At 69.4% G+C, this 56,754-nt stretch carries 57 protein-coding genes and 1 tRNA gene (2 of these 58 cut by a window edge); 36 read left to right on the forward strand and 22 right to left on the reverse strand.

The window, feature by feature from the left end; genetic code table 11:
• The 7 genes from FDA94_RS23675 to rpmH form a co-directional block, all read right to left on the reverse strand.
• Positions 1–732, reverse strand: partial view of a ParA family protein gene (locus FDA94_RS23675; RefSeq protein ID WP_202610223.1) — the 5' portion only. The gene continues 174 nt to the left of window position 1, outside the view; 732 of the gene's 906 nt are visible here — the first part of the coding sequence; its start codon is at positions 730–732; the stop codon falls past the left edge of the window.
• 190 nt (positions 733–922) lie between these two features.
• Entirely contained in the window at positions 923–1,600 is a 678-nt protein-coding gene (gene rsmG / locus FDA94_RS23680) for a 16S rRNA (guanine(527)-N(7))-methyltransferase RsmG (protein ID WP_137249274.1), read from the reverse strand.
• A gap of 179 nt (positions 1,601–1,779) precedes the next feature.
• A complete protein-coding gene (locus tag FDA94_RS23685; RefSeq protein ID WP_062430542.1) occupies positions 1,780–2,274 on the reverse strand; it encodes a Jag family protein in 495 nt (164 codons plus the stop codon).
• 14 nt (positions 2,275–2,288) lie between these two features.
• Positions 2,289–3,236 carry a membrane protein insertase YidC gene (gene yidC / locus FDA94_RS23690; protein ID WP_137249275.1) on the reverse strand — a complete coding sequence of 316 codons (948 nt, stop codon included), beginning with the start codon at positions 3,234–3,236 and terminating at the stop codon, positions 2,289–2,291.
• Between the two features lie 4 nt (positions 3,237–3,240).
• Entirely contained in the window at positions 3,241–3,519 is a 279-nt protein-coding gene (yidD, locus tag FDA94_RS23695) for a membrane protein insertion efficiency factor YidD (RefSeq protein WP_062346974.1), read from the reverse strand.
• Positions 3,516–3,872 carry a ribonuclease P protein component gene (rnpA, locus tag FDA94_RS23700; RefSeq protein WP_137249276.1) on the reverse strand — a complete coding sequence of 119 codons (357 nt, stop codon included), beginning with the start codon at positions 3,870–3,872 and terminating at the stop codon, positions 3,516–3,518. The genes yidD and rnpA overlap by 4 nt, the downstream gene beginning before the upstream one ends.
• Positions 3,873–3,940: 68 nt before the next feature.
• On the reverse strand, positions 3,941–4,078 hold the full coding sequence (rpmH, locus tag FDA94_RS23705) for a 50S ribosomal protein L34 (RefSeq protein ID WP_155339926.1): 138 nt from the start codon (positions 4,076–4,078) through the stop codon (positions 3,941–3,943).
• A gap of 608 nt (positions 4,079–4,686) precedes the next feature.
• Between rpmH and dnaA the strand changes: the two genes are divergently transcribed.
• The 12 genes from dnaA (at position 4,687) to FDA94_RS23765 (ending at position 19,682) form a co-directional block, all read left to right on the forward strand.
• On the forward strand, positions 4,687–6,225 hold the full coding sequence (gene dnaA, locus FDA94_RS23710; RefSeq protein ID WP_425460170.1) for a chromosomal replication initiator protein DnaA: 1,539 nt from the start codon (positions 4,687–4,689) through the stop codon (positions 6,223–6,225).
• 598 nt (positions 6,226–6,823) lie between these two features.
• Complete coding sequence (gene dnaN, locus FDA94_RS23715; protein WP_062340911.1) at positions 6,824–7,960, forward strand: DNA polymerase III subunit beta; 1,137 nt, start codon at positions 6,824–6,826, stop codon at positions 7,958–7,960.
• Between the two features lie 77 nt (positions 7,961–8,037).
• A complete protein-coding gene (gene gnd, locus FDA94_RS23720) occupies positions 8,038–8,985 on the forward strand; it encodes a phosphogluconate dehydrogenase (NAD(+)-dependent, decarboxylating) (protein WP_137249278.1) in 948 nt (315 codons plus the stop codon).
• Between the two features lie 49 nt (positions 8,986–9,034).
• Entirely contained in the window at positions 9,035–10,207 is a 1,173-nt protein-coding gene (gene recF, locus FDA94_RS23725; RefSeq protein ID WP_137249279.1) for a DNA replication/repair protein RecF, read from the forward strand.
• Between the two features lie 13 nt (positions 10,208–10,220).
• A complete protein-coding gene (locus FDA94_RS23730; protein WP_246060120.1) occupies positions 10,221–10,736 on the forward strand; it encodes a DciA family protein in 516 nt (171 codons plus the stop codon).
• Positions 10,737–11,070: 334 nt separating this feature from the next.
• On the forward strand, positions 11,071–13,017 hold the full coding sequence (gene gyrB / locus FDA94_RS23735; RefSeq protein WP_137249281.1) for a DNA topoisomerase (ATP-hydrolyzing) subunit B: 1,947 nt from the start codon (positions 11,071–11,073) through the stop codon (positions 13,015–13,017).
• A 37-nt stretch (positions 13,018–13,054) separates the two neighbouring features.
• Positions 13,055–15,574 carry a DNA gyrase subunit A gene (gene gyrA / locus FDA94_RS23740; protein WP_137249282.1) on the forward strand — a complete coding sequence of 840 codons (2,520 nt, stop codon included), beginning with the start codon at positions 13,055–13,057 and terminating at the stop codon, positions 15,572–15,574.
• Positions 15,571–16,452: a DUF3566 domain-containing protein gene (locus FDA94_RS23745; RefSeq protein WP_246060121.1), complete on the forward strand. Its 882-nt coding sequence runs from the start codon at positions 15,571–15,573 to the stop codon at positions 16,450–16,452. Before gyrA ends, FDA94_RS23745 begins: the two co-directional genes overlap by 4 nt.
• 82 nt (positions 16,453–16,534) lie before the next feature.
• Positions 16,535–16,608 (forward strand) — tRNA-Ile (locus tag FDA94_RS23750).
• Between the two features lie 687 nt (positions 16,609–17,295).
• Positions 17,296–18,045, forward strand: coding sequence for a GNAT family N-acetyltransferase (locus FDA94_RS23755; RefSeq protein ID WP_137249283.1), 750 nt, complete (start codon positions 17,296–17,298; stop codon positions 18,043–18,045).
• Between the two features lie 89 nt (positions 18,046–18,134).
• A complete protein-coding gene (locus tag FDA94_RS23760; protein ID WP_137249284.1) occupies positions 18,135–18,479 on the forward strand; it encodes a hypothetical protein in 345 nt (114 codons plus the stop codon).
• Between the two features lie 27 nt (positions 18,480–18,506).
• Positions 18,507–19,682 (forward strand): hypothetical protein, encoded by a 1,176-nt coding sequence (locus FDA94_RS23765; RefSeq protein ID WP_137249285.1) that lies wholly within the window; start codon positions 18,507–18,509, stop codon positions 19,680–19,682.
• Between the two features lie 110 nt (positions 19,683–19,792).
• Here FDA94_RS23765 and FDA94_RS23770 read toward each other — a convergent pair whose 3' ends face one another.
• A complete protein-coding gene (locus tag FDA94_RS23770) occupies positions 19,793–20,209 on the reverse strand; it encodes a hypothetical protein (protein WP_137249286.1) in 417 nt (138 codons plus the stop codon).
• Between the two features lie 255 nt (positions 20,210–20,464).
• On the opposite strand from FDA94_RS23770, the gene FDA94_RS23775 reads away from it, so the two are divergent.
• Entirely contained in the window at positions 20,465–20,995 is a 531-nt protein-coding gene (locus FDA94_RS23775; RefSeq protein ID WP_170991089.1) for an RNA ligase family protein, read from the forward strand.
• Positions 20,996–21,222: 227 nt separating this feature from the next.
• Positions 21,223–21,642 carry a hypothetical protein gene (locus FDA94_RS23780; RefSeq protein WP_137249288.1) on the forward strand — a complete coding sequence of 140 codons (420 nt, stop codon included), beginning with the start codon at positions 21,223–21,225 and terminating at the stop codon, positions 21,640–21,642.
• A 55-nt stretch (positions 21,643–21,697) separates the two neighbouring features.
• Here the strand turns inward: FDA94_RS23780 and FDA94_RS23785 are convergent, their stop codons facing one another.
• Positions 21,698–22,111 carry a hypothetical protein gene (locus FDA94_RS23785; protein ID WP_137249289.1) on the reverse strand — a complete coding sequence of 138 codons (414 nt, stop codon included), beginning with the start codon at positions 22,109–22,111 and terminating at the stop codon, positions 21,698–21,700.
• Positions 22,112–22,269: 158 nt separating this feature from the next.
• On the opposite strand from FDA94_RS23785, the gene FDA94_RS23790 reads away from it, so the two are divergent.
• From FDA94_RS23790 to FDA94_RS23805, 4 genes are all read left to right on the forward strand, one after another.
• Positions 22,270–23,409: a glutathione-independent formaldehyde dehydrogenase gene (locus FDA94_RS23790; RefSeq protein ID WP_137249290.1), complete on the forward strand. Its 1,140-nt coding sequence runs from the start codon at positions 22,270–22,272 to the stop codon at positions 23,407–23,409.
• 79 nt (positions 23,410–23,488) lie between these two features.
• Positions 23,489–24,322: an alpha/beta hydrolase gene (locus FDA94_RS23795; protein ID WP_137249291.1), complete on the forward strand. Its 834-nt coding sequence runs from the start codon at positions 23,489–23,491 to the stop codon at positions 24,320–24,322.
• A 51-nt stretch (positions 24,323–24,373) separates the two neighbouring features.
• Complete coding sequence (locus FDA94_RS23800) at positions 24,374–24,919, forward strand: TetR/AcrR family transcriptional regulator (protein WP_137249292.1); 546 nt, start codon at positions 24,374–24,376, stop codon at positions 24,917–24,919.
• 12 nt (positions 24,920–24,931) lie between these two features.
• Positions 24,932–27,079 carry an MMPL family transporter gene (locus tag FDA94_RS23805; RefSeq protein ID WP_137249293.1) on the forward strand — a complete coding sequence of 716 codons (2,148 nt, stop codon included), beginning with the start codon at positions 24,932–24,934 and terminating at the stop codon, positions 27,077–27,079.
• Here FDA94_RS23805 and FDA94_RS23810 read toward each other — a convergent pair.
• The gene (locus tag FDA94_RS23810; protein ID WP_137249294.1) at positions 27,066–27,722 is read right to left on the reverse strand and encodes a response regulator; all 657 of its coding nucleotides are present in this window, start codon (positions 27,720–27,722) and stop codon (positions 27,066–27,068) included. The genes FDA94_RS23805 and FDA94_RS23810 overlap by 14 nt on opposite strands.
• Entirely contained in the window at positions 27,719–28,825 is a 1,107-nt protein-coding gene (locus FDA94_RS23815) for a sensor histidine kinase (RefSeq protein WP_212735467.1), read from the reverse strand. The genes FDA94_RS23810 and FDA94_RS23815 overlap by 4 nt, the downstream gene beginning before the upstream one ends.
• Positions 28,826–28,937: 112 nt before the next feature.
• On the opposite strand from FDA94_RS23815, the gene FDA94_RS23820 reads away from it, so the two are divergent.
• The 4 genes from FDA94_RS23820 to FDA94_RS23835 are packed head-to-tail and all read left to right on the forward strand — an operon-like array spanning position 28,938 to position 31,772.
• Positions 28,938–29,288 carry a hypothetical protein gene (locus tag FDA94_RS23820; protein ID WP_137249296.1) on the forward strand — a complete coding sequence of 117 codons (351 nt, stop codon included), beginning with the start codon at positions 28,938–28,940 and terminating at the stop codon, positions 29,286–29,288.
• Positions 29,285–30,703: a multicopper oxidase family protein gene (locus tag FDA94_RS23825; RefSeq protein WP_137249297.1), complete on the forward strand. Its 1,419-nt coding sequence runs from the start codon at positions 29,285–29,287 to the stop codon at positions 30,701–30,703. Before FDA94_RS23820 ends, FDA94_RS23825 begins: the two co-directional genes overlap by 4 nt.
• Before the next feature lie 36 nt (positions 30,704–30,739).
• Complete coding sequence (locus FDA94_RS23830) at positions 30,740–31,222, forward strand: CAP domain-containing protein (RefSeq protein WP_137249298.1); 483 nt, start codon at positions 30,740–30,742, stop codon at positions 31,220–31,222.
• A 40-nt stretch (positions 31,223–31,262) separates the two neighbouring features.
• Positions 31,263–31,772, forward strand: coding sequence for a CAP family protein (locus FDA94_RS23835; protein WP_137249299.1), 510 nt, complete (start codon positions 31,263–31,265; stop codon positions 31,770–31,772).
• Here the strand turns inward: FDA94_RS23835 and FDA94_RS23840 are convergent.
• On the reverse strand, positions 31,769–33,994 hold the full coding sequence (locus FDA94_RS23840; protein ID WP_137249300.1) for an FUSC family protein: 2,226 nt from the start codon (positions 33,992–33,994) through the stop codon (positions 31,769–31,771). The genes FDA94_RS23835 and FDA94_RS23840 overlap by 4 nt on opposite strands.
• A gap of 92 nt (positions 33,995–34,086) precedes the next feature.
• On the opposite strand from FDA94_RS23840, the gene FDA94_RS23845 reads away from it, so the two are divergent.
• Complete coding sequence (locus tag FDA94_RS23845) at positions 34,087–38,097, forward strand: nSTAND1 domain-containing NTPase (RefSeq protein ID WP_137249301.1); 4,011 nt, start codon at positions 34,087–34,089, stop codon at positions 38,095–38,097.
• Between the two features lie 4 nt (positions 38,098–38,101).
• Here the strand turns inward: FDA94_RS23845 and FDA94_RS39390 are convergent, their stop codons facing one another.
• Complete coding sequence (locus FDA94_RS39390; RefSeq protein WP_062340887.1) at positions 38,102–38,287, reverse strand: hypothetical protein; 186 nt, start codon at positions 38,285–38,287, stop codon at positions 38,102–38,104.
• A 27-nt stretch (positions 38,288–38,314) separates the two neighbouring features.
• On the opposite strand from FDA94_RS39390, the gene FDA94_RS23850 reads away from it, so the two are divergent.
• The 4 genes from FDA94_RS23850 (at position 38,315) to FDA94_RS41165 (ending at position 42,009) form a co-directional block, all read left to right on the forward strand.
• Positions 38,315–38,815: a PadR family transcriptional regulator gene (locus FDA94_RS23850; protein ID WP_170991090.1), complete on the forward strand. Its 501-nt coding sequence runs from the start codon at positions 38,315–38,317 to the stop codon at positions 38,813–38,815.
• Between the two features lie 41 nt (positions 38,816–38,856).
• Entirely contained in the window at positions 38,857–40,353 is a 1,497-nt protein-coding gene (locus FDA94_RS23855) for an aldehyde dehydrogenase family protein (RefSeq protein WP_137249303.1), read from the forward strand.
• 246 nt (positions 40,354–40,599) lie between these two features.
• Complete coding sequence (locus FDA94_RS23860; RefSeq protein WP_137249304.1) at positions 40,600–41,679, forward strand: ZIP family metal transporter; 1,080 nt, start codon at positions 40,600–40,602, stop codon at positions 41,677–41,679.
• A 6-nt stretch (positions 41,680–41,685) separates the two neighbouring features.
• The gene (locus FDA94_RS41165) at positions 41,686–42,009 is read left to right on the forward strand and encodes a DivIVA domain-containing protein (protein WP_137249305.1); all 324 of its coding nucleotides are present in this window, start codon (positions 41,686–41,688) and stop codon (positions 42,007–42,009) included.
• Here the strand turns inward: FDA94_RS41165 and FDA94_RS23870 are convergent.
• Genes FDA94_RS23870 through FDA94_RS23880 form a run of 3 tightly spaced genes read right to left on the reverse strand, consistent with a single transcriptional unit; the run spans position 41,999 to position 43,565 of the window.
• On the reverse strand, positions 41,999–42,925 hold the full coding sequence (locus tag FDA94_RS23870) for an NAD(P)-dependent alcohol dehydrogenase (protein ID WP_137249306.1): 927 nt from the start codon (positions 42,923–42,925) through the stop codon (positions 41,999–42,001). The genes FDA94_RS41165 and FDA94_RS23870 overlap by 11 nt on opposite strands.
• Positions 42,926–42,930: 5 nt before the next feature.
• Positions 42,931–43,140, reverse strand: coding sequence for a helix-turn-helix transcriptional regulator (locus FDA94_RS23875; RefSeq protein WP_425460169.1), 210 nt, complete (start codon positions 43,138–43,140; stop codon positions 42,931–42,933).
• On the reverse strand, positions 43,137–43,565 hold the full coding sequence (locus FDA94_RS23880; RefSeq protein ID WP_137249307.1) for a hypothetical protein: 429 nt from the start codon (positions 43,563–43,565) through the stop codon (positions 43,137–43,139). Before FDA94_RS23880 ends, FDA94_RS23875 begins: the two co-directional genes overlap by 4 nt.
• A 68-nt stretch (positions 43,566–43,633) precedes the next feature.
• Between FDA94_RS23880 and FDA94_RS23885 the strand changes: the two genes are divergently transcribed.
• Positions 43,634–44,239, forward strand: coding sequence for a class I SAM-dependent methyltransferase (locus tag FDA94_RS23885; protein ID WP_137249308.1), 606 nt, complete (start codon positions 43,634–43,636; stop codon positions 44,237–44,239).
• A 37-nt stretch (positions 44,240–44,276) separates the two neighbouring features.
• Here the strand turns inward: FDA94_RS23885 and FDA94_RS23890 are convergent, their stop codons facing one another.
• Positions 44,277–44,708: a MarR family winged helix-turn-helix transcriptional regulator gene (locus tag FDA94_RS23890; protein WP_137249309.1), complete on the reverse strand. Its 432-nt coding sequence runs from the start codon at positions 44,706–44,708 to the stop codon at positions 44,277–44,279.
• A gap of 83 nt (positions 44,709–44,791) precedes the next feature.
• On the opposite strand from FDA94_RS23890, the gene FDA94_RS41170 reads away from it, so the two are divergent.
• Entirely contained in the window at positions 44,792–46,738 is a 1,947-nt protein-coding gene (locus FDA94_RS41170) for an MMPL family transporter (protein WP_137249310.1), read from the forward strand.
• Here the strand turns inward: FDA94_RS41170 and FDA94_RS41590 are convergent.
• A complete protein-coding gene (locus FDA94_RS41590; RefSeq protein WP_425460172.1) occupies positions 46,632–47,060 on the reverse strand; it encodes a ribosomal maturation YjgA family protein in 429 nt (142 codons plus the stop codon). The two genes, FDA94_RS41170 and FDA94_RS41590, sit on opposite strands and share 107 nt — an antisense overlap.
• A gap of 360 nt (positions 47,061–47,420) precedes the next feature.
• On the opposite strand from FDA94_RS41590, the gene FDA94_RS23905 reads away from it, so the two are divergent.
• A complete protein-coding gene (locus tag FDA94_RS23905; protein WP_062347380.1) occupies positions 47,421–47,618 on the forward strand; it encodes a DUF5999 family protein in 198 nt (65 codons plus the stop codon).
• Here the strand turns inward: FDA94_RS23905 and FDA94_RS23910 are convergent.
• Positions 47,615–48,427, reverse strand: coding sequence for an SAM-dependent methyltransferase (locus tag FDA94_RS23910; RefSeq protein ID WP_137249312.1), 813 nt, complete (start codon positions 48,425–48,427; stop codon positions 47,615–47,617). The two genes, FDA94_RS23905 and FDA94_RS23910, sit on opposite strands and share 4 nt — an antisense overlap.
• 103 nt (positions 48,428–48,530) lie before the next feature.
• Complete coding sequence (locus FDA94_RS23915; RefSeq protein WP_137249313.1) at positions 48,531–48,845, reverse strand: DUF5709 domain-containing protein; 315 nt, start codon at positions 48,843–48,845, stop codon at positions 48,531–48,533.
• 128 nt (positions 48,846–48,973) lie between these two features.
• Between FDA94_RS23915 and FDA94_RS23920 the strand changes: the two genes are divergently transcribed.
• The 4 genes from FDA94_RS23920 (at position 48,974) to FDA94_RS23935 (ending at position 51,298) form a co-directional block, all read left to right on the forward strand.
• Positions 48,974–49,324, forward strand: coding sequence for a PRC-barrel domain containing protein (locus FDA94_RS23920; protein ID WP_137249314.1), 351 nt, complete (start codon positions 48,974–48,976; stop codon positions 49,322–49,324).
• Positions 49,325–49,417: 93 nt separating this feature from the next.
• Positions 49,418–49,783 carry an ArsR/SmtB family transcription factor gene (locus FDA94_RS23925; protein ID WP_281286617.1) on the forward strand — a complete coding sequence of 122 codons (366 nt, stop codon included), beginning with the start codon at positions 49,418–49,420 and terminating at the stop codon, positions 49,781–49,783.
• Entirely contained in the window at positions 49,776–50,723 is a 948-nt protein-coding gene (locus tag FDA94_RS23930; protein ID WP_246060122.1) for a cation diffusion facilitator family transporter, read from the forward strand. The genes FDA94_RS23925 and FDA94_RS23930 overlap by 8 nt, the downstream gene beginning before the upstream one ends.
• The gene (locus FDA94_RS23935; RefSeq protein WP_137249316.1) at positions 50,720–51,298 is read left to right on the forward strand and encodes a methyltransferase family protein; all 579 of its coding nucleotides are present in this window, start codon (positions 50,720–50,722) and stop codon (positions 51,296–51,298) included. The genes FDA94_RS23930 and FDA94_RS23935 overlap by 4 nt, the downstream gene beginning before the upstream one ends.
• Positions 51,299–51,303: 5 nt before the next feature.
• Here FDA94_RS23935 and FDA94_RS23940 read toward each other — a convergent pair whose 3' ends face one another.
• Positions 51,304–51,957: a hypothetical protein gene (locus FDA94_RS23940; protein WP_137249317.1), complete on the reverse strand. Its 654-nt coding sequence runs from the start codon at positions 51,955–51,957 to the stop codon at positions 51,304–51,306.
• 113 nt (positions 51,958–52,070) lie between these two features.
• On the opposite strand from FDA94_RS23940, the gene FDA94_RS23945 reads away from it, so the two are divergent.
• Both FDA94_RS23945 and FDA94_RS23950 read left to right on the forward strand, forming a co-directional pair.
• The gene (locus FDA94_RS23945) at positions 52,071–52,739 is read left to right on the forward strand and encodes a response regulator transcription factor (protein ID WP_137249318.1); all 669 of its coding nucleotides are present in this window, start codon (positions 52,071–52,073) and stop codon (positions 52,737–52,739) included.
• Positions 52,736–54,067 (forward strand): sensor histidine kinase, encoded by a 1,332-nt coding sequence (locus FDA94_RS23950; protein WP_137249319.1) that lies wholly within the window; start codon positions 52,736–52,738, stop codon positions 54,065–54,067. Before FDA94_RS23945 ends, FDA94_RS23950 begins: the two co-directional genes overlap by 4 nt.
• On the opposite strand, the gene FDA94_RS23955 is transcribed toward FDA94_RS23950, so the two are convergent.
• Positions 54,064–56,754 carry the 3' portion of a HAMP domain-containing protein gene (locus tag FDA94_RS23955; protein WP_137249320.1) on the reverse strand. Its footprint extends 1,776 nt past the window's final position, so the window shows 2,691 of its 4,467 coding nt (coding positions 1,777–4,467); its start codon lies off the right edge, out of view — the gene reads right to left on this strand; it ends in the stop codon at positions 54,064–54,066. The genes FDA94_RS23950 and FDA94_RS23955 overlap by 4 nt on opposite strands.

The following is a 56,754-nucleotide window of genomic DNA, read 5'->3' on the forward strand; positions in this document are numbered from 1 at the left end:
GGAGCGGACCTCTTCCGCCACCTGGGAGGCCAGGCGGGTGCGGCCGTCGTACATCGTCAGCAGGATGGTCGACACGTTCAGGGTCTGGTTCAGGTGGACGCGGACCAGCTCGACGTTCTGGAGGAGCTGGGTCAGGCCTTCCAGGGCGTAGTACTCGCACTGGATGGGGATCAAGACTTCCTGCGCCGCGGCCAGGGCGTTGACCGTCAGCAGGCCCAGCGACGGCGGGCAGTCGATCAGGATGTAGTCCATCTGCGCCGACTCGTATGCCGCGAACGCGCGCCGCAACCGGGTCTCACGGCCCACCATCGGCACCAGTTCGATCTCCGCGCCGGCCAGGTCGAGGGTGGCGGGAGCGCAGAACAGGCCCGGCATGTCCGGGACCTGGGTCACGATCGACTCCATCGGGAGGTCTTCCACGAGGACCTGATAAATGGAAGGTGTCCCGGCTCGGTGTTCGGTGGCCAAAGCCGTCGAGGCGTTGCCCTGCGGGTCGAGGTCGACCACGAGGACCCGCAGCCCGTGCATCGAGAGGGCCGCGGCCAGGTTGACGGCGCTGGTCGTCTTGCCCACCCCGCCCTTCTGGTTGCAAATGCAGATCACTCGGGTCTTGGGCGGGCGTGGCCAGTCGCCGTCGCGGCGAGCGGAGTATCCGACGGGGCCGTCGGCGGCCGGCTTGCCGGGCGCGGCTGTTTCACGTGAAACCACAGAACTCAGTGCCTCTCGAACCAGCGGGGAATCACCGGGGCTTAGCGGGGGCTGGGACACCTTGGTCGTCCTTTCGACCGGCCTTGGCCGGTGGTTCGGAGCGGGAGTGCGGCCCCACCCCCATCAGGCCGCGCTCGTCGCGTCGCCGCGAGTCTTTCGGGTCGTCCCGGGTTGATTCAACAGGGTCGTTCGATCGTTCCCGGCCCGACCGCGATTACCTCTTACGTCGGCGCTGTGCAGCTCGTGAACCGGCGCCGGCGATGACGCGGACAAGAGTTGCAGGCGGATCGACTTTACCGCGCCCGACCGTGACAAGCTCGGCCGTCTTTGCCCCGTGAGCGGACAATTGGGTGTCGGCGCCCGCCAATTCTTCGGCAGCTCGTTCACCCTTCATCGCCAGCAGCTCTCCGCCCTCGCGGAGCAGGGGGAGCGACCAGGCGAGCAGGCGATCGAGCGGGGCGACGGCCCTGGCGGTGGCGACGTCGAAGGTGCGTTTGCCCTTCAGCTCCTCGGCCCGGCCGCGGAGCACCTCGACGTTCTGCAACTTGAGGGTCTCCACGCACTCTTCGAGGAAGACGGTGCGCCTGAGCAACGGTTCGAGCAGCGTCACCGTCACATCGGGGCGGACGATCGCCAGGACGATGCCCGGCAGGCCCGCGCCCGAGCCGATGTCGACGAGTTTCACGTCTGGCGGCACCGCTTCGGCGATCACGGCACAGTTCAACAGGTGGCGATCCCAGATCCGGGGAACTTCCCGAGGGCCGAGCAGCCCACGCACCACCCCCGGCCCGGCCAGCAGGGAGGCGTAGGTTTCCGCCTGGGCCAAGGCCTCGCCCGCGAACACCGCGTTGGCGGCTTCGGGGGGCTGCTGGTTGCTCATTTCTTCGGTCATCCCTCGTAGGGTATCGGGCGGCGGACGACAGCCAGGAAGCCTGTGGATAAACCTGTGGATACTGCGGTGTGTGTCCTGTGGACAACAGTGCGCGGCTGGCCAAAAGCGCAGGCGTAAGCCGTACAGAACAAGAAAACCGCCGACCCGGGACGGGGCGGCGGTTTCCACAGGGTGGAGTATCAGGCGGGCAGGACCACGACGAAACGCCGGGGCTCCTCCCCCTCTGACTCGCTGCGCAGGCCGGCGGCGGCGACGGCGTCGTGGATGACCTTGCGCTCGAACGGCGTCATCGGCTTGAGGGCCTTCGGCTCGCCCGACGCCTTGACGTCGTCGACGGCGGCCATGCCGATCTTGGTGAGTTCCGCGCGGCGGCGCTCGCGGTAACCGGCGACGTCGAGCATCAGCCGCGAGCGCTCGCCGGTCTGCCGGTGGACGGCCAGGCGGGTCAGCTCCTGTAGCGCCTCCAGGACTTCCCCGCCGGGGCCGACCAGGTCGCCGCCCTTGAGGCCGATCACGGAGACGAGGGCGCGGTCGCCTTCGACGTCCATGTCGATGTCGCCGTCGAGGTCGGCTATGTCGAGCAGCCCTTCGACGTAGTCGGCGGCGATCTCGCCCTCCTGCTCCAGGGCGGCGACGCTCGGAGCCGCCTTGACGGTCTCCTCGGCTTCGGTCACGTGGGAACTCCCTCTCACGACTTCTTGCTGCCGGTCCGCTTGCTACGTGGTTGCCGCGTCGGCTGCTGACGGACGATCTTAGGCTCTGGCTCCGCCGGCTGCTCGGGCGCGGGCGGGGTCTTGCGGAAGCGCGCGAAGAAGCCCGGCTTGACCTCGACGGGGATCAGGTTGCCCTTGGCGTCGAACTGCGGCATCGGGTTGCGGCTGTAGAACCAGTGCTGCTGGCCGAGAGTCCACACGTTGGTGGTGACCCAGTAGAGGATCAGGCCCAGCGGGAAGTTCAGGGAGAACACGGCGAACAGCGGCGAGATGTACATCAGGATCTTCTGCTGCTGCGCCATGGGGTTGTCCGGCATCTGCGCCATCGAGCGGGTCACGCTCTGCCGGACGGTCAGGAACGTCGTCAGCGACGAGATCGCGACGAAGATGACCAGGACGATCTTGGCGACGACCGGGTCGGCGCCGTACTTCTCGATGTCGGCGGCGCTGGTGAAGAACGTCGCCGGGAGCGGGGCGCCGAAGATGTGGGCGGCGCGGGCGCTGTCGACAAGTTCCTGGGTCATGCCGAAGCGGGGCTGACCGTGGGCCATCGCGTTCAGCACCGTGAACATCGAGATGAAGATCGGGAACTGCGCGATGACCGGCAGACAGCCACCGAGGGGGTTGGCGCCCGCCTCCTGGTAGACGCGCATGACCTCCTGGTTCATGCGCTGCTTGTCGTTCTTGTAACGCTTGCGCAGATCCTGAACCTTGGGCGCGAGCTCCTGCATCTTCTTCGAGGAGCGCATCTGCTTCAAGAAGAGCGGGAAGATCAGCACTCGCATCAGCACGGTCAACGTGATGATGGTCAACGCCCAGTTCAGCCCGTTGTCGGGGCTGAGGACGAGGCTGTAGAAGTTGTGAATATGGGTGATCACCCAGGCGATGGCCGTATACAGCCAGTTCAGCCAGGACAGCTCCACCGAGCTAGCTCCCTTGCTTGTCGTGGGGTCGAGGGGGCACGGGATCGAACCCGCCGGGGTGGAAGGGATGGCATCGGCCGATGCGACGGATGGTCAACCACACCCCGCGCAGCGCCCCGTGCACGGCGATCGCCTCGAGACCGTACGCGCTGCAAGAGGGGAAGAAGCGGCATCGAGGCCCCAGGAGAGGACTGATGAACGCCCGGTAGAACCTGATCGGGACGATCAATACGCGGGCAGCAGTCGACACCGGCGTGACCGGCTGGGGCTGCTCGGTTGTCATGACCGTCCATCCCGCGGCCGCCCGATCAATCGCTGGAGCGCGACATCGAGATCGGCGGCCAGGTGCTCGCTGCGCGCGGACGCGGCCGGTGGGTTGGCGCGTACCACCAGCAGGCTACCTCTCGGAAGGAGGTGCAGACGTGCCCGCATCAGGTGTCTGAGTCTCCGCTTGACCCTGTTCCTGGTGACCGCGTCACCCACGGCCTTACTGACGACGAACCCGACGATCGGGGCCTCGTCGGCCTCCACAGCGGTGAAGTGGACGACCAGGGAGGGTCTACCGGCGCGGCGCCCGCGCCGGATCGCCTCGGCGAACTCCTCGCCTTTGCGCATGCGGGAAGCGGGCGGGAGCACCGGATACTTCCTTAACAAGTAGCCCGCCGTCAGAGATGACGGCGGGCGGGGCTGCTACGAAGTGCCGGTCAGACGGTGAGGTCGTGACGGCCCTTGCGGCGGCGGGCGGCCAGGATGGCGCGGCCGGCGCGGGTGCGCATGCGGAGCCGGAAACCGTGGGTCTTCGCGCGACGGCGGTTGTTCGGCTGGAAAGTACGCTTGCTCACGATGGGCTCCAGGCTAGATGTGCCCTGTCGTTAGGGCGATTAGACCAAGTTTACGGCCCACCGGGCACAGGGCATGCGAAAGAGCCGTCCCGAGAAAGCCGACCGGGTCACGTTACGGGGTACACGCCCGAATGGTCAAACCGGCACCCCCAGTTTTCCACAGGCTGTGGGGTTATCCACACGGTCCTTGGTCATCCACATCCTGTGGGCAACGGGTGCCAGTAGGCTGTGGACAACGTCTTGAACGCAGGTCGCGCACACCGCTACTGTCAGGCGTCCAGGCCTTCCCTCCACACCCAGAGCACCTGTGGATCTCCTGTGGATCTTCTGTGGAAACTCACAGCGGGGGCCGGCGCCACCGGGACCAGACCGGGCGAGGCGGGTGTGGATAACGACACGCGGCGAGCGACCAATGGAACCGCGTCAGGGAGGAGTGCCGAACGGTGGACGGCGTCGACCTCAACCAGCTGTGGGCGAGAGCGCTCACCACACTCCTCGATCAGGGAGTTTCGGGTCAGCAGCGTGCGTTCCTGCAGATGACGCAGCCGTCCGGGCTGATCAACGACACGATTCTGCTGGCCGCCCCCAACGACTTCGCCAAAGAGGTCATCGAGGTGCGGTTGCGGCCGCTCATCATGCAGGCGCTGTCACAGGAGTTCGGCCGGCCGGTCCGCATCGCGGTGATGGTCGATCCGACCGCGACCCAGGCGGAGCCCAAGCAGCAGAACTACGGCCGTCCGGGTGGTTTTCCCCAGAGTGGCGGTCCGGCTTTTCCCCAGACCGGTACGCCCGGCTTTCCCCAGAGCACCCCGTCGGGTGGTTTTCCCCAGGGCGGCGCTCCCGGCGGTTATCCCCAGAACACCGGATCCGGTGGTTTTCCCCAGGCTGGGGATCATGGCTTTCAACAGCCTGTGCAATCTCCGCAGGGCTTCGGCCAGGGGTTTCATCAGGAGTCCCCAGAGCAGCAGGCTGATTTTCCACAGGGTCGCCCACAGGGAGTCCCAGGTGCGCCGCCGCCCGCCGAGCAGCCGTACACGCAATATCCACAGGCTGAGGAGAAGAACGACAAGGCGCCGCCCCGGCCCTCCGGCGGCAAGCAGGGGGAGCCCGCGCGGCTGAACGCCAAGTACACCTTTGAGACGTTCGTCATCGGTGCCAGCAACCGGTTCGCCCACGCGGCGGCGGTCGCGGTGGCCGAGGCGCCGGCGAAGGCGTACAACCCACTCTTCATCTATGGGGACTCAGGGCTGGGGAAGACGCACCTTCTCCATGCGATCGGTCACTACGCGCAGAGCCTGTATGAAGGTGCGCGGGTGCGGTACGTGAGCTCCGAGGAGTTCACCAACGACTTCATCAACAGCATCCGCGACCACAAGGCCGACGGGTTCCGGGCGCGCTTCCGGGCTGTGGACATCCTCCTCGTGGACGACATCCAGTTCCTTGAGGGCAAGGAGCAGACGCAGGAGGAGTTCTTCCACACCTTCAACACCCTCCACAACAGCAGCAAGCAGATCGTGATCAGCAGTGACCGGGCGCCGAAGCAGCTCGTCACGCTGGAGGACCGGCTCCGCAACCGCTTCGAGTGGGGGCTGATCACCGACGTGCAGCCGCCCGAGCTCGAGACGCGCATCGCGATCCTGCGGAAGAAGGCGATCCAGGAGGGCCTGGCCGCGCCGCCCGACGTGCTGGAGTACATCGCCAGCCGGATCGCCACCAACATCCGCGAGCTCGAAGGCGCACTAATAAGGGTGACGGCCTTCGCGTCGCTCAACCGGCAGTCGGTCGACATCGGGCTGACCGAGATCGTGCTGAAGGACCTCATCACCGAGGACAGCTCCAGCACCGAGATCACGATCGCGCTCATCATGTCCACGACCGCGGAGTACTTCGGCGTCTCGCTCGACGACCTGTGCGGCGGATCGCGCTCGCGGGCCCTCGTGGTGGCCCGTCAGATCGCCATGTACCTGGCCCGGGAGCTCACCGACCTCTCGCTGCCGAAGATCGGCGCCCAGTTCGGCGGCCGTGACCACACCACTGTTATGCACAGCGAGCGGAAGATCCGCTCCCTGATGGCCGAGCGGCGCTCGATGTACAACCAGGTCAACGAGCTGACGACCCGGATCAAGCAGCGCGCGCGCACCTCTTGATTCACAGGCTGTGGATAACTCTGTGGATCACGGAACACAGGTGTAATTCGTCGCGCGCTGGAAACTCATAGATCAACAGGCCCCACCGGGCTGTGGACAGGTGTGTGGACAACCTGTGGAGAAGACCCCCTCCAGCGGTGGATAACCTGTGGACGCGCTGTGGATGACCTGTGGGTAGTGGAAAAAACACACTCCGTGTCGGGCGTGTCTCATGTGGAGAACCTGTGGAAAAGCTGTGGGTAACCAGTGGATAACTGGGTGCAAACCTGTGGACGGCCTGTGGGTAACTAAAAGTTATCCCCAGCACGCGCTGAGTAATCCCCAGGCTGTCCACAGGTGCTGTGGACAGAAAAAGGGCCTCTGACCTGCGGCTATAGGGGTTCTTCCACATTTCCACAGCGCCTATTAAGACGACCGATATCTCTACCTAGAGGAAAGTCAAGAGCAACCTTCGAGCTCGGGCCGGAGCAAAAAATCCTGGAGTTGACACCTCCCGGCAAGCGACGAAGATGGGCAGTCACACCTCGCGCCACCGCGTCGCCGCCCCCAGCCATCACCGCCCGACGCCGTCCCTACCCACCACAGGAGGCTGATCCACGTGATGTTCCGGGTCGACCGAGACGTGCTCGCCGAAGCCGTCGCGTGGACGGCACGCAGCCTCCCCGCCCGGCCTTCGGTGCCCGTTCTCGCCGGCATGCGCCTCGAGGTCACCGACGACCAGCAGCTCAAGCTCTCGGGGTTCGACTACGAGGTCTCCGCCGAGGTGACCCTCGACCTGCAGACCGGCGAGTCCGGCGTGGTGCTGGTCTCGGGCCGCCTGCTCGCCGAGATCACCCGGGCGCTTCCTGCACAGCCTGTGGATTTCGTGGTGGAAGGCGCCAAGGCGGTCGTGACCTGTGGCACCGCCCGGTTCACCCTGCTGACGATGCCGGTGGAGGACTATCCCTCGCTCCCGGCCATGCCGCCGGCCGCGGGCCGGGTCGGCAGCGACATCTTCGCCTCGGCCGTCGCCCAGGTGGCCACCGCCGCCGGCAAGGACGACACCCTGCCGATGCTGACCGGCGTCCGCATGGAGATCGACGGCGACACGGTCACGCTGGCCGCGACCGACCGCTACCGGCTGGCCGTCCGTGAGCTCAAGTGGCAGCCCGACCAGCCCGACTTCCAGGCCATCGCGATGATCCCGGGCCGGACCCTCGCCGACACCGCCAAGTCGCTGGTCACCGGCGCCGAGGTCGAGATCGCCCTGAGCTCCGTGGGCGGCACCGGCGAGGGCATGATCGGCTTCAGCAGCTCCGGCCGGCGCACCACCACGCGGCTGCTCGACCCCGAGTTCCCCAAATACCGCTCGCTGCTGCCGACCGAGTTCTCGGCCCGCGCCGAGCTGGTCACCAGCTCCTTCGTCGAAGCCGTCAAGCGCGTGGCCCTGGTCGCCGAGCGCAACACCCCGGTCCGGCTGGCCTTCCGGGGCGACGAGGTCGTGCTCGAGGCGGGCAGCGGCGACGAGGCACAGGCTGTGGAAGTCCTGCCGGTCGACTTCGACGGCGGTGAGATCAACATCGCCTTCAACCACCAGTTCCTGCTCGAAGGCCTGGGCGCGATCGATTCGGACGTCGCTCGCCTGCAGTTCACCACCTCGACGAAGCCCGCCATCCTCACCGGTGGAAAGCCTGTGGAAGATGGGGGCATACCTGACTACCGCTACCTGATCATGCCCATTCGCCTCTCAAGCTGATCGAATCCGTATGATCAACCCTCGGGTCGGGTAGGCGAATCGCGTGACCGTAGATGGAACCCTGAGGGGGTGCTCTCATGCAGATCGGCATGATCGGCCTGGGCAAGATGGGCGGCAACATGGCCGAGCGGCTGCGCCGCGGTGGCCATGAGGTCGTCGGTTACGACCGCGACCCCGACGTCAGCGACGTCGGCAGCCTGAAAGAGCTCGTCGACCGCCTGGAGGCGCCGCGCGCCGTCTGGGTGATGGTTCCGGCCGGTGAGCCCACCAGGGCGACCATCGCGTCCCTGGGCGACGCGCTCTCCACCGGTGATGTGATCATCGATGGTGGCAACTCCCACTACCTCGACGACCAGAAGCACGGCAAGGAGCTCGCCGAGAAGGGCATCAAGTTCGTCGACGTCGGCGTCTCCGGCGGCGTGTGGGGCCTGGAGAACGGCTACGCGCTCATGGCCGGTGGCGACAAGGCCGACATCGCGACGCTCAAGCCGATCTTCGACACACTCAAGCCCGAGGGCGAAGACGGCTTCGTCCACGCCGGGTCGATCGGCGCCGGCCACTTCGCGAAGATGGTCCACAACGGCATCGAATACGGCATGATGCAGGCCTTCGCCGAAGGCTGGGAGCTGCTCGAGGCGACCGACATCGTCACCGACGTCCCTGGAGCGTTCAAGAGCTGGCGTCATGGAACGGTCATCCGCTCCTGGCTGCTCGACCTGCTCACCCGCGCGCTCGACGAGGACCCCGGGCTGGAAGACCTCAAGGGCTACGCCCAGGACTCGGGTGAGGGCCGCTGGACCGTCCAGGCGGCGGTCGACCACACCGTGCCGCTGCCGGTCATCACGGCCGCCCTCTACGCCCGCTTCGCCTCGCGCCAGGAGGACTCCCCGGCGATGAAGATGGTCGCGGCGCTGCGCAACCAGTTCGGCGGCCACGCCGTCACCGCCGCCGAGGGCTCCTACGAGAAGGGCGCCGACGCGCCCGGCGCGGCCGACAGCACCATGCCCGAGGCCAACGGCTCCTGATCTCGGCCGGGCTCCCGCTCCACGGCGGGAGCCCGTTACCGTTACCGGCATGTTCACCGCCCACCTGTCGCTGACGGACTTCCGGTCCTACCCCACCGCCGAGCTGGCGCTCGAACCCGGGGTGACCGCCTTCGTCGGGCCCAACGGGCAGGGCAAGACCAATCTGGTCGAGGCGATCGGTTACGTCGCCTCGCACGCCTCGCACCGGGTGGCGACCGACGCTCCTCTGGTACGCCACGGCGCCCCCCGGGCCGTCATCCGGGCCGTGATCGAGCGCGACCAGAGACGGGCGCTGGTCGAACTGGAGATCAACCCGGGCAAGGCCAACCGCGCCCGCGTCAACCGCGCGCCCGTGTCCCGGGCCAGAGACGCCCTCGGCGTGCTGCGGACCGTGCTGTTCGCCCCCGAGGACCTGGCCCTGTCGAAGGGCGACCCGTCCGAGCGCCGCAAGTTCATGGACGACCTCCTCGTGGCCCGCCACCCCCGCTTCGCCGGCGTCCGGGCCGACTACGACCGGGCGCTCAAACAGCGCAACGCCCTGCTCCGCACGGCCTCGCAGGCCCGCCGCAGGAGCCCCCGGCGGCAGATGGACGACGCGGCGTTCGCCTCGGCCGGAGCCGGTGACGTGTTGTCCACATTGGAGGTCTGGGACGCCCACCTGGTCCGCCACGGCGCCGAGCTGCTCGCGGCCCGGCTCGACCTTGTGGAGAACCTGCGGCCTCTGGTGGCCAAGGCGTATGCGGAACTGGCGCCCGGTTCGGTGCCCGCGCAGATCGACTACCGGTGGTTTTCCACAGACGAGGCCGACCTGGGGACGGATCGCGCGGAACTCGCCGTACGGTTGGGGCAGGCGCTGGCCGAGGCGCGGGCGCAGGAGATCGAACGGGGGGTCACCCTCGTGGGGCCGCACCGCGACGATCTGCTGCTCCGGCTCGGCGAGCTGCCGGCGCGTGGTTACGCCAGCCACGGGGAGTCGTGGTCGTTCGCGCTGGCGCTGCGGCTGGCCGCCTACGACCTGCTGCGTTCGGAAGGGGGCGATCCGGTGCTGATCCTCGACGACGTGTTCGCCGAACTCGACGCCCAGCGCCGCCGGCGGCTGGCCGAGATCGTCGCCCCGGCGGAGCAGGTTCTGATCACGGCGGCGGTGGCGGAGGACGTACCGAGGGAACTGAGCGGCGCCCGTTTCGACGTCACCGAGGGGAGTGTGACCCATGTCGGGTGACGATCCACAGGGTGTGGACAGGCCCTCCTCCGAGCAGCGGGCGTCCAACGCCAAAGGCGCCGCCCTGGCTCGCGAGAAGCTCGCCCAGGCGAAGGCCGACGCGCAGCGGCGGGGTCAGCTTCCGCGTACCGAGCCGAGGAAGAAGAAGGGCGGCCCCAAGCGCGATTCCGGTGATCCGATGCTCTTCGGGGCGGCGATCCAAGACCTTTTGGCCGCCCGCGGGTGGGAGGAGCCGGTCGCGATCGGCGGGGTTTTCGGCCGCTGGCGGGAGATCGTCGGGGCCGAGCTCGGGCTGCACACCCGTCCGGAGGCGTTCGAAGACGGCGAGGTCATCGTCTCGGCCGACTCGACGGCCTGGGCCACGCAGGTACGTTTGCTCGCTCCGACCCTGGTCAGAAGGCTGAACGAGGAACTCGGGGACGGAACGGTGACGGCCGTGAAGGTCCGCGGGCCCAACCTCGCACCGCCGCGACAGGCGGGCCACATCCGCGTGAAGGGGAGTCGAGGACCGGGTGACACTTTCGGCTGACGCGAGCTTCCACAAGATCGGCATGACTCTTGTGGAAAAGTCTTGCACCGGCCCGAAATCGCGTCTGGCGCGCTGAACCCCAGGGTCCGGGGTGTCACACCAAAACCAAGATCATCGTATTAGAGGGCATCACAGCCCCCGTCAATGCCACCTGAGGCTCCGAGAGCCGGTAGAATGAAAGTGGACTTAAGGACACGTCCGTTTGCGTGTCACCCCGGCCGTGGCGAGCCGATTCCCCAGGGTGAACGCATCGGGGCACTCACGACGGTGACGGGCACGGCAGGCAGCCATCCTATGTTTCCTGCCGCGTGTCCGCGGCAGGAGGATTTCGCACTTGTCCTACGACGCAGGCTCAATCACTGTTCTCGAGGGTCTTGAGGCGGTTCGCAAGCGCCCGGGTATGTACATCGGCTCGACCGGAGAGCGCGGGCTCCACCACCTTGTGTACGAGGTTGTGGACAACTCCGTCGACGAGGCCCTGGCCGGTCACTGCGACACCATCGAGGTCACCCTGCTCGCCGACAACGGCGTGCGGGTCGTGGACAACGGCCGGGGCATCCCGGTCGCGCTTCACCCCACCGAGAAGAAGCCGACCCTCGAGGTCGTGCTGACCGTCCTCCACGCCGGCGGCAAGTTCGACGGCAAGTCGTACGCCGTCTCCGGCGGCCTCCACGGCGTGGGCCTCTCGGTCGTCAACGCGCTGTCGTCCCGGCTCGAAGCCGTGATCAAGCGCGACGGCTTCGAGTGGCGGCAGTCCTACGTCGCCTCCAAGCCCGTCACCGAGCTGATCCAGGGCGAGCCCACCGAGGAGACCGGCACCTCGATCACCTTCTGGGCCGACGGCGACATCTTCGAGACCACCACCTGGAACTTCGAGACGCTCTCGCGCCGGTTCCAGGAGATGGCCTTCCTCAACAAGGGCCTGACGATCGTCATCCGCGACGAGCGTCCCGACCACGGCGCCGAGGAAGAGCCGACCGAGATCACCTACTACTACGAGGGCGGCCTGTCCGACTTCGTCACCCACCTGAACTCCAAGAAGGAGTCGGTGCACAACTCGGTGATCGACTTCGAGGAGCACGGCGAGGGCATCTCGGTCGAGATCGCCATGCAGTGGAACGCCTCCTACTCCGAGTCGGTCTACACCTTCGCGAACACGATCAACACCGCCGAGGGCGGCACCCACGAAGAGGGCTTCCGCGCCGCGCTGACGACCATCGTCAACAGGTACGCGCGCGAGCAGAAGTTCCTCAAGGAGGGCAAGGACGACAACCTCACCGGTGACGACGTCCGCGAGGGCCTGACCGCGATCATCTCGGTCAAGCTGGCCGAGCCCCAGTTCGAGGGTCAGACCAAGACCAAGCTGGGCAACACCGAGGCCAAGTCGTTCGTCCAGAAGGCCTGCAACGACCACCTGCGCGACTGGTTCGAGCGCAACCCGGGCGAGGCCAAGGAGATCATCAGCAAGTCGCTGCAGGCCTCCCGCGCCCGCATCGCCGCACGTCAGGCCCGTGACCTGACCCGCCGCAAGTCCCTGCTCGAAAGCGGCTCGGGGCTGCCGGGCAAGCTGGCCGACTGCCAGTGGAGCGAGCCCGAGAAGTGTGAGCTGTTCATCGTCGAGGGCAACTCGGCCGGCGGCTCGGCCAAGGGCGGCCGCGACTCGCGCTTCCAGGCGATCCTGCCCATCCGCGGCAAGATCCTGAACGTCGAGAAGGCGCGCATCGACCGCGTGCTGAAGAACACCGAGGTCCAGTCGCTCATCACGGCGCTCGGCACCGGCGTACACGACGAGTTCGACATCTCGAAGCTCCGCTACCACAAGCTGATCCTGATGGCCGACGCCGACGTCGACGGTCAGCACATCACCACGCTGCTGCTGACCCTGCTGTTCCGGTTCATGCGGCCGCTGATCGAGGCCGGTCACGTCTACCTCTCGCAGCCGCCGCTCTACAAGATCAAGTGGGACCGGAAGGGCGAGGACGCGTCCTACGCCTACTCCGACCGGGAGCGCGACGCGATCATCGAAGAGGGCATCGCCCGCGGCAAGCGCGACCCGCGCGCCCACGACGGCATCCAGCGGTTCAAGGGTCTCGGCGAGATGAACGCCAACCAGCTGTGGGAGACCACGATGAACCCGGAGACGCGCATTCTGCTCCAGGTCACCCTCGACGACGCCGCCCAGGCCGACGAGATGTTCAGCGTTCTCATGGGCGAGGACGTCGCCCCCCGGCGGGAGTTCATCATCAGGAACGCGCGCGACGTGCGCTTCCTCGACGTCTAGACCGCGGCAGCCGAACCCCACCCTGTGAAGGATTGACGTGACGGAAGTTAACCTGCCTCCGGGCCCGCCGCCGGCTGACCGCATCGAACCGGTGGACATCCAGTCCGAGATGCAGCGCAGCTATATGGACTACGCGATGTCGGTCATCGTCTCGCGTGCCCTGCCCGACGTGCGCGACGGTCTCAAGCCGGTGCACCGCCGGGTGCTCTACGCCATGTTCGACGGCGGCTACCGCCCCGACCGCGGCTACTTCAAGTGCTCCCGTGTCGTCGGTGACGTCATGGGTTCCTACCACCCTCACGGCGACAGCTCGATCTACGACACCCTGGTCCGCCTGGCCCAGCCGTGGTCGCTGCGCTACCCGCTGGTCGACGGCCAGGGCAACTTCGGGTCGCCCGGCAACGACATGCCCGCCGCGATGCGCTACACCGAGTGCAAGCTCGCGCCCATCGCGATGGAGCTGCTGCGGGACATCGACAAGGAGACCGTCGACTTCCAGCCCAACTACGACGGGCGCTCGCAGGAGCCCGTCGTCCTGCCGTCGCGGTTCCCCAACCTGTTGGTCAACGGCGCCGCCGGCATCGCGGTCGGCATGGCCACCAACATCCCGCCGCACAACCTGCGGGAGATCGGCGAGGCCGTCAGGTGGGCGCTGGAGAACTACGAGGCCAATGACGAAGACCTCCTCGAAGGGCTGATCGCGCGGGTCAAGGGCCCCGACTTCCCGACCGGGGCGCTCATCGTCGGCAAGCGCGGTATCGACGACGCCTACCGCACGGGCCGCGGCTCGATCACGATGCGCGCGGTCGTCGAGGTCGAAGAGGACAACAAGGGCCGCCAGTGCCTGGTGATCACCGAGCTGCCCTACCAGGTCAACCCCGACAACCTGGCGCTGTCGATCGCCGAACTGGTCAAGGAAGGCAAGATCAACGGCATCGCCGACGTGCGCGACGAGTCGTCGTCGCGGGTCGGCCAGCGCCTCGTGGTCGTGCTCAAGCGTGACGCGGTCGCCAAGGTCGTGCTGAACAACCTCTACAAGCACACCCAGCTGCAGACCACGTTCGGCGCCAACATGCTCGCCCTGGTCGACGGCGTGCCGCGTACGCTGCGCCTCGACCAGTTCGTCAAGTTCTACATCGGCCACCAGATCGAGGTCGTGGTCCGCCGGACCCGCTACCTGCTGCGCAAGGCCGAGGAGCGGGCCCACATCCTGCGCGGCCTGCTCAAGGCCCTCGACCGCCTCGACGACGTGATCGCCCTGATCCGCCAGTCGGCCTCGGCCTCGGCCGCCCAGCAGGGCCTCATGGACCTGCTGGAGATCGACGAGACGCAGGCCCAGGCGATCCTGGACATGCAGCTCCGCAAGCTCGCCGCCCTGGAGCGCCAGCAGATCCAGGACGAGTACGAGAACCTGATGGTCCAGATCAACGAGTACAACGAGATCCTGGCCAGCCCGCTGCGGCAGCGCCAGATCGTCGGCGAGGAGCTCGGGGAGATCGTCGCCCGCTACGGCGACGAGCGGAAGACCGAGATCATCGCGTACGAAGGCGACATGTCCATCGAGGACTTGATCGCCGAAGACGAGATGGTCGTCACGATCACCCGCGGCGGCTACGCCAAGCGCACCAACACCGACCTCTACCGGGCGCAGAAGCGCGGGGGCAAGGGCGTTCGCGGCGCCCAGCTCCGCCAGGACGACATCGTCGAGCACTTCTTCGTCACGACAACCCACCACTGGCTCCTGTTCTTCACCAACAAGGGCCGCGTCTACCGGGTCAAGGCCTACGAGCTGCCCGACTCGGGCCGCGACGCCCGCGGCCAGCACCTCGCCAACCTGCTGGCGATGCAGCCCGACGAGCGGGTCATGGAGGTCCTCGACCTGCGTGACTACGAGGTGTCCCCCTACCTCGTCCTGGCCACCCGCAGCGGCCTGGTGAAGAAGACCAGGCTCTCCGAGTACGACTCCCCGAGGTCCGGCGGCCTGATCGCCATCAACCTCCGAGACGACGACGAGGTCATCGCGGCCCGGCTGATCTCCGAGGAAGACGATCTCCTGCTGGTCTCCCGCAACGCCCAGGCGATCCGCTTCACCGCCTCCGACGAGGCCCTCCGTCCCATGGGCCGGGCCACCAGCGGCGTGATCGGTATGCGTTTCGTCGACGGCGATGAACTTCTCGCCATGAATGTCATGAGCCATGGCGACGATGTGCTTATCGCCACTGAGGGCGGGTATGCGAAGCGCACACCGGTTGAGCACTATCCGCTGCAAGGCCGGGGCGGAAAGGGCGTACTGACGGCGAAAATAGTCAGTGCCCGTGGCAAGCTGGTCGGAGCGGTCATGGTGAAACCCGAAGACGAAGTCTTCGCGATCACCTCAGCCGGCGGAGTGATCAGGACCAGCGCCGCCGAGATCAAGCAGTCCGGCCGCCAGACGATGGGGGTCAGACTGATGAATCTCGCGGAAGGCGACAGCGTGGTGGCCCTAGCCCGGAACGCCGAAGCGTTGGAGACTGCCGAAGCGGTGGAGACTGAGAACGGGGCAGGAGACGAGCAATGACCAACTCGGGCAAGACGAAGAACACCGGGGCGGCCAAGAAACCCGCGTCTACCTCGGCTGCCTCGTCGTCGATGCGCGACGGGGTATCCGCCCGGATCGACGACGAGCAGAACAACGACACGGCCGAGACCCCCAAACCCGCGGGGCCGCCGGCACCGGCTCAGGGGCCTGCCCAGGCTCCGAAGCGGGAGACGCCCAAGGCGCCTCAGACCGGCCGTGACCTTCCCAAGGACGAGCCCAAGACCGACGACTCCACCGTCCGCATCCGCCCGGCGGGCAACGACAACAAGCCGTGGTCGCGGCCCCAGTCGCCCAACGGCAACCAGAAGCACCCGGCCGGCGACGAGCCGACGGCCGCCTACAAGGCGCCCCGTCTGCCCACGCCGGTCTCGGCCCCCGAGCCGATTCTGACCGCGTCCCGCCCGGCTCCCGTGGAGCCCGTGACGGCCGAACGGCCCGTCATCGGCACCTCCGCCGCCCCGAAGGACTCCTCCGGGCGAGCGCCGCGCAAGGCCCACCTGGTGCTGCGCCGGGTCGAGCCGTGGTCGGCCATGAAGTTCAGCTTCGTGGTCTCCCTGGTCTGTTTCGTCGTCCTGTTCGTGGCCGTGGCGGTGCTCTACGGGGTGCTGTCGGCCATGGGCGTGTTCGACGCGTTCGTCCAGGCGGTCAACCAGCTGACCCAGGGCGAGGGCGGGGCCGCGGCCTCGTTCAACATCGCCACGTGGTTCGAGCCCGTACGGATTCTGGGATACACGGCGCTGCTGGGGGCGGTGAACGTCGTGCTGATCACGGCGCTCTCCACCCTTGGGGCCGTGATCTACAACCTGAGCGCCGACCTGGTGGGCGGCGTCGAGGTGACCTTCTCCGAAGCCGAGTAGTCGCAGTCGTGATTCCGCGGTGCGACCACACCGCGGAACACGGTAAGCTTTACCTCGTCGCCACGCACTAGCTGGCTGACGAGGGGCTATAGCTCAGACGGTTAGAGCGCTTCCCTGATAAGGAAGAGGTCCCAGGTTCAAGTCCTGGTAGCCCCACTCGGAGAGTAGGAGACCTGTGGTTGGTGGCCTTTGGCCACCTGCCCCACGGTCTCCTTCGTCGTTTACACGGGGGGACGACCCCCCGACCCCCCCGATGCGAGAGGGCTTCGCCCCCTCGCGCTTCCCCCGGACGCTTCGCGTCCCTGCGTCGCTGTCGCTCCGGGTCGCTCTCGCTCCCTGGAGAGCCTCGCTTCGCTCGGGTTGAACTTCTTCCTTCTTCTGTTACGGCTCCGCCTGGGCGGCCACTCGACTTCCTGTGGCCACCCGAGTACCTCGGGATTGACGTGGTTCGTGGAGTCGACTAGCCCAACGGACGCATGCGAGACGCTTCTTGAAGCGTGGTGACGCGGTCCGGGTCTGATAGGCGCTCTGCTGGCAGGATCGCGAGCAGTCCGTGCGGGGCCGCCCGGTCGTGGCCACGGCGACGGGTCGGGGCACACCATGCAAATCGGGCCGCAGCAGGGGTTTCGTCACAGGGGGCAGGACCGCGATGACACACCGCGAAGGTCAAGTTGCGTCTGATCCTGGTAATCTTTTGGGCGCTCGCGCAGCGCGTGCGGGCGTCTTCTGCATGAGGGAATGAAGCCAGTGATCACGGGTGTGCCAAGCGGCCGCCTGTCGCGGCGGTCCGACGTCTTGTCGTGATTCCATTCCTCATGCCGTAAAGGACTTCCCACCTTGTCTGTGGATCTTCGCATCCAGCAGTCTGTCGTCACCAACCTCTCCCGCCGTCCGGCCGCCGTCGAATCGGGGCCGTTCATCCTGGGTTTCGACCCCGCGACCGACAGTCCCAACATTAACTACGCGACACCACGCCCTGGCACGGAGATCACCGCCTCCGACGTCGGGAGCTTGGTGAGCGCGTTCCACTCCGCGTCACGACAGCCCCGCTTGGAGTACGTCGTGAACTGCGCCCCCGGCCTTGAGGAGCTGCTGCTCGCGGCCGGTTTCACGGTCGAGGAGCGGCACGAGTTCCTGACCTGCTCGCCCGAATCCTTCGTCTCGCCGCCGGTGGTCGACGGCTTCGTCGTGCGACAACCGGAGAACCGAGCCGAGCGGGCGGCGATGGTCGCCGCCCAGGGAGAGGCATTCGGTGACGCGTTCGAGGTGAGCGACGCCGACGTCGACCGCCTCGAAACGCTGCGGCAGCGGGGCGGCTTCGAGATGGCGGCGTTCGCCTCGGACGGCACCTGCGCCGGTGCAGGCCAGGCAGTCCCACCCGGCGGCGGGGTCAGCGAGATCGCGGGCATTGCGGTGCGGGCGCCCTACCGGCGTCGCGGTCTCGGCGGGGCCATCACGGCCGCGCTCAGCCGGCTGATCTTCGAGTCGGGCGCCGACCTGGCCTGGCTCGAAGCGTCTGGTGACGACTCGTGGCGGGTCTACGAGCGGATCGGCTTCCGCGCGGCGGGCCGCCGCCTCTACATCCGGCTGTAGCCGAACGGGACCGGGCTACGGGAAGTCTTCAGTGGTGTCCGGCCCCAGCCTCTCGCGGGCCGGTCTTGTTCCGTGACGGGCTGGCGGAGGTGGCTGAGACGCAGCAGGAGGGTGGGCCTGAGCGCGTCCTCTACGCGATCACCGACAGCGGCAGAGCCGAGCTGGAGCGGTGGTTGAACGCCGTTGAGCCGTCGGCGCCGTATGTCGCCAGCCCCTTGTTCGCTCGGGTTGCCGTTGCCGGGAAGGCCGCTGACGGCTATCTCCTGCGGCAGCGTGAGGCGCATCTGGCCCGCATGCGGGAGTTGACCGCCGAGAAGGCGTCTGGGGCGCCGGCTCAAGTTCTGGCGGCCGACTATGCGCTTCAGCACCTTGACGCCGACCTGCGCTGGATCGAGACCGCGCTCGCGCGGATGAAGGAGCACAACGATGCTTGAGGCCAGAGGTCTGGGCAAGCCGAACGGGTGCGCGCCCGGCTGGTCGCCTCGGGCGCGGCGGTGGCGACGTTCCTGGTCTGCCTGGCTGTCAGTCTGGCGGACTACCAGGACGAGGGGAGTTCGCTGACGGGGCTCGGCCTGGCCTTGCTCGCCGTGCCGGTCGCCGGGCTGGTTCACCAGGCCAATCGGCTGGCCTCGGCCACTCGGGAGCGGCGGTTGGCCGCTCTGCGGCTGGCGGGGGCGACGCCGGGTGACGTGCGGCGGCTGGGCGCCTTGGAAGGAGGCGCACTGGCGCTGGGCGGGTCGCTGGGCGGTGGCGTGCTCTACATGGTCACGCATCTCTCCGGGCCGCTGACGCAGGTGCCGGTGGTCTTGGCTGTGGTGACGCTCGGCGGGGTTCTGTCGGGGGCGCGCGCCGGTCGGCACGTCGTCGCCTTTTCGCTGGGAGTGACCCGACGCGCGCGTGTGCGGGGGCCGCGCGTGCGCGACCTGCTCCTGGTCGCGGCGGGCGTCGGCTTGTTCGTCCTCGGGGCCGTGGTGAAGGGGCGGTTTCCGGTCGTCGGGAAGTACGGGGCCGCGGTGGCCATGGCGGCTGGGCTGGTGCTGCTGCTGTTCGGGGTGACCTTGGGGGCGACCTGGGTGATCAGGGTGTACGCCCGCCGGGCCGGTCGGCGGGCGCGGTCGGCAGAGGCGCTGCCGGCCGCGCGGCTGGTCGAGGCGGACCCTGGGGCGTGGGCTCGGGCTCTGTCCGTGGTGAGCCTGACGGTGTTCTTCGGCGCGGGGGCCGGGGCGCAGCAGGCCGGTGTCGGCTACTTCTCAGCTCACGCGCTGGTGGACGTCGCCCTTCTGATGGCCCTGGTGACCTCGGCGGTCGCTCTGGTGGTGCACCAGGCGGAGGAACTGATCGACCTTCGCCGCTCGTTCTCGGCGCTGGCCGCCTTCGGGGTGCCGGAGCGGGCGCTGGGCGGGGTGCTCGTGCGGCAGGCGGTCATCGCCGCGTTGCCGGTCTGCGCGGTGGCCGCTGTCTCGGGGGTCGCGGTGGTGGTCGTGAACATCGTGGACGTCTACCAGGTTCAGTGGCTCGGCTGGGCCGCGGCGAGGGCCGTGGCCATGGCGGGCTTCGGAGTCCTCGCGGCCGTGCTCGTCGCCCTGGCGGCGCGGCCTCTGCTGCACGGCGCACTCCGCTATGAGACACGGTCATGACCCTCTGAGGGCGCCAAGCCACAGCCTCGGGTGTTCGTCGGTGCGCCTTGCATGACGAAGGCCCGGACCATGGTGGTCCGGGCCTTTCGATCAGCGCCCCCCGTCAGCGGTTACCGGTAGTGCCAGCCGCCCCAGCCGAACTTGTTCCCGTGGCCGTAACCCCCGCGGACACGGAAATCGTCGACGTGCTTACCGAAGACGATGTGCTTGCTCAGGAAGCTCTTGGAGCTGTAGCGCTTGTAGAAGAACCACTTGCCGTCGTTCTTGTAGTAGACGTCGAAGAAGCTGTAGTCACGGTCGTCGCGGTCGCGGTCCCAGATCTTGAAGTCGAGCCAGTAGCGGCCGCCGCTCTTGCCCCAGCGGTAGTCGAAGCGGCCGTCGCCCCGCTCGAAGCGGTCCCAGCTCGAACCCGCCTGGGCGACCGAGGCGGTGGTGGCGGACGCCGAGGCGGCCGGTGCGATAGCAACCCCCGTGGCCACGACGCCGGCGAGAACGGTTCCGGCGAGCAGCTTGCCGATCGTGTGCACTGTTTCCTCCGTTGGATCGTCGTCCGTGTTTCGGACGACGCTCACGCTATGAGCGACACCAGGGGCTCCTCTGCGCATAAAGCCACACAAGCCGCTGAGTGCGTACTACTGCACAAACCGCGCTGATCTGCTTCTCCGCCGCCGGGAGGCTACGGGGATGGGGTATCCGAAGATCGCGCAGCGGTTCGGTGCGGGGATGCTGCCCGGTGGGGTCTGGGTGGCGGAGGAGAAGGTGCACGGGCGCACTTCGCGCTCGTGAGCGATGGCGGCACCACTCGGCCCGCCGGGCGGCGGGGAGTGCTGGAAGAGGAGCGCTTCGAGGCGTTCTTCGGGGTGACGCGGCTGTGGCCCGTGCTCGCCACCGCCGCCGCGGCCGCCGCTCGGGCGGTGCAGGGCGAGTCGGTGCTGTACGGCGAACTCGCCGGCGGGGGCTATCCGCATCCTGACGTCGCCTCGGTCGACGGCGTGGGGCCGGTGCAGACCGGGGTCTGGTACAGCCCTGACCTCGTCTGGCTGACCTTCGACGGGGCGGTGCGCAGTGGTTCGGGGGTGCGGTGGCTGGGGCGGGACGAACTGGGGGCGCTGGTCGAGTCGGTCGGGCTCTCCCTCGTGCCCCTGGTCGGGCGGGGGCGGCGGACGGAGGTGCTCGAACTGCCGGTGGACTTCGACTCCCTGGTGCCGCGGACGCTGGGGCTGCCCGAGCTGGCCGGGAATCGGGCCGAGGGCTATGTGGTGAAGCCCGCCGGGTCGTGGGACACCGCCGTACGGGGGCGCGGCCGGTGCTGAAGGTGACGCAGGCCGGGTTCGCCGAGGATCTCGGGGGCTTGGGCGAGGCCGAGCGGGGGCTGCTCGCGGAGGCGCTCGGGGCGGCGGCTGGCGGCTTGTGTGGAGTAATGCACGCTCGGCGGCTTGTGTGACGTTATGCGCAGAACGGGGGTGGGGGGCGCTCATAACGTCTGCGGTGTCCGGAGAACGAAGAGAAACGCCGGGCACCGACTCAACGGAGGAAACTCGTGCGTACCATTGGCAAGCTGCTCGCTGGCACCATTCTCGCCGGCGTCGTGGCGACGGGGGTTGCCGTCGCGCCGGCCGCTTCGGCGTCGGCCGCTACTACGGTTTCGGCTGCTCAGGCCGGGTCGAGCTGGGACCGCTTCGAGCGTGGGGACGGGCGTTTCGACTACCGCTGGGGCAAGAGCGGTGGCCGCTACTGGCTCGACTTCAAGATCTGGGACCGCGACCGCGACGACCGTGACTACAGCTTCTTCGACGTCTACTACAAGAACGACGGCAAGTGGTTCTTCTACAAGCGCTACAGCTCCAAGAGCTTCCTGAGCAAGCACATCGTCTTCGGTAAGCACGTCGACGATTTCCGTGTCCGCGGGGGTTACGGCCACGGGAACAAGTTCGGCTGGGGCGGCTGGCACTTCCGTTAATCTCCGATAAACGGCCCGGACCTGAATAGGTCCGGGCCGTTTTCATTTGTTCAGATCAGCTGTCCTGTTTCCAGTCGGTGCAGAAGCTGTAGCCGTTGAAACGCGCGCAGGCGCGCATCCAGTAGCCCTTGTGCAACTGGTCGTTGGAGAACTGGGAGCTGAACGGGCCGCACTGGGTCCAGTTCACCTTGTCCTTCGAGCGGTCGATCCAGGTCTGGTCGCCGGAGCGGTAGCCGGAGCGGATCGCGGCGAACGAGTGATCGCTGATGCGGTGGTTGACCAGCGCGACCTTGACGGTGCGGCCGCTGACGGTGGCGGTCCGGCTGGCGATGTCGTGGTGCGCGATGCCGTTTCCGGGCCAGCTGCCGCAGTTGGTGTCGGCGGCGGCGGGGCCGGAGACGGTGATTATGGGGATTGCCGTGAAGGCGGCGACGATGACGGCTCCCGTACGCCAGGTCACTTTGGGCATGTGGAACTCCTCCCGATTTTTTTGCTGCGTTTTCCCCCGGGGTGCTAAAAGGACTTTTGCTGTCGGGAGGGGTACTTGTCCATCCACTCTGGGCAACATGGCGCAATGGAGCAAAAGGTCCAGTTGGGCTGATCATCGACAAATTCGGAGGTGTGATCATGCAGGCACTGGTGTACGAGGGCCCCCGGGAGGTCGTCGTCCAGGAAGTTCCAGACGCTCGCATCGAACGCCCGACCGATGTCTTGGTGCGCGTCACCACCGCCAACATCTGCGGCTCCGACCTGCACATGTACGAGGGCCGTACCAGCATGGAGACCGGCCGGGTGCTGGGCCACGAGAACCTCGGAGAGGTCATCGAGATCGGGTCGGCGGTCGACCGGATCACGGTGGGCGACATGGTGTGCCTGCCGTTCAACATCGCCTGCGGGCACTGCAAGAACTGCGAGACCGGGTTCACCGGCTTCTGCCTCACCGTCAACCCCGGCGTGGCGGGGGCCGCCTACGGCTACGCCGGCATGGGGCCCTTCGCGGGCGGGCAGGCCGAGCTGCTGCGGGTGCCGTACGGCGACTTCAACTGCCTGCGGCTGCCCGACGACGCGCGGGAGAAGGAGAACGACTACGTGATGTTGTCGGACATCTTCCCCACCGGGTGGCACGCCACCGAACTGGCGGGGTTGCGTCCGGGCGAGTCCGTGGTCGTGTACGGCGCGGGGCCCGTCGGGCAGATGGCGGCCTACTCCGCCCTGCTCAAGGGCGCGAGCAAGGTCATGATCGTCGACCGGCAGGCCGACCGGCTCAAGGTGGCCGAGAAGATCGGCTGCATCCCGATCGACGACTCCCAGGGTTCGGCGGTGGACCAGGTGCTCGACCTCACCGCGGGCGAGGGGGCCGACCGGGGCTGCGAGTGCGTGGGCTACCAGGCGCACGACCCGCAGGGCGACGAGCACTCCGACGCGGCGCTGAACAGCGTCGTCAGGTCGGTACGGCCCACCGGTGGCATCGGCGTCGTCGGGCTGTTCCTGCCGGACGACCCGGGCAACGCCGACGAGGCCGCACGGACCGGGAAGATCCCGTTCGACATGGGCCACTTCTGGTTCAAGGGCCAGACGATGGGGACCGGCCAGGCGAACGTGAAGGCGTACAACCGGCGGTTGCGCAACCTCATCCACACCGGCAGGGCGCGGCCGTCGTTCATCGTCTCGCACGAACTGCCGCTCAGCGAGGGGCCCGAGGGCTACCGCCACTTCGACGCCCGCGACGAGGGCTGGACGAAGGTGGTCTTGCATCCGGGCAGCTAGAGGTCGAGGCGGAGGGCGTGGCGGGCGGTCGCCGCGCCCTCCTCGCCACCCGTCGATGAAGGGCCTGAGGAGCACCCGTATGAGCCATGATCTCGAACTCGTGAAGCGGGCCAACGCCTCCGGCGGGATCCCCGTCGTGTTCGTCCACGGACTGTGGCTGTTGCCGAGCAGCTGGGACCGGTGGGCGGGGGTGTTCGCCGGCGCCGGGTTCGCGCCGGTCACCGCGGGCTGGCCGGACGACCCGGACACCGTCGAGGAGGCCCGCGAGCACCCGGAGGTCTTCGCCGACAAGACCGTCGGACAGGTCGCCGAACACTACGCCGATCTGATCGGCCGGCTCGACCGCAGGCCCGTGGTCGTCGGGCACTCGTTCGGCGGGCTGCTCACCCAGATCCTGGCCGGACGCGGGCTCTCCGTCGCATCGGTGGCGATCGACCCGGCGCCGTTCCAGGGTGTGCTGCCGCTGCCGTTCTCGACGCTGCGGGCCGCCGCGCCGGTGCTGGGGAACCCGGCGAACCGGCACCGGGCCGTGCCGCTGACCTTCGAGCAGTTCCAGTACGCCTTCGCGAACGCCGTCACGGAAGAGGAGGCAAGGGAGCTGTTCGAGGAGTTCGCCGTCGCGGCCCCGGGCGCGCCGCTGTTCCAGGCGGCGGTGGCCAACGTGAATCCGCGCAGCGAGGTCAAGGTCGACAGCCTGGCCGACGACCGGGGGCCGCTGCTGATCATTTCGGGCGAGCAGGACCACACGGCTCCGTGGGCGATCGCGTACGCGTCGTACAAGATCCAGGAGCGGAACGAGCACCACGTCACCGAGATCGTCGAGATCCCGAACCGGGGGCACTCGCTCACCATCGACTCCGGCTGGCGTGAGGTTTGTGACACCGCGTTGAACTTCGTGCAGCGCTTCGTGTAAACAGCTGACCGATCGGACAGTTCTGTCCGATCGGTCAGTTATCGTGGTGACATGACCCGATCCGCGACCTCGATGCGTGCCGACATCCTGGAATCCGCCCTGCGCCTGTTCGCCGCGCACGGCTTCCGGGGCACGTCGCTGCAGGACATCGCGTCGGATGTGGGCTGCTCAAAGGCGTCCTTGCTCTACCACTTCACGAACAAGGACGCGATCCTCAGCGAGCTCTTCGCCCCCATCGGGCAGGAGTTCGAGACGCTGCTCCAGCGGCTGGCCCCCCTCCAGGGCGAGGAGGCCGCTCGGGCCGCCGTCGCCGGTGTGGTGGACATGTCGCTGCGCTTCCGCCGCCAGGTCAAGATCCTGTTGCTCGACGTCGACGCCCTGCTCGACCATCCCGAACTCCCCTGCGTCGACGACGTGACCGAGGCGCTGGTCGACGCGATGGTCGGGCGGGCGCCCGAGCAGGAGCCCAGGGTGGCGGGCTGGATGGCGCTGCTGGGGATCTTCCTGACGACGGCCCGGGGGGTCGCGATCCCCGACGAGACCATGCGCGCGGAGCTCACCGATGGAGCGTTCCGCACGCTCGGCCTGTCCTCTTAGAAGAGAGCTTTCATGGCGACCTTGCTCTACCGGCTCGGCCGGTTCTCCTTCCGCAACCGGGGGCGGGTGGTGGCCGTCTGGGTGCTGCTGCTCGCCCTGATGGGGGCCGGCGCGGCCCTGTTCCTCGGGCCGTCGAGTGACAAGTTCAGCATGCCGGGCACCGAGTCCCAGCGCGCCCTCGACGCCCTGGCCCGCGACTTCCCCCAGGCCAGCGGGGCCACCGGCACGATCGTGATCGCGGCGCCCGAGGGCGCCAAGCTCGACCCGGCCGCCGTGGCGCCCGTGGTCAAGGAGGCCGCGTCGGTGCCCGGCGTGGTCGCCGCCGTCGACCCCTTCCAGGCGCGGTCGGTCTCCCCCGACGGCCGCTACGCCCTGATCACCGTGCAGTTCTCCGGCACGGCCGAAGACCTGAGCGACGAGTCGCGCGACGCCTACCTGAAGGTCGGCGACGGCGTCACCGGCATGCGGATCGAGCACGGCGGGGACGTGCTGCGGGCCGCCCCCGAGGTCGGCGGGTCGGAGGCGATCGGCGTGCTGATCGCCGCCGTCGTGCTGATCATCACGCTGGGTTCGCTGGTCGCGGCCGGGATGACGCTGCTCAACGCGCTCGTCGGAGTGGGCGTCGGCATGGGCGGCCTGTACGCCCTCAGCGGCGTCGTCGAACTGACCTCGGTCACCCCCGTCCTCGCCCTCATGCTGGGCCTGGCCGTCGGCATCGACTACTCGCTCTTCATCACCTCCCGCTACCGCCAGTTCCTCACCGAGGGGCTCGACCGCGAGGAGGCCGCGGGCCGCGCCACCGGCACCGCCGGTTCGGCCGTCGTGTTCGCCGGGGCGACCGTCGTCATCGCGCTGGCGGGCCTGTTCGTGGCCGGCATCCCGTTCCTGACCGTCATGGGTCTGGCCGCCGCCGGGACCGTCGCCGTGGCCGTGCTCGTCGCGATCACCCTGCTGCCCGCGATCCTCGCGTTCGCCGGCGAGAAGGTGCTGCCGCGCAGGCAGCGGACCGGCGAGGCCGTCGCCAAGGAGGGCTTCGGCTACACCTGGGGCCGCTTCGTCACCAAGCTCGGCATCCCGATCCTGCTGGTCGGCATCGCCGGCCTCGGCGCACTCGCCCTGCCCGCCCAGGACCTGCGGCTGGCCCTGCCCGACACCGGTTCCGCCGCCCCCGGCAGCCCGGCGCGCGACGCCTACGACCTGACCAGCGAAGGGTTCGGCGAGGGCTTCAACTCGCGGCTGATCGCCGTGGTCACCACCAAGGACGCCGCGACCACCACCGCCCTGGCGGGGCAGGCCGCTCAGATGATCATGCAGGTGCCCGGCGTGCTGGCGGCCACCCCGCCGCAGCCGAACGCCGACGGCACCACCGCCCTGGTCGCGATCATCCCCAAGAACGGCCCGACCTCGGCCGAGACCGAGCAGGCCGTGCACGACATCCGGGCCAAGCTCGCCACCATCTCCGGCGCGGAGATCGCGGTGACCGGCGCGACCGCCCTCGGCATCGACGTCTCCGACAAGCTCGGCGAGGCCATGCCGACCTACCTGCTGCTCGTCGTGGGCCTGTCGGTGCTGCTGCTGATGCTGGTCTTCCGCTCGATCCTGGTGCCGATCAAGGCCGCGCTCGGCTTCCTGCTGACGGTCGGGTCGACGTTCGGCATCACCGTGGCGATCTTCCAGGAGGGCCACCTCGCCGACCTGCTCGGCGTCGAGCAGCCCGGCCCGCTGGTCAGCTTCCTGCCGATCCTGCTGATCGGCATCCTGTTCGGGCTCGCCATGGACTACGAGGTGTTCCTCGTCTCCCGCATGCGGGAGGACTTCGTGCACGGCGACACCCCGCGCCAGGCGACCATCAACGGCATGGGCCACAACGCCCGCGTCGTCACCGCCGCCGCGCTGATCATGACCTCGGTGTTCGGCGGATTCGTGTTCATGGACGACCCGATCATCAAGTCGATGGGCTTCGCCCTCGCGATCGGCGTGCTGATCGACGCGTTCGTGGTGCGGATGACGCTGGTGCCAGCCGTCATGTCGATGCTGGGCCGGGCCGCCTGGTGGCTCCCCCGCTGGCTCGACAAGATCCTGCCCGACCTCGACGTCGAGGGCGAGAAGCTGCGCCACCACCTGGCCAAGCCGGTCGAGCGCGAGGTCACCCCGGTGTGACCAGGCCGCTCTCATAGGCCTGTACGACCAACTGGGCGCGGTCCCTGGCCAGCAGCTTGGCCATGATCCGGCTCACGTGGGTCTTCACGGTGGCGTGGGAGATGACGAGGTCACCCGCGATCTCCTCGTTGGACATCCCGGTCGCCACCAGCCGCAACACCTCTCGCTCCCGGTCGGTCAGCCTGGCCAGGCCGGGGGCGGGGGTAGGACGGGGCGGGGTGGCGACGTACTCCTCGATGAGGCGTTTCGTCACGGCGGGGGAGAGCAGGGCGTCTCCCCTGGCGGCCACCCTGACCGACTGGAGCAGGTCGGCGGGTTCGATGTCCTTCACCAGGAAGCCGCTGGCCCCGGCGCGGAGGGCGGCGAAGACGTACTCGTCGAGGGCGTAGTTGGTCAGGATCACGACCTTCAGGTCGGCCAGCTCGGCGTCGGCGCCGATTCTGCGGGTCGCCTGGATGCCGTCCATCAGGGGCATCCGCACGTCGAGCAGCGCCACATCGGGCTTCAGCGCCCGGCACAGCTGCACGGCCTCGCCGCCGTTGCCCGCCTCCCCCACGACCGTGATGTCGTCGGCCAGTTCCAGCAGGGCGCGGAAACCGGCTCTGATCAGCGGCTGGTCGTCGGCCAGCAGGACCCGGATCATCGGGGGAGCTCCGCCCGTACGAGAAACCCGCCGGACGCCCGGGGCCCGGCCTCCAGCGAGCCGCCGACGGCCACGGCCCGTTCGCGCATGCCGATCAGGCCCATGCCCGGTTCGGTGTCGCCCGGGGTGCCGTCGTCGGCGATCGTCAGCACGACGCGGCTGGTTTCATGTGAAACCGTGAGAGTGATCGTGGCGGGCCCCGCGTGCCGCAGCACGTTGGTGAAGGCCTCCTGCGCGATCCGGTACGCCGCCCGGTCGGCTTCCGGCCGTAGGTCCACCGGCTCTCCCGTCACCGTCGACTCCACCGACAGGCCGACCGCCTCGGCCCGCTCGACCAGCCGGGGCAGCTGGGCCAGCCCGGACGACGGGCTCCCGGGCTGCCGCAGCACCCCCAGGGTCGACCGCAGTTCCCGCATCGCGTCGTGGCCCGACTCCTTGATCGCCAGCAGGCTGGCGCGCGTCTGCGCGGGATCGCGGTCGAGCATCTCCAGCGCCACCGAGGTCTGCACGCTGATCACTGAGATCGTGTGCGTCAGCGCGTCGTGGAGTTCCTGGGCGATCCACAGGCGTTCCTCGCCGGCCCGGCGCAACGCCGCCTCCTCCTTGGTGCGTTCGGCCTCGGCCGCCCGGTGCTCCACCTCGTCGAGATAGGCGCGGCGACCGCGGGTGACCTCACCGAGCACGAACACGGCCACCAGCCAGCCGCTCAGCAGGCTCAGCCCGCCCGGCTCGGGGTCGGTGGCCGACAGCCCGACGACCACGCCGATCCCGGCGGCCAGCGCCACGACCAGCGCGGCGGCCAGCCTGCGGCGGCCGACACTGGCGGCGGTGTAGACGACGATCAGGGCGGGCGCGGCGGCGAACACCCCCGGATACTGGAAGCCGTAGTAGACGACCGCGCACGCCACGGCCGTCCATCCGGCCGCCAGGGGAGCGGTCCGCCGCCAGACCAGCGCCGCCGACGAGACCAGGATCAGCGTCAGGCCGAGCGGGTCGATCGGCCGCTCGACCAGCCCCGAGCTGGACAGCCGGCCGTAGGTCCCGGCCACGCCCAGCGTCAGCACGAGCAGGGCGAGGACGGTGTCGTTCTTCCAGGGCACCACGTCTGTCACGGTAGGTCAGAACCGGGAGGCGGGCGTACATCCCGGGATGTACTTCGCATGCCCATCCACGGTCTGACGAGACGCGCTCGGGGAGCGGCCAGCATCGGCGTCCATGAGATGGACACTGAGGATCACCTCGGCGCTGCACCTGGCGGGGGTGCTCGGCCAGGCGCTGCTGGCCGGGCTGTTCGTGACCGGCGACGCCGACCTGCTGAGCTCGCACGAGGGCAACGCCGGAGTCACCCACTCGCTGCTGTACGTGCAGCTCGTGGTGGCTTTCCTCTTCTGGCGGCGGCGCCGGGTGGCGTGGCCGCTGTGGGCGACGGCCGGGCTGGTGGCGGCCGAGACGCTGCAGATCTGGGCGGGCATCGAGCGCAACCTGGGCGTGCACTTCCCGCTCGGGATGGCGATCTTCGGCGGATCGGCGGTCGTGACGCTGGCCCTGTGGAAGGTGACCCGATGATCTCCCGGCGCGGATTCCTCGGCCTGCTGCTGGCGGCCGGCTGCGGTGCGGAGGTCTCCGGCGAACGGCTGACGAGCAGGCTCCCACTGCCCCCGAAGTTCACCCGGCCGCTGGTGCTGCCGAAGACGGCGCGGCCCACGAGCCCCGGCCGGTACGTCGTCACCCAGCGCCCCGCCCGCATGGAGATCATCCCCGGGACCACCACGGAGATCTGGGGCTACGACGGCGCCTTCCCCGGCCCGACCTTCGACCTCAGGCGGGGTGAGCAGGCCGTGGTGACGATCAACAACGACCTGACCGTGCCCACCTCCACGCACCTGCACGGCGGCGTCACCCCGGCCGACTCCGACGGCCATCCCCTGGACCTGGTCGTGGGCACCACCCGGCCGCACCACGGCGGATCGACGCTGCACCACCGGACCAGGGACTACGTGTACCCGCTCGACCAGCAGGCCGCCACGCTCTGGTACCACGATCACCGGATGGACTTCACCGGCCCGCAGGTCTACCGGGGGCTGGCGGGGTTCTTCCTGATCAGGGACGACGAGGAGGACGCCCTGCCGCTGCCGAGGGGCGACCGGGAACTGCCGCTGATGATCTGCGACCGGTCGTTCGAGGCCGACGGCTCGTTCCGCTATCCGGCGCTCGACCCCACGCTGCTGTTCCGCCACGGGGTGCGGCGGGAGTTCATGGAGGGCGTCGAGGGGGATGTCGTGCTGGTCAACGGGGTGCCGTGGCCGTACGTGGAGGTGGCGGCGGTCAGCTGTCGGCTGCGGCTGCTGAACGCCTCCAACGCCCGGCGCTATCGGCTGGCCCTGCGGCCCGGCGGTTCGTTCACCCAGATCGGCAGCGACCAAGGGCTGCTGGAACGGCCGCTGACCCGGGAGACGATCACCATCGCTCCGGGTGAGCGCTATGACGTGATCGTCGACTTCGCCCGCTATCCCGTCGGTTCGCACGTCACGCTGACCGACCTGCTCGGCGGCGACGTGATGCGGTTCGTCGTGACGCGCAGGGCCCGCGACGACAGCCGCGTGCCGTCGAAGCTCGCGCGTCCACAGCCTGTGGACAACCCCGTCGCCCGCCGGACGTTCGACTTCCGCGTCAAGGAGTCGACCTGGACGATCAACGGCAGCCCCTACCTGCCCGGACGGTCCATCGCCGCGCCACGGCTGGGCACGACCGAGATCTGGCGGTTCGCGAGCGACTTCCACCATCCCGTCCATGTGCACCTGGGCCGCTTCAAGGTGCTCGGCCGCGAGGAGCAGGGCTGGAAGGACACGGTCGACGTGCGGCCCTACGAGACCGTCGAGGTGGCCGTCCGGTTCGACGGTTACCGTGGGCGATACATGCTGCACTGTCACAACCTGGAACACGAGGACATGGCCATGATGGCGGACTTTGACGTTGTCTAGGTTGATCACGGACAGTCACAGCGAGCACATTGAGTCGTGATCAAACACCTCGTCATCGCGACCCTCGCCGCCCTCGCCCCGGCCCTCCCGGCTTCGGCCGACCCCATTCCCGGCCACGCGCTCAGCTTCCACAACGAGGCCCGCGCCTTCCACGGCACCGGCCCGGTCGAATGGGACGCCGCCCTCCGCGAGGACGCCAGGTGGCATGCCCGGACCTGCTCGTTCGCGCCCTCCGACCACGACGGCCGCTACGGCGAGAACCTCTACGTCACCACCCGCCAGGCCGACGACGCGACCGTCCTGCGCGACGCCGTCGTGTCGTGGGCGTCCGAGGCCGCCAAGTTCGACGTGCGGAACCACCGCTACGCCCAGGACATCGGCCACTACATCCAGGCCATCGGGGCGAAGACCGGACGGCTGGGGATCGCCATCGCCGACTGCCCGGCGGGCACGATCTTCGGCGCGCCGACCAAGTTCGTGGTGGCCCGCTACCAGGGTGCGGTCAACTCCGCCTCCTGATGATTGATCGCCGGATGCGCCGCGACTACGACTTGATCCCATGATCAAATACTTCGTGGTCGCGGCGGCCCTGGCCGCCATCCCGGCCCCGGCCTTCGCGGAGACCGTCAAGGACGCCGCCCTGGCCAGCCACAACACGGCCCGCGCGCAGTACGGCGCCCGCCCGCTGGTCTGGAACGCGAGCATCCTGCCCGCCACCCAGACCTGGGCGAACGCCTGCCGGTTCCAGCACTCGAACCCGGCCGGCCAGTACGGCGAGAACCTCTACGCCTCCACCAAGGTCGCCGACGACGCGACGATCGTCCGGGACGCGGTGAAGGCCTGGATGGACGAGGCCAGGTACTACGACTACAACAAGCCCGGCTTCTCGGCGGCGACCGGTCACTTCACGCAGGTGGTCTGGAAGTCGTCGACGGGCCTGGCCGTGGCGGTCGGGTCGTGCCCGGCCAACACGATCTTCCCGAGGGCGTCGAAGTACGTCGTCGCCCGCTACACCCCGCCGGGCAACTGGGGCGGCCAGTACGCCCAGAACGTCGGCCGTCCGGTCTAGCGGATCTTCTCCACCACCTCGGCGACCCCGTCGGCCAGCCGGCGGGCGGCGTCGACGTGGTGGGCGGTCCACACGATTCTGACCCCGGTCGCCGTCGCCCTGCCGTCGTCGTCGCTGAGGTCGCGGCTCACGGCGGCGATCAGGCGGGCCTCGGCGGCCTGGTCGTAGGGCAGGCGTCCGGGGGCCGGCGCCTCGCGGCCGAGGGCCTGGCCGGCCCGTTCGAACCAGGTGGCCACCGGGTCGGCGGCCGTGACGATCTCCGTCTGGGCCGCGCTGCGGTCGCGGTCGACGACGCCGTCGTCGCGGCTCCACAGGTCGACGATGGCCTCCGCGCTGTACTGGAGCACGGTCACGCTCGCGACCAGCGATGACGCGTCCGACAGGTGCAGCCGCTTGGTGCCGCGTTCGGCCAGGTAGCCGCGGAACGCGTCGTCGAGCCGCTGCATCGCCGCCAGCGCCTGCGATCGCGCTTCGTTCGGAAAGGGCGAGGCCGCCGACACGTCGCAGCGGGTGACCCCGAACTCGACGGCGTCGCGGAAGTAGCGCGCGTTGTCGGCGAAGGCCTCGTCCAGAGACCGGCCCAGGGCCGCCCGCGCGCCGCGCGGCCAGAACAGCGCCCCGGCGAGCAGGCTGACCGAACAGCCGACCGCGATGTCCTCCAGGCGGATCAGGCCGGTCCGCCAGCCGGTGGGCGCGGCGATCTCGAACAGGATCAGCAGGAGCACGGTGAACCCCGCCTGACCGGACATGAAGGAGAGCACGGTCGGCGCGAGCCCGGCGATCAGGATCGTGATCGGCAGCAGGATCCACAGGAAGATCGTGTGCCCGTGCACGGCCCACAGGACGAAGGCCCCGATGGCGAACCCGATGGCCGTCCCGGCCAGCGCGTGCAGGGCGCTCTGCCCGGTCGTCACCGCGTTCGAGCGCAGCACGACCAGCGTGCCGAGCACCACCCAGAACGAGTGCTCCACCCCGATCACGGTCGCGACCAGCACCGAGAGGCTGAGCGCGACGGCGCCCCTGATGCTGTTGCGCAGCCACACCGAGTGGCGTTCGGCGTGCGCGGAGACCCGGGCGCGGGCCGACGACAGTCGGGTCGAGAACCCGGCGGGCTGCCGGCCGAGGAACCGGTCGCGCCACGACCGGGCCTCGGCGGCCGTCGCGATCTCCACGTTCGCCGCGATGGCGGAGATCGCGAAGCTGATCTCCTGGGCCCGGAACGAGGGTTCGAGCGAGGCCACGAACGCGGCCGCGTCGCCGGTCACCTGCGCGCCGGTGACCTCGCGCTCCATCGCCTGCCGGGCCTCCAGCAGGCGCCGGGTCTCGCTGTCGAGCCGCTCGGCGCGGCCGGTCGAGTCGAGCAGTTCGGCGGCCCGTTCGAGCACCTCGGCGGCGGCCGTCTCGACCGCGCAGACCGCCGGGTCGATCGGACCGGGCCCGCTCTCGAAGGGCTCCCGCCGCAGCACCGAGTGCAGCCAGACCACCTGACCGGCCAGGCGCACCTCGGCCCGGCCCGTCGTGGTCAGCCCGGCCGGGCGGTAGGGCGTGTCCCAGAAGGTGGACTTCATCTCCTGTACGGCCTCGTCGCCCTCCTCGGCGAGGGCGCGCAGCGGCGGGTTGCGGCTCAGCGGGAGCCCGCCGGAGACGCACTCCACCTCCAGCTTGATCCGTTCGGCCAGCAGCGTGAGGGCGCGGGCGATCTTCGGCCGCAGCGGGTCGCGGGTGGGCGCGGGCCACAGCAGCACGATCGCCGCCATCGACGCCGCTCCGACCAGCCACCAGCCGTAGAGGCGGTCGTCCAGAGAGGACAGCGGGGCCGGGATCGTCACCGGCAGCACGAAGGAGACCAGCAGCGCCGTCGACGCCCCGGCCAGCACCGAGCTGACCACCCCGGAGAACAGGATCAGGAACGTCACCGCCACCGTCGTCAGCACGGCCGTCACCACCGCGTGGGAGGCGAGGGTGCCGACGGCGATCAGCACGGTGCCGGCCAGCACCAGCCAGAACTGCGCGGTCAGCCGGTCGCGGGTGGAACCGCTGAAGTCGACCATCAGCAGCAGGGCGAACGAGCCGAACGAGGCGTACATCGACATCACCGGGTTGCCGACGACGAGGTCGGAGAACGCGAACGCGGCCGGCATGATCACCGCCGCGCGGGCGCCCTTGCGGACCGTGTTCAGCTCCGGGTCCCGCTCTCTGATCCACCGCAGGATGCTGGTCATATGGCGCATTCTGCGACGTCAGAGGCGGTTCGCCGGGGATCTTTACGTTGCGATTGACAGATCATCATCGGCCCGACAAGGATGCATGTCGCGTGGAATTCAGGGTGCTCGGGCCGCTTTCGGTGACTCGTGACGGTGCGACCACGCCCGTCACCGGTGCGCCGAAATATCTGCTGCTGCTGGCCGCGCTGCTGTCGAAGGCGGGCCGTCCGGTCACGGTCGACTGGCTCATCGCGGCCGTCTGGGGCGACCGTCCCCCGGCCTCGGCCCGGCGCAACGTCCAGCTCTACGTCCATCAGCTGCGCCGCGCGTTCGGCGCCGACCTCGTGGCCGGGCGGCCCGGCGGCGGCTACATGATCCTCCCGGCCGACCTCGACGCGGCCAGGTTCGACGGGCTGGCCGGGCAGGGCGCCGAGGCGCTGCGGGCGGGCGAGCTGGAACGCGCCCGCGACCTGCTGAAAGAGGCGCTCGGGCGGTGGCGGGGGCCCGCGTACGCCGAGTTCCTCGACGCGCCGCCGGTCGCCGAGGAGGCCCGGCGGCTGGAGGAGGCCCGCCTGGCGGCGGCCGAGCAGCTGGCCGAGGCGGAGCTCGGGCTGGGCCGACCCGCCGAGGTCGTCGCCGAGCTGACCGCGCTGACCAGGGAACACCCGTTCCGGGAGAGCCTGCGCGGGCAGCTCATGCTGGCCCTCTACCGGTCGGGGCGGCAGGCCGAGGCGCTGGAGGTGTTCCGGGAGACCCGCGAGCAGCTCGACGGCCAGCTCGGCATCGAGCCGGGTCCGGCGTTGCGGCGGCTGCACGAGGCCATGCTCCGGGGCGACGACGACCTGCTGCCCCAGGCGGGGGTCCACCGTCCGGTGTCGGACGTGTGCCCGTACCGGGGACTGACGGCCTTCCAGCCGGAAGACCGGCAGTGGTTCTTCGGACGGTCGGAGCCGGCCGCCCGCCTGCGCGAGCTCGTCGAGACCCGGCCGGTGGTGGGCGTCTACGGCGCGTCGGGGAGCGGCAAGTCGTCGCTGCTGCGGGCCGGGCTGCTCGGGAGCTGGCCGGGGGAGGCGCTGATCATGACGCCGGGGGCCTTCCCGATGGAGAGCCTGGAGAAGATCGGCGACGAGGAGCTGGTCGTGGTCGACCAGTTCGAGGAGGTCTTCACCCTCTGCGCCGACGAGGAGGAGCGCCGCGCGTTCGTGGCCGCCCTGCTCGACCTCGACGCGCGCCTGGTGCTGGGGGTGCGGGCCGACTTCCTCGCCCACCTGACCCGGTTCCCCGGCCTGGCCGACGCGATCGGCACGGCCCAGCTCCTCGTCGGCCCGCTGCCGCCCTCAGGACTGCGCGAGATCGTCACCGGCCCGGCCGAGCTCGCCGGGCTGTCGGTCGACCCCGACCTCCCGGCCACGCTGGTCGCCGACGCGGCGGGGGAACCCGGCAGCCTGCCCCTCGTCTCGCACGCCCTGATGGAGACTTGGCGCAACCGCGAGGGCGCCCGGCTCACGCTGGCCGGATATCAGGCGGCGGGCGGGGTGCGGGGGGCCATCGCGCAGAGCGCCGAACGCGTCTTCGGCGAGCTCTCCCCCGCCGAACAGGACGCCGCCCGCCGCATCTTCCTGCGGCTGACCGCCCTCGGCGACGGCACCGAGGACACCCGGCGGCCGATCGTCCGGGAGGAGCTGACCGGGGTGGCCGGGCCCGAGGTGGTCGCCCGGGTGCTCGACCGGCTGGCCGCCGCCCGGCTGGTCGTGCTGTCCGAGGGGAGCGTGGACGTCGCCCACGAGGCCCTGATCCGCGCCTGGCCCCGATTACACGGCTGGCTCACCGACGACCGCGAGAGCCTGTTCGTCCACCGCCGCCTCACCGACGCCGCCCAGACCTGGGCCGACCTCGGCCGCGACCCGGGGGCTCTCTACCGAGGCGTACGCCTCCTCGCCGCCCGCGCCTGGGCGGGCGATCACCCGCAGGAGCTCAACGACGTCGAGACGGCGTTCCTGACCGCCAGCCACGACCAGGAGCGGCGCGGGACCAGACGGCTGCACCGCCTGCTCGCGGCGCTGGCGGTGCTCTTCCTGCTCGCGGTGACCGGCGGCGTGGTGGCGCTCGAAGAGGCCGCCGAAGCCGGGTTCCAGCAGCTCACCGCGACCGCCCGCCAGGTCTCGCTGCTGGCCCGGTCGCTGCTGGCCACCGATCCCGACCTCGCGGGGCTGCTGGCGGTGGCGGCGTACCGGCTGAATCCCGAGGCCGAGACCAGGGGCGGCCTGGAGAGCGTGGCGGCGGCGGCCCGGCGGCGGATCGAGCTGAACGCCGAAGGCCCGGCGATCTTCGGGGTCGCCTTCAGCCCCGACGGTTCCCGGCTGGCGGCGGCGGGGGAGGACGGCTCGATCACCCTGTGGAACCCGCGCACCAAGGCGCGGATCGCCCGGTTCGCCGAACCCGGCGGCGGCCACGGCCGGGCGGTCGCGTTCAGCCGCGACGGACGGTTCCTCGCCTCGATCGTGCGCTCCCCCGCCCTGGGGGCCTCACCGGGCGTCGTCGTGGTGCGCGACCTGACGACCGGCGCGGAGGTCCGCCGCCTCGAACGCGCCCACCTGACCGACGCGCTCGCCTTCGACGGCGACCGGCTCGCCTTCGCCGACGGAACCGGCGTGGAGCTGGCCGGGGACACGCCTCGGATCCTCAAGGGCCACCAGACCGAGATCGCCGCCCTGGCGTTCAGCCCCGACGGCAAGGTGCTGGTCAGCGGCGCCGACCACCCGATCGTCTGGGACGTCGCGTCGGGGGAGCGGGTCGGCAGGCTCGACGTCGAGAACGTCCACCGCCTGGGCTTCGACGCCGAGACCGGCGTCCTCGCGAGCGGCTCCGCCCACTCGGGGGTGAGCCTCTGGCGGGTCGGCGCCACCGGGATCACTCCCCTGGCGAGCCTGCCGAAACGCTCGCCCTACACCTGGGACATGTCGGCCCCCGCGAAGGGCCGGATCGCCGTCGCCGACGAAGACGGCCTGATCACCGTCTGGGACCTGACCCGCCACGAGGCCGTCGCCACCTACCAGGACCGCAGCCGCACCGAAGCGCTCTCCATGGCGATGAGCGCCGACGGCGCCCTCCTGGCGTCCGCCGGCCTGGGCCGCACGATCGTGGTCAGGCAGCACCCGATCCCCCCGTTCACCGGCCACAGCGCGGCGGTCAACGACATCGAGGCGAGCCCCGACGGCCGCCTGATCGCCTCCGTGAGCAGCGACGCCACGGTCCGCCTGTGGGACGCCGCCGGCGCCCCGATCGCCACCCTGGCCGACCACCCCGACCACGTGAGGGCCGTCGCCTTCAGCCCCGACGGCCGGTCGCTGGCCTCGGTCACCCGCAGCCACACCCTGACCCTGTGGGACCTGAAGAGCCGCAAGAAGACCGCCACCACGACCTACCCGGGCCTCGGCGCCTCCACCGACGTCGCCTTCCAGCCCGGCGGCCGGCACGTCGCCGCCACCGCCCTGGGCCGCTTCCGGTGGCAGGTCGACGGCCTGGAAGAGGCGCCGCTCCCGGGCCAGCTGGCCTCGGCCCTGGCCTTCAGCCCGGCTGCTCCCCTGCTGGCCTCCTCCGGCCCGGCCGGTGACCTGCTGGTCTGGGACCTCGCCGCCGACAGGGAGGTGCGCAGCCTCCGCACTCATCAGGGCTCGATCCTGGACGTCGCCTTCAGCCCCGACGGGACGACCATCGCCACGGCCGGCGCCGACCACACGATCAGGCTGTGGGACAGCGCGACCGGCCGGGAGAGGGGCGCCGCCCTGATCGGCCACACCGCCCCCGTCCAGGTCCTCGCCTTCGGCCGCGAAGGGAGGACCCTCGCCTCGGCCGGCGACGACCACACGGTGATCGTGTGGGACGTGGCCTCGAGGACGGTGACCACCCGCCTGACCGGCCACACCGCCCCGATCCGGGGCCTGGCCTTCACCGCCACGGGCGAGCTCGTCTCCGGGGGAGAGGACGGGCGGATCGTCCGATGGTCGCTGCGCCCCGAGGCGCTGGCCGCGACGCTGTGCCGGGAGATCGGCCGCGACCTCACCCGGGAGGAGTGGGACAGGCACATCCCTGCGCTGGACTACCGGCCGACGTGCGGGTGAGCGCTCAGGCCGGCTCTTCGGCCCAGGCCAGGACGACGAACGGCTCGCGGCACGAGGGATGATGGAGACGCCTGGTCGTCACGCGGTAGCGCGACTCCTCGACGTCGAGGATCCCGATCTCCTGCGTGATCGTCAGCAGCAGCCCGTGACACGGGCCACCGATGCAGATCGCGTTGGGCTGGGGTTTCATAGTCACATTGAGACTACGCTGTCCTCTGTGAACAACTCCGAGTGGGTGGTCCTCTGCCTCCTCGCGCACGAACCCGCCCACGGTTTCGCCCTCGCCCGCCTCACCGCGCCCGAGGGACCGATCGGCCGGGTGCTGCCCATCCCGCGGCCTCTCGTCTACCGCGCCCTCGACGGGCTGGTGGCCCGCGGCCTGGCCGAACAGGCCGGCGTCGAGCCCGGCAGGGGGCCGGCCCGCCGGCCGTTCCGCGTCACCCCCGCCGGGGCGGCCCGCGCCGCCGAGTGGCTGGTCACGCCGGTGAGCCGGATCAGGGAGATCAGAACCGAGTTCCTGGTGAAGCTCGCGTTGCTCCAGTGGGCCGGAACGGACCCCCGGAACCTACTCGACGCCCAGGCCGAAACATTGCGGCCCATCGTGGCACACCTCCTTGGCCTGCGGGAATCCGCCCAGGGCCTGGAACAGGCCGTAGCGGCGTGGCGATATGAGACGGCCGTAGCAGCCCTGAAACTTGCGGAGTCCACTGCCGAGTAGTCAGATGGTGACTACGTCTAGCAGGAAGGGAACCGACGCTGATGACGGTCGCCCTGGAAAAGAGCGTTCAGGACTTCATCTCGACTCCACGCCAGTTGTTCATCGGCGGCCAGTGGGTCGACGCCGCCTCCGGACGCACCTTCGCGACACCCAACCCCGCCACCGGCGACACGCTCGCCCACATCGCCGAAGCCGACAGGGAAGACGTCGACCGGGCCGTGCGCGCCGCCCGGGCCGCCTTCGAAGAGGGCCCCTGGTCCCGGATGACCGCCTCCGAGCGAGGCCGCGTCATCTGGCGCATCGGCGACCTGATCGAGCAGTACGGCGACGAGCTCGCCCAGCTCGAGTCGCTCGACAACGGCAAGCCCTACGCGGTCGCCCGCGCCGCCGACATCCCCCTCGCGGCCGAGCTGTTCCGCTACATGGCCGGGTGGGCCACCAAGATCGAGGGCAACACGATCAGCCTCTCCGTGCCCTACATGCCGGGGTCGGAGTTCCACGCGTACACCCTCAGAGAGCCGATCGGCGTGGTGGCGCAGATCATCCCGTGGAACTTCCCGCTGCTGATGGCGGCCTGGAAGCTCGGGCCCGCGCTCACCACCGGCAACACGGTCATCCTCAAGCCCGCCGAGCAGACGCCGCTGTCCGCTCTCCGGCTGGCCGAGATCATGGCCGAGGCGGGCCTGCCCGACGGCGTGGTCAACGTGCTGCCCGGCTACGGCGAGACCGCCGGGGCCGCGCTGGCTGCCCACGACGGGGTCGACAAGGTCGCCTTCACCGGCTCGACCGAGGTCGGCAAGCTGATCGTGCAGGCCGCCGCGGGCAACCTGAAGAAGGTCAGCCTCGAACTCGGCGGCAAGAGCCCCAACGTCGTCTTCGACGACGTCGATCCGGCCCTGGCCATCCCCGGCGCGGCCAACGCGATCTTCTTCAACCACGGTCAGTGCTGCGTCGCCGGGTCGCGGCTGTTCGTCCACGAGAGCCGCTTCGACGAGGTGGTCGGCGGGGTCGCCGACATCGCCCGCGGCATCAAGCTCGGCTCGGGCCTCGACCCCGACACCCAGATGGGCCCGCTCGTCTCCGACGAGCAGTTCCGCCGGGTCACCGGCTACCTGGAGTCGGGCCGCGCCGAGGGCGCCCGGACCGTCGCGGGCGGTCAGCGCCACGGCGACAAGGGCTACTTCGTGCAGCCGACCGTGATCACCGACACCACGCCCGACATGTCGATCGTGCGTGAGGAGATCTTCGGGCCGGTCGTGGTCGCCTCGCCGTTCTCCTCGCTCGACGAGCTCGCCGCCCAGGCCAACGACACCGCCTACGGTCTCGGCGCCGGCATCTGGACCCGCGACGTGAACAAGGCCCACGCGCTGGCCAAGCGCCTGCGCGCCGGCACGGTCTGGATCAACTGCTACAACGTGTTCGACGCCGCGCTGCCGTTCGGCGGCTACAAGCAGAGCGGCTGGGGCCGCGAGATGGGCCACGAGGTCCTGGAGGCCTACACCGAGGTCAAGGCGGTCTGCACCCAGCTGCACCCGTAACTCTTTCTTCCGTTACGGCTCCGCCCAGCCGGCACCGGCCGTCGTTCCCGGCCGCCGCCGTAACCGGCGCCAACGGGCCGCGCCCGGATCGCCCCGCCACGAGTGACGATCAGCCGCAGTGTGCCCCCGCGCACTGCGGCTGATCGTTTGAAGACTTGATCACATGTGTAAACCGAGCGTCACAGGGCTATCTACTCTCCGTAATCATCGCAGGTCATTTGTGCTGCGGAGAGGTGTTGAATGGTCATGTCCGTATGGCTCGAGGCGGTGTTGATCGCGGTGGCCACGCTCGCCGGGTCGTGGTTGGCCCGGCGGAGTTCCACCAAGGTGAGCGTCGGCCTGGCGATCGCGTCGGCGCTGATGCTCGTCACGGCGCTGGGCGAGATCCTGCCCGACGCGATCGACGACGCGATCGAGCAGAACGTGCCCCTGTGGACGATCGGGCTGTCGATCGTCCTGGGTTTCTCGGTGATCACCTATTTCACACGTGAGGGCTGCGCCCACGAACACCCGAAGGAGGCCGCCCGGCACGCCGCCGGGGTGCACCGCAGAGTGAAGGCCGTCGCCACGGCGGCCCTGTTCGGCGGCACCGGCACGGCCATCGCGCTGGCCATCCACCGGGCGATCGAGGGCGCCAGCCTCACGTTGTCGGGCGCCTCGCTGGTGGTGCTGCTGGCGTTGCTCATCCACTCGCTCAGCGAAGGCCTGGCGCTGACCGCGATGCTCGACCTGGCCGGGCGCAAGATCGCCTTCTGGATGCTGCTGGCCTGCGTGAGCCCGGTCGCCGGCATCCTCGTCGCCGAGATGAGCCCGATCCCGCCGCAGGCCACGCCGATCCTGCTGGGCACGATCGCGGGGGTGCTGCTGCGCACCGCCATCGTCGGCTTCCGCCTGGCGGGCGGCGAGTCCGGACGCATGCCCCGGCGGGCGGCGCTGGCCGCCGGGGGCGTCGCCGCGGCCCTGGCCACCACCCTGGCCGTCGCCCAGTGGATGCCCGTCTCCGCCGGAGAGACGGCCGGTCCCGTGGCCGCCATGATCCGGCGTCCGGTCGCGATCCCGCTGCCGCTCCCCGAGCCCGCCCCGGCGTTCACCCCGAAAGACCGCTCCCAGCTGCGCTGGGCGCTGACCACCGGACGCCTCAGCCTGGCCGAGATCCTCGCCCGCACCGACCGGCTGACCAGGCACACCTCGATCTGGTGGTTGCTGCGGGGCCGGCTGACCGGGCGGGATCTGGACGCCCACGGCATCCCCGAGTCGTCCACCGTGGGCGACCTGACCCTGCCCCAACGTGACTATCTGGTAGACGCGGTAGCGAGAAAGGGTTGACCCGACATGGTGCTGACACCGGAGGACGTACGGACCAAGGTGTTCACGACCGGACGACTACGTGAGGGATACGACCTGGCCGAGGTCGACGTGTTCCTCAACGAGGTGGAGAGCAGCCTGCGCTGGCTGCACCAGGAGAACGAGCGGCTGTCCGCGATGGTGACGGTCGATCCCGCCAAGGTGATGGCGGCGGCGGAGAGCCGGGAGCGGCGGGCCGAGGAGCTGCTGCGGGCCGCGGCGGAACTGCTGGGAGAGGTCGGGTCGGGCCTGGAGCATCAGGCCTCCCGCGTGCACGAACTGATCAGGGAGGTGGCGACTTTCACAGGGTGATGACGCTCTTCCCCTTCGCTCGGCCGGCCATCACGTGGGCGATGGCCTCCTTCGTCTCGCTCAGCGGGAAGGTCCGGTCGAGCGCGGGGACCAACGTGCCGTTCGCGAGACGTTCGCCCAACTCCTCGAACTCCTCGGTGGTCGGGAAGACGAACAGCATCTGGATCTGGTGCCGGATGAACGGGTTGAGCAGCATCGCGCGTAAGGTGCGGCCGATGCCGATCACCTTTCCCTTCGGCTTTCCGCCCAGCAGGATCAGCTTCCCGTTCGGGGTGAGGCGGCGGCGCAGCACGTTGATGTCACGGCCGCCGTAGACGTCGTAGACCACGTCGTAACGGCCGGTGCCGAGGTCGTCCTTGGTGTAGTCGACGACATGGGCGGCGCCGAGCCGGCGTACCAGATCGGCTTTGCCCCCGCTGCACACGGCGGTGACCTCGCCCTCGTGGAGCTGGACCAGGAACGTTCCCACGCCCCCGGCGGCGCCGACGACCAGCGCCTTCTTGCCGGGGCCCGCGGCCTTGACGGCCCGCAGCGCGGTGGCCCCGGAGGTGGCCACGACCGCGGCCTGTGCCCAGCTCACGTTGGCCGGTTTGTGGGCCAGCAGGCCCTCCTTGGCGACGACGAACTCGGCGAAGCTGCCCTCGGAGGCGCCGAAGACCTCGTCGCCGACCTTCAGGCGGGTGACCTTCGCGCCGATCTTCTCGACCACCCCCGCGACGTCGCCGCCGGCGACGGGCTGGTTGGGCCGGGAGACCCCGAAGCCCATGAACCTGACTAAATAGGGGATCCCGACCATCCGGTAGTAGGCGCCGGGGTCGACCCCGGCGGCCTTGACGCGGATCAGCACCTCGTCGTCCTTGACGGCGGGGACGGGCAGTTCGGCCAGCTCAAGGTGGCCGTAGGTTCTGTGCACCATGGCTTTCACGGGTACTGGAACACCTCTTCCAAGGAGACGTCGAAAACACGGGCGATCTGGAAGGCCATCTCCAGCGAGGGCGAATAGCGGCCGGCCTCGATGGCGATGACGGTCTGACGGGTGACACCGAGCCGGTCGGCGAGCTCCGCCTGGGTCATCTCCCCGTTGGCGAAGCGCAGCGCGCGGATCGTGTTGGTGACCTTCGTGGGTTTCACCACTGCTGGAATCCACCTCGGCGGTAGGCGACGACCTTGGCCAGCGAACCGACGATCATCGACAGGGCGAACCCGAGGTAGATCGCGTTCGCGATCCAGAAGTAGGGCGCCTCGACGAGCGCGAGCACGAACGCGCCGAGCGCCCCGATGACGGTGAACGCCTGGCCGATCCGGTCGCCGAGCTGGTCGATCTCCTTGTCGCGGACGTCGGTCCTGGTGCTCTGGTCGCCGATCATGCCGGCGACGATGCCGACCACGATCGACGCGCCGATGGAGATCCCGAGAGACCACAGCAGGACGGGTACATAGTCGACTTCGGTCAGCGGCCCGGCCCCGCTCCGGCCGAGGATCACCACGACGTAGCCCCCGTAGATGACGAGGGTGACGAGCAGGTAGACCCATGCCCGTTTTTCCAGCATTGTCATAGCCTGAAGGTAAAGCAACTTGTACATCGTGTCTAGTTTTCTTTACATCCCCTTCGAGAGGAAGCGCATTGGCCCAGTTCTCCGACCTGCTCCACCGCACCCTCTTCCGGACGATCTCCCTGCTGACGCCCCATCGGCAGTCGCTCGTCCTCCGGCGCTACTTCGACTGGTGGCACCGCAGCCCCGACCCCTGGCTCCTCGCGACGAGCCCCTATGAGCAGCGCAAGTACGAGGAGACCCTGAAGGCACTGCCCGACCGGAGCTACCGCACGATCATCGACGTGGGGTGCAGCGAGGGCGTCTTCACCCGCATGCTGGCCAACGCCCGTCCCGACGCCGAGATCACCGGCGTCGACATCTCCGAGACCGCCCTGACTCGGGCTCGTCGTCACGCGCCGTCGGTGCGCTTCCTCCAGGCCGATCTGTTCTCGCTGACCGGGCGCTACGACCTCGTCGTCTGCTCGGAGACCCTCTACTACCTCGGAAGCCGGTTGGAGGACGCGTCGGAGCGGCTCTGCGGGCTGCTCGGGCCGGAGGCCACGCTGCTCAGCGTGCACCCGTGGCCGGAGGCCCGCAGGCTGCACCGGTTCTTCGACGCCAGTCTCGAACTGGCCGCCGAACAGGTCGTCGAGGACACCGACCGCCCGTTCGCGATCTCGCTCTACTTCAGGTGAGCTGACCCGTCCCCCGTCGCGGTCGCCCGGCGGCACCTCAGGCCGGGCGACCGCCCTCCATGGGGCGGATCTGCGTGATGATCCTGATCAGGTCGTCGCGGAAGGCCCCGAGGTCGCGGACCGAGATGATCGATTCGGCGGCGTCGGCGGCGGTGAGGGCGGCGTACACCTCGGCGCCCGACTCGGTTCTGGTGACCACGATGCGGCGGCGGTCGGTCCGGTCGCGCTCCCTGGTCACGTGCCCGGCGCGTTCGAGGCGTTCGAGCACCGGGCCGATGGTCTGCTCCTCGACGTAGGTGCGGACGGCGAGTTCGCGCTGGGCCAGGGGCCCTTCGTCCAGGCTGTGCAGCACCAGGAACCCGGCGTGGGTGAGGCCGTGGCCGGCCAGGATGTGGTTCCACTCGCGTTCGACCAGCCGGGCGGCGACCAGCAGCAGGCGTCCGGTGGGCCAGGTGGGCAGGTCGTCCATGACAACGATTCTCCGATGCAACCGCAGCGGTCCGTCCCGCGAAGTTGATGCTAAGGTCCCTTAGCTTTGCAGAGGAGAGCACCATGAAACGGGCATGGCTGACGTTGGCGATCTGGCTGGTGTCACTGGCCGGAGCAGGAATGCTGAGCGGGAAGCTCGACGAGGTCAGGAACAACGACCCCTCGGCCTACCTGCCCGCGAGCGCCGAGTCGACCCAGGTCGAGCAGGCGCGACGGGCCTTCGCCCAGGGCGGCCAGATCCCGGCGATCATCGTATGGGAGGACAAGGCGGTCGAGGAGGTCCGGGAGCGCTTCCCCCGGGCGGAGGCGTCCGGGAACGTCGTGCGGGCGGTGGTGCCGCTGGAGGGCGGTGACCTCGAGTCGCTGACCGCCGAGGTCGACCGGCTCAGGGAACTCGCCGGGCCCGGCGCCTACGTGACCGGTCCGGCCGGGCAGAGCGCCGACGCCATCGAGGTGTTCGGCTCGATCGACCTGACGCTGCTCATCGCGACCTCGATCGTGGTGATCATCGTGCTGCTGCTGACCTACCGGGGCCCGCTGCTCTGGCTCATCCCGTTCTTCTCGGCGGGAGCCGCCCTGGTCAGCGCGCAGGCGGGGGCCTACCTCCTGGCGAAATACGCCGACTTCACGGTGAGCGGGCAGAGCGGCGGCATCCTGCTCGTGCTGGTCTTCGGCATCGCCACCGACTACGCCCTGCTGCTCGTGGCCCGCTACCGCGAGGAGCTCACCAGGCACGAGAACCGGGTGACGGCCATGACCGTGGCCTGGAAGCGCGCCGCCCCCGCGATCGTGGCCAGCGCCGCGACCGTCGTCGCGGCCCTGCTCTGCCTGCTGGCCGCCGACCAGAGCGCCACCCGAGGCCTCGGCCCGGTCTGCGCCGCCGGTGTGGTCTGCGCCTTGGTCGCCATGCTGACGCTGCTGCCCGCCCTGCTGGTGCTGGTCCCGCGCGGGGTCTTCTGGCCCCGGATCCCCCGGTACGGCACCGCGGAGACCTCGGCCGGCGTCTGGACCCGCATCGGCTCGGCGGTCGAGCGCCGCCCCCGTCGGACCTGGATCATCACCACCGTCGTGCTGGCCGGGATGGCGGCCACGCTGAGCGTGATCACCATCGGCCCCCTGGCCGACGCCGACACCTACCGGGGCCGCCCCGACTCCGTCGTCGGGGCCGAACTGCTCGCGAAGAACTTCCCCGCCACCCAGGACGGCTCCCTGGTCGTCATCGCCCCCGCCGGACAGGCCGCGCAGGTGAGGACCGCCCTGGACGCCGACCCCGGCGTGCTGTCTGTCGCCGAGCCGGTCGTGGCCGGCCCGAACGCGCTCATCAACGGCTCGGTCAAGGACCCGGCGACCGTCGAACGGCTCCGGGAGATCCCCGGCGCGCAGGTCGGCGGCACCGTCGCCGAGGCCCTCGACGCCGAACTCGCCTCGGAACACGACGCCCGGCTGATCATCCCGCTCATCCTGGCCGTGATCGTGGTCATCCTCGGCATCCTGCTCCGGGCCGTGGTGGCGCCGCTGCTGGTCATCGCCACGGTCGTGCTCTCGTTCGCGGCCACGCTGGGGGTGTCGGGCCTGATCTTCACCCACGTCTTCGGGTTCGCCGCGACGGAAACAGGCGTGCCCCTGCTGGCGTTCGTCTTCCTTGTGGCCGTGGGGGTCGACTACAACATCTTCCTCATCACCCGCGTCCGCGAGGAGACCGCCGAACACGGCACCAGGAAGGCCGCGCTCATCGCGCTGTCCGCCACGGGCGGGGTCATCTCCTCGGCCGGAGTGGTGCTAGCCGCGACGTTCGCCGTCCTCGGCGTGCTGCCTCTGGTGGTGCTGGCCGAAATCGGATTCATCGTCGCCTTCGGCGTTCTGCTCGACACGTTCGTGGTCAGGTCGGTGCTCCTGACGGCACTCACGATCGACGTCGGAGACCGGATCTGGTGGCCTTCGAGGCTTGGGTCAAAGATCGTCGAGGATCGTCATCCTTTGCCCTCGAATTCATCTGCTCCAGCCAGGTAAAAAATCCGGCCGCCGCGAGGGCGCCGACGACGTACCAAAAAAGATCAGGAAAATTGAAGGTGGTTCCGAAAACCACTGCGGACAAGGGGAATCGGGCCGCGAGCTCCGCCAGAAGGGGGGTGAGCTGCGTGAACTCGACGGCCCAGCAGAAGATCACCGAGGCCCCGGCGGCAACAAAAGGTCGCGTCCGTGGGAACCATGCAAGGGCAAAAGTGGTTATAAAGGATGAGTACAACGAAGTGCCGCAGTATTTGGCGAAAGGTCCCTCGAAGACCGCCCGAACGGCAAGACCGGAAGCGACGATCACGAGGGACGCGGCCACCGCCGCGAGTCGCCTGGCTTTGATCGACAAGAGAGTTGAACCTTTACGACCTGAAGGTCATCCGTTAGCACGATTGAAGCGATAAGTCCGTGGGCCGCATGTCAGCCCGGAGAAGCATCCCGAACCCGCAAAAAGACGAGGAAACTGTCGGTCGCGGTTGAGATGATGAAGGGGTGCACGTCCGAGTCGGTCCGACCTACAGCTAAAGGATCGTGATGAGGATGAAGCAGATCCGCATCCGGCCGAAGCCGCCGAAGGCGCCCAAGCCGAGCCTCGACCTTCGCACTCCGTCAGGTCGTCTCCTGCCCTACTGAGCCACTCAAACAACAAGTCGCACCACCTGGGGAGAAGGTGCCCATCATGTGCCAGCACCAGCCGCACTGTCCGTCCGCTTACGCTTCCGACCGCTCCTCCGCCCACGTCGTGGCGGCCCACCCCGAACAGGGCTGGAGCCTGCTGTGCAACGGCGTCGTGCTGTTCGAGGACACCGGTCTGCTGATGCCCGACTGCACGGTCGCGACCCCGCACCGCGCCCCCGAGCACCTGGTCATGGCCTAGCGCACCCGCGCGACCACTCCGAGCACGCTGTGTTTGGCGAAGTCGACCGGAACGTCCCACGGAACGTCGGGGCGCCAGGCCTCGCTGGGCACGATTCCGGGCTCGATGACGTCCATGCCCTCGAAGTAACTCGCGATCTGCGCGCGAGTGCGTCCGGTCACGCCGCCGGGAGCGGTCTTCGCATAGACCTCCCGCACCGACTCGAGTTTCTCGTCGCTCATCTCGCCGGGGAAGCCGTGTGTCATCACCACGTAGCTGCCCGGCGCGAGCTTCGACCGGATCTCCGCCATGATCGCCGTCGCTTCGTCGTCGTCGTGGACGAAGTGCAGGATCGACAGCAGCAGCACGGCCACCGGCCGGCTGAAATCGACGAGCTCCGTCACCTCGGGGTCGGCGAGCAGGGCCGCGGGTTTCCGCAGGTCTCCGTTGACGACCCGGGTGTGCGTGTTCTCCTCGAGCAGCGCCCGGCCGTGCACGAGCACGATGGGGTCGTTGTCGACGTAGACGACCCGGGCTTCGGGATTGACCCGCTGCGCCACCTGGTGGGTGTTGTCCTGGGTGGGCAGCCCGCTGCCGATGTCGACGAACTGATCGACGCCCTCGCCGGCGATCAGTGAGACGGTCCTGGTGAGGAAGGCCCGATTCTCCCGGCACATCTCGCGGGCGTCGGGCACGTACTGGAGTAACTTGTCGGCCGCCGCGCGGTCGGACGCGAAGTTGTCCTTGCCGCCGAGCCAGTAGTCGTAGATCCGGGCCACACTCGGAACCGATGGGTCGATTCCCGCAGGGGCCTGCTCCTCGGACGTCACGTCCTTCTCCTTCGCGGCTGCAGCCTCGGTTGTAAACGGATGGTATGGGACGAGGCTCACCCACGCGGATCATGACCCGACATTTCCGGATTTGTGGCTTAGATCACATATCTCGTTCCACCCGCATCGCCGCTTCCTCGGCCGAATAGCGCCCGCCGTCCTCTCCGGCGTCGTCGCCGACGAGTTCGTTGTCCACGTCCTCACGTGCGCCTTCGTCCGGGGCGACCAGCCGGCCGACCTCCTCGCGCTCTTCGCGGGCGTGGTGCAGATGGGCCTCCGGCTCCTCGGCGGCCAGCCGCCGGTCGAGGGAGTCGTCGTCGGGATCCTCGTCGAGACCGATCGGGTGGTCGGCGTCTTCCACTTCGTCTTCCGCGTCGAGATCGACATCCTGAATGCCCTGGTCATCGGGTTCTGTCATGGTTGTTCGCCTCCTTCAGTCAGGGGTTGCCCGGGACGATCGCTGCGAAACGGCATGTTTAGCCCGGCGCGGCCGGGCAGTAGGGGGAGTGCCACAACCGCAACCCCCACAAAGGAGAGCGAAGGCATATGCAGCCGAACGACAACCTCTGGACCTACCGTCAGGGCGTACAGGATCCCACCACGACCCTGGACGTGACCGGCTTCACGGTCGAGGCGACAGACGGAAAGATCGGCTCAGTGGACGAGTCGAACTACGAGGTGGGCGAAAGCTACCTCGTCGTCGACACCGGCCCGTGGATCTTCGGTAAGAAGGTCGTCCTTCCCGCCGGCACGGTCACCGAGATCGACCCGCAGGCGCAGAAGGTGTTCATCGCGCGTACGAAGGAAGAGATCAAGAACGCTCCCGAGTACGACGAGACGACCTTCAAGGACCCGCTCTACCGGGACCAGCTGGGCGGTTACTACAACCGCTTCTGACGGGTAGTCCACAACCAACCGCGGGCCGTCCCCCTTCCGGGGGGCGGTCCGTTGTTTTAGCATCGACGTATGAATAATCGTTCAAATGTCGCAGTGGCCATCGCCCCCGACGCGTGCGTCGACGCCGAGCGGGTGGCCCACGTGCGTTCCGTGATGCCCGACGACGACCTGGTCGGCGACCTTTCCGAGGTGTTCGGGCTGCTCGCCGACCCCGGACGGCTCCGATTGCTGGCCGCCCTGCTCGAAGGCGGCGAGATGTGCGTGTGCGACCTGGCGGCGGCCACCGGCCAGAGCATGTCGGCGGCCTCCCACGCGTTGCGGCTGCTGCGAAGCCACCGGGTGGTCAAGGTGCGGCGGGCCGGCCGGATGGCCTACTACCAACTGGCCGACTCCCACGTGCGGCTGCTGTTCGACCTGGCCATCACCCACATGCGACACGACGGGAAGACCGGTGAGTGACCACGGGCACGGGCACGGGCACGCCGTCTCGCAGGACGCCGACCGGCGCTACCTGAGCGCGGCGCTGGCGCTCATCGTCGCCTTCATGGCCGTCGAGGTGGTCATCGGCTTCATCGCCGGGTCGCTGGCGCTGATCACCGACGCCGGCCACATGCTGACCGACGCGTTCGCCATCTTCTTCGCCCTCGTCGCCATGCGGATCGCGGCCCGGCCGCCGCGCGGCGGCTTCACCTACGGCCTGAAGCGCGCGGAGATCATCTCGGCGCAACTCAACGGCATCACCCTGCTGCTGCTCGCCGCCTTCTTCGTGTACGAGGGCGTGCGGCGCCTCATCTTCCCTCCCGAGGTCGAAGGGCTCTTCGTCGTCTTCACCGGCCTCGCGGGCATCGCGATCAACCTGATCGCGACCTGGCTGCTGCGCCGGGCCGACCGGTCGCGGCTCAACGTCGAAGGCGCCTACCAGCACATCCTCAACGACCTGTTCGCGTTCATCGCGACCACGATCGCCGGTCTCGTCGTCTACTACACCGGCTGGGCCCGCGCCGACGCCGTGGCCGCCCTGGTCGTCGCCCTGCTGATGGTCAAGGCCGGATGGGGACTCGTCCGCGACGCCGGCCGGGTCTTCATGGAGGCCGCCCCCGTGGGCCTCAACCCCGCCGAGACCGGCCGCCGCCTGGCCGGTATCCCCGACGTCGTCGAGGTGCACGACCTGCACATCTGGGAGGTCACCTCCGGGTACGCCGCCCTCTCGGCGCACATTCTCGTCACCCCCGGCGCCGACTGCCACGCCGCCCGGCTGGCGGCCGAGAAGCTGGTCCACGACGCGTACGGGATCGAGCACACCACCCTCCAGGTCGACCACGCCCACCCCGACATGCTGTCCATCGGCGACGGCCACTGCGCCGACCCCCACGGCCCCGTCCACCGGAGCGAGGAATGAGCCTCCCCGCGTTAGTGATCTACGGCCTGGGGCTGGCCCTGGCCCTCGGCTATCGGAGCTGGGCCCAATGGCGGGCCACCGGGAGCACCGGCTTCGTCGGCATCCGAGAGCCGGTCCTCAGCCTGGGCTGGTGGGGCGGGATGCTCTTCGTCCTGAGCATCGCGCTCACGGTGGCCGCGCCGGTCCTGGAACTGGCCGGGATCACCCCGGCGACGCTGGAGCCTATGGCCGTAGGGCTCGTGTTCGCGGTCGCCGGGCTGATCCTGACCCTGGCCGCGCAGCACGCCATGGGCGCCTCATGGCGCGTCGGCGTCGACGCGGACGAACGCACCGACCTGGTGACCACCGGCGTCTTCGGGCTGGTGCGTAACCCGATCTTCACGGCCATGGTCGTCGCCCTGGCCGGGCTCCCCCTCCTGGTGCCGACCTGGGTGTCGGTCGCCGCTCTCCTGTCGCTGGTCGCGGCGGTCGAGATCCAGGTCCGGGTGGTCGAGGAGCCCTACCTCGCCCGGGTGCACGGGGCGGCCTTCACCGCCTACACGGCCCGGACGGGCCGGTTCGTCCCGAAGCTCTAGCCGGGTCAGTCCCCCTCGGGGGCCTCGGGAGCCGCGGGAGCCGCCGAGCCGGCCGGGACCGCAGAGGCGAAGCAGACGACCTTGGCGCCCTCCGGCGCTTCCGAGCCGTCACTGGAGAAAGAGGGACCCGGTCCGTCGGCGGTGGTGTGCGTCGGGCCTTCGGGGGCGGCCGGCTGGGCCGCGTCGACGCCTGCCTTGACCCCGGCCTCGCCCGCCGGGATCGCCGCGATGACCTTGCCGAACTCGACGGGCTCGCCCGGCTTGCCGTCGAACGGTCGCGCGGGCAGGGTCACCGGTCCGCCGTTCTCCCCGGTCCCACCGGGCTCATCGGGAGCGGCGATCACCACGTCGGTCGGCTCGCCCGCCTCGCCGGGCCGGACCGGGACCGCCGAGGCGACGTCCTCCCCTCCGGCCTGCGCGCCGGGCACGGCGGGGATCGCGGGGATCGCCTTGGTGACGGAGATGCTGGTGACCTCCTTGCCGTTGATGGTGACGACGCCTTCCTTGATCTCGACGCCCTCGCCCCCGGCCGTGCAGGCGATGGTGCCGCTGACCGGCTTGAGGGTCGGAACGTCGTCGGTGGCGTTGGCGGCGCCGGTCACGCCGAAGGTCACGGCCAGGGCGAGCAGGCCCGATACGGCCAGGCGGCGGTGTTTCACGTGGAACATCTCCTTCGTTCGGTTGATCAGCCACACTGGCGGCGCATACCTGAAGCCAGGCTGAAGACCGGCTCTTCAGGTTGGCTTTAGGTGCTCTTTGCCAGGCTGGCGAGATGCGCGTGCTGCTGGTGGAGGACGAACGGCGTCTGGCCGACCTGGTGAAGTCGGGGCTGGCCGACGAGGGATTCGCGGTCGACGTCGCGCACGACGGGGCCGAAGGCCTGTGGCTGGCGGGGGAGCACGACTACGACGCGATCGTGCTCGACGTGATGCTCCCCCGGCTCAACGGCTACGCCGTCTGCCGCCGCCTCCGCGACGACGGCAACTGGACCCCGATCATGATCCTCACCGCCAAGGACGGCGAGTACGACGAGGCGGAGGCCCTCGACACCGGCGCCGACGACTTCCTGTCGAAACCGTTCTCCTATGTGGTCCTGCTGGCCCGGCTCCGCGCGCTGGTCCGGCGCGGCAAGGCGGCCCGGCCGGTCGCGCTGACCGTGGGAGACCTGGTGGTCGACCCGGCCGGGCTGCGCTGCCGGAGGGGTGAGGTCGGGATCGCGCTCACGCCCAAGGAGTTCGCCGTGCTGCACGCGCTGGCCAGACGCCCGGGGGAGGTGGTCTCCAAGGCCGACCTGCTGGCCCAGGCGTGGGATTTCGCGTACGACGGCGACCCGAGCATCATCGAGGTCTACATCAGCGCCCTGCGCCGGAAGATCGACGCGCCCTTCGGCCGGACGTCCCTGGTCACCGTCCGGGGCGCCGGCTACCGGCTGGAATCATGAGCGGCTGGTCGGTCCGCCTGCGCGCCACCGTGACGGTCACCGTCATCGTGGCCGCCGCCCTGGGGATCGCCGCCGCCGTGCTGATCGGGGTGCTGCGCACCGCCCTGGTCACCGGCACCGCCGACGAGGCGGGCCGCCGGGCCGACCAGGTCGCCACGCTGGTCGCCGCCCCGGCCGTACCGGTTCTGGACGCCCAGCTCGCCCAGCCCCTCGGGCCGCTCGTGATCTCCGGTGCGGCCGCGCCGGACGCCGGAGGGGTCGTCGTCACCGGACCTCGGCAGCCGGTGGCCTCGGCCAAGGCGCTGCCGGCCGCGGGTGCGATCGCGATCACCGACCCGAACGTGATCTTCGGGCACACCGATCCGGGACTGCCGGTGGGTTCCGTCGCCGCCGGAGACGGCTACGTCACGGCCACCCGGGCGCTCGACGCGACCACCACCGTCTCGGTCCGCGCCTCGCTGGCCCCCACCCAGGCGGCCCTGCAGACGCTGACCTGGGTGCTCGTCGTCGGGATTCCGCTGCTGCTGGCGATGGTGGCCGCGCTGACCTGGTTCTCGGTAGGCCGGGCGCTCGCGCCGGTGTCGGCGATCCGCGCCAAGCTGGCCGACATCACCGCCCGCGATCTGCACCAGCGGGTGCCGGAACCGCACGCCCGTGACGAGATCGCCGCCCTGGCCAAGACCGTCAACGGCACGCTCGACCGCCTCGAAACCGCCGTCGGCCTGCACAAACGCTTCGTCGCCGACGCCGCCCACGAGCTGCGCAGCCCGATCGCCACCCTGCGCACCCGGCTGGAGATCGGCGAACGCGACGCGCCCGCGCTGGCCAAGGAGTCGCTGACCGACGTCACCCGGCTCCAGTCGCTCGCCGCCGACCTGCTGGTGCTGGCGCGGCTCGACGCCGGGGAACCGCTGCGCCTCCAGGAGGTCGATCTGGGGCAACTCGCGACGGAGGAGGCGCTGCGCGGCCCCGTGCCGATTGATCTGGACATCGCACCCGGCGTCGTGGTGCAGGGCTCCCCCGCGCAGCTCACCCGGGTGATCACGAACCTGATCGCCAACGCCGTGCGGCACCGCTCATCGAGCGTTTCGGTTCGCGTCGCGCCCGGCCCCGTCCTCGAAGTGCTCGACGACGGGCCGGGCATCCCGGAGGAGCACCGGGAGACCGTCTTCCACCGGTTCACCCGGCTCGACGAAGCCCGCGACCGCGACGCCGGCGGGGCCGGGCTCGGGCTCGCCATCGCGCGGGAGATCGTCGTCGCCCACGGCGGCACGCTGACGATCGAGGACAGCCCGCGCGGCGCGCTGTTCCGGCTGACCCTCCCCTAGAACTCCAGCCACTGCTGCATGCGGGTGATCAGTTCTTCGGCGTCGACGGGCTTGGTGACGTAGTCGCTGGCGCCCGCCGACAGGGTCTTCTCGCGGTCGCCGTGCATGGCCTTGGCGGTGACCGCGATGATCGGCAGGTTGGCGAAGCGGGGCATCTTGCGGATGGCGGTCGTGGCGGCGTAACCGTCCATCTCGGGCATCATGATGTCCATCAGGACGAGGTCGACGTCTTCGTGGCGGGCCAGCACCTCGATGCCCTTGCGGCCGTTCTCGGCGTACAACACCTGCATTCCGTGCAGTTCCAGGATGTTGGTCAGCGCGAAGACGTTGCGGACGTCGTCGTCCACTACCAGGACCTTCCGGCCGACCAGGCCGGTGTCGACGTTTTCCACAGCCTGTGGACGCTCGTCGGGGCTCGCCTCCACGAGCGGCAGCACCGCGCCCGGGTCCTGGGCGGTCAGGTGCAGGGTGATGCGTTCGCGCAGCTCGTCGAGGCTGGGCAGGCGCTCCAGCGGCTGGGTGTTCGACCGGCCCTGGAGCAGGTTCTCCTGCGGGCGGGTGAGGGTGCGGGTGTGGTGCGCCAGGATCGGGAGCTCCCGCAGCGCGTGGTGCTCGTCGAGGCGGCGCAGGAACTCGGCGGCGGCGTCCTGCGGCATGCCCAGGTCGAGCACGATGCACTGGTAGCCGCCCTGCAGCAGCGCGGTCATCGCGCTGTCGGGGTCGTTGGCCGTCGACACCCAGACCGGGCCGTGTGACTCGCCGAGGTCGGCGACCACTGACTCGGCGAGCTGGGCCAGCAGGCCGTTCGGGCGCGACTCGACCACGAGCAGGTGGCGGCCCTCACGGGTCAGCGGGATCCGCGCGATCCGCCGCGGCGGGTCGAGGCGCGGCGGCTGGCTCATCGGGATCGCCTCCGCCAGCGGGATGAACAGGCTGAACGTGGACCCTTCGCCGAGGTTGCTCACCGCCTTGATCTCGCCGTCGAGCAGCGCCGCGATCTCGCGGCTGATCGACAGGCCCAGCCCGGTGCCGCCGTAGCGGCGGCTCGTGGTGCCGTCGGCCTGCTGGAAGGCGTCGAAGATCTGCGACAGGTTGCCCTCGGCGATGCCGATGCCGGTGTCGACGACGTGGAAGGCCAGCATGTCGTTCTGCGAGCGCTCGATCCGCAGCTCCACCGAACCGCGCTCGGTGAACTTGATCGCGTTCGACAGCAGGTTCCTGAGCACCTGGCGGAGCCGCTGCTCGTCCATGAGCAGCTGAGCCGGCACGTCGGGCGCCACGACGACGTCGAAGCGCAGGCCCTTCTCCGTGGTCAGCGGCCGGAAGGTCGCCTCGACGTAGTCGAGGAGCTGCCGCAGCGGCATGGCCTCCAGCGTGATGTTCATCTTCCCGGCCTCGATCTTCGACAGGTCGAGGATGTCGTTGATGAGCTGCAGCAGGTCGGTGCCGGCCGAGTGGATGACGTTGGCGTACTCGACCTGCTTGGCGGTGAGGTTGCGGGCCGGGTTCTGCGCGAGCAGCTGGGCCAGGATGAGCAGCGAGTTCAAAGGTGTACGCAGCTCGTGGCTCATGTTGGCGAGGAACTCGCTCTTGTACTTGGACGCCAGCGCCAGCTGCTGGGCCCGGTCTTCGAGCTCCTGGCGGGCCTGCTCGATCTCGCTGTTCTTCGTCTCGATGTCCCGGTTCTGCTGGGCCAGCAGCTCGGCCTTCTCCTCAAGCTCGGCGTTGGAGCGCTGGAGTTCCTCCTGCCGGACCTGGAGCTCGGTGGCCAGGCGCTGCGACTCGACCAGCAGGGTGTCGGTTCTGGCGTTGGCGACGATCGTGTTGACGTTCACGCCGATCGTCTCGACGAGCTGGCTCAGGAAGGTGCGGTGGATCGCGGTGAAGCGGTTGAGGCTGGCCAGCTCGATCACGCCGAGGACCTGGTCTTCCACCACGATCGGCAGCACGATCAGGTTGACCGGGCCGGCCGCGCCGAGGCTGGAGGAGATCGTCAGGTAGCCGGGGGCGATGTCCTCGACCAGGATCGGCTGCTTCGCCACGGCGGCCTGGCCGACGAGGGACTCGCCGAACTCGAAGCGGCGGTCGTGGTCGCTGTGGCCGTAGCTGCCGACCACCTGGAGGGTGCCGGTCTCCTCGACCAGGAGGAAGGTGCCGTATTGGGCGTTGACCAGCGGGGCCAGTTCGTTCATCACCAGTTCGGCCACCACCGCGAGGTCGCGGTGGCCCTGGGTCAGACCCGAGATGCCGGCCAGGTTGGTCTTCAGCCAGTCTTGCTGCTTGTTGGCGAGCGTCGTCTCGCGGAGCGACTTCACCATCGAGTTGATGTTGTCTTTCAGCTCGGCGACCTCGCCGGAGGCGTCGACGGTGATCGACCGGGTGAGGTCGCCCGAGGTCACGGCGCTGGTCACCTCGGCGATGGCGCGCACCTGGCGGGTCAGGTTCCCGGCCAGCTCGTTGACGTTCTCGGTGAGGCGCTTCCACGTACCGGAGACGCCCTCGACCTCGGCCTGGCCGCCGAGCCGGCCCTCCGAGCCGACCTCGCGGGCGACGCGGGTGACCTCGGCGGCGAAGCTGGAGAGCTGGTCGACCATCGTGTTGATGGTGGTCTTCAGTTCGAGGATCTCGCCACGGGCGTCGACGTCGATCTTCCTGGTCAGGTCGCCCTGCGCCACCGCCGTGGTGAC

The sequence above is a fragment of the Herbidospora galbida genome (assembly GCF_005233835.1).
Classification (GTDB): Bacteria; Actinomycetota; Actinomycetes; order Streptosporangiales; family Streptosporangiaceae; genus Herbidospora; species Herbidospora galbida.

Bases quoted from the DNA above. Each gene is read 5' to 3' on its own strand.
- rsmG (WP_137249274.1), bottom strand. From the start codon at position 1,600: ATGACCGAAGAAATGAGCAACCAGCAGCCCCCCGAAGCCGCCAACGCG.
- yidD (WP_062346974.1), bottom strand. From the start codon at position 3,519: ATGACAACCGAGCAGCCCCAGCCGGTCACGCCGGTGTCGACTGCTGCC.
- gnd (WP_137249278.1), top strand. From the start codon at position 8,038: ATGCAGATCGGCATGATCGGCCTGGGCAAGATGGGCGGCAACATGGCC.
- recF (WP_137249279.1), top strand. From the start codon at position 9,035: ATGTTCACCGCCCACCTGTCGCTGACGGACTTCCGGTCCTACCCCACC.
- FDA94_RS23745 (WP_246060121.1), top strand. From the start codon at position 15,571: ATGACCAACTCGGGCAAGACGAAGAACACCGGGGCGGCCAAGAAACCC.
- FDA94_RS23785 (WP_137249289.1), bottom strand. From the start codon at position 22,111: ATGCCCAAAGTGACCTGGCGTACGGGAGCCGTCATCGTCGCCGCCTTC.
- FDA94_RS23790 (WP_137249290.1), top strand. From the start codon at position 22,270: ATGCAGGCACTGGTGTACGAGGGCCCCCGGGAGGTCGTCGTCCAGGAA.
- FDA94_RS23795 (WP_137249291.1), top strand. From the start codon at position 23,489: ATGAGCCATGATCTCGAACTCGTGAAGCGGGCCAACGCCTCCGGCGGG.
- FDA94_RS23800 (WP_137249292.1), top strand. From the start codon at position 24,374: ATGACCCGATCCGCGACCTCGATGCGTGCCGACATCCTGGAATCCGCC.
- FDA94_RS23805 (WP_137249293.1), top strand. From the start codon at position 24,932: ATGGCGACCTTGCTCTACCGGCTCGGCCGGTTCTCCTTCCGCAACCGG.
- FDA94_RS23810 (WP_137249294.1), bottom strand. From the start codon at position 27,722: ATGATCCGGGTCCTGCTGGCCGACGACCAGCCGCTGATCAGAGCCGGT.
- FDA94_RS23820 (WP_137249296.1), top strand. From the start codon at position 28,938: ATGAGATGGACACTGAGGATCACCTCGGCGCTGCACCTGGCGGGGGTG.
- FDA94_RS23825 (WP_137249297.1), top strand. From the start codon at position 29,285: ATGATCTCCCGGCGCGGATTCCTCGGCCTGCTGCTGGCGGCCGGCTGC.
- FDA94_RS23835 (WP_137249299.1), top strand. From the start codon at position 31,263: ATGATCAAATACTTCGTGGTCGCGGCGGCCCTGGCCGCCATCCCGGCC.
- FDA94_RS23840 (WP_137249300.1), bottom strand. From the start codon at position 33,994: ATGACCAGCATCCTGCGGTGGATCAGAGAGCGGGACCCGGAGCTGAAC.
- FDA94_RS39390 (WP_062340887.1), bottom strand. From the start codon at position 38,287: ATGAAACCCCAGCCCAACGCGATCTGCATCGGTGGCCCGTGTCACGGG.
- FDA94_RS23855 (WP_137249303.1), top strand. From the start codon at position 38,857: ATGACGGTCGCCCTGGAAAAGAGCGTTCAGGACTTCATCTCGACTCCA.
- FDA94_RS23860 (WP_137249304.1), top strand. From the start codon at position 40,600: ATGTCCGTATGGCTCGAGGCGGTGTTGATCGCGGTGGCCACGCTCGCC.
- FDA94_RS41165 (WP_137249305.1), top strand. From the start codon at position 41,686: ATGGTGCTGACACCGGAGGACGTACGGACCAAGGTGTTCACGACCGGA.
- FDA94_RS23870 (WP_137249306.1), bottom strand. From the start codon at position 42,925: ATGGTGCACAGAACCTACGGCCACCTTGAGCTGGCCGAACTGCCCGTC.
- FDA94_RS23880 (WP_137249307.1), bottom strand. From the start codon at position 43,565: ATGACAATGCTGGAAAAACGGGCATGGGTCTACCTGCTCGTCACCCTC.
- FDA94_RS23890 (WP_137249309.1), bottom strand. From the start codon at position 44,708: ATGGACGACCTGCCCACCTGGCCCACCGGACGCCTGCTGCTGGTCGCC.
- FDA94_RS41170 (WP_137249310.1), top strand. From the start codon at position 44,792: ATGAAACGGGCATGGCTGACGTTGGCGATCTGGCTGGTGTCACTGGCC.
- FDA94_RS23905 (WP_062347380.1), top strand. From the start codon at position 47,421: ATGTGCCAGCACCAGCCGCACTGTCCGTCCGCTTACGCTTCCGACCGC.
- FDA94_RS23915 (WP_137249313.1), bottom strand. From the start codon at position 48,845: ATGACAGAACCCGATGACCAGGGCATTCAGGATGTCGATCTCGACGCG.
- FDA94_RS23920 (WP_137249314.1), top strand. From the start codon at position 48,974: ATGCAGCCGAACGACAACCTCTGGACCTACCGTCAGGGCGTACAGGAT.
- FDA94_RS23935 (WP_137249316.1), top strand. From the start codon at position 50,720: ATGAGCCTCCCCGCGTTAGTGATCTACGGCCTGGGGCTGGCCCTGGCC.
- FDA94_RS23945 (WP_137249318.1), top strand. From the start codon at position 52,071: ATGCGCGTGCTGCTGGTGGAGGACGAACGGCGTCTGGCCGACCTGGTG.
- FDA94_RS23950 (WP_137249319.1), top strand. From the start codon at position 52,736: ATGAGCGGCTGGTCGGTCCGCCTGCGCGCCACCGTGACGGTCACCGTC.